Source organism: Paenibacillus sp. MABNR03 (genome assembly GCF_050455445.1).
Classification (GTDB): Bacteria; Bacillota; Bacilli; order Paenibacillales; family Paenibacillaceae; genus Paenibacillus; species Paenibacillus xylanilyticus.
Genome location: NZ_JBCIYR010000005.1, coordinates 171,818 through 229,488, shown reverse-complemented (window position 1 = coordinate 229,488; position 57,671 = coordinate 171,818). Strand labels below are relative to the sequence as shown.

The 57,671-nt window shown below is 47.2% G+C and carries 51 protein-coding genes and 1 riboswitch (1 of these 52 cut by a window edge); of the genes, 36 read left to right on the top strand and 15 right to left on the bottom strand.

Features of this window, described 5'->3' with window-relative positions:
• The 8 genes from AAIH57_RS23960 to AAIH57_RS23925 all read left to right on the top strand — a co-directional run.
• On the top strand, positions 1-49 hold the 3' end of the coding sequence (locus AAIH57_RS23960) for a peptidoglycan D,D-transpeptidase FtsI family protein (protein ID WP_430023243.1). Its footprint begins 1,925 nt before the window's first position; 49 of the gene's 1,974 nt are visible here — the last part of the coding sequence; its start codon lies off the left edge, out of view; the stop codon is at positions 47-49.
• Positions 50-328: 279 nt separating this feature from the next.
• Positions 329-1,276: a metal ABC transporter solute-binding protein, Zn/Mn family gene (locus AAIH57_RS23955; protein WP_430023282.1), complete on the top strand. Its 948-nt coding sequence runs from the start codon at positions 329-331 to the stop codon at positions 1,274-1,276.
• Between the two features lie 31 nt (positions 1,277-1,307).
• A complete protein-coding gene (locus tag AAIH57_RS23950) occupies positions 1,308-2,129 on the top strand; it encodes a metal ABC transporter ATP-binding protein (protein ID WP_246311138.1) in 822 nt (273 codons plus the stop codon).
• Between the two features lie 2 nt (positions 2,130-2,131).
• Entirely contained in the window at positions 2,132-3,091 is a 960-nt protein-coding gene (locus AAIH57_RS23945) for a metal ABC transporter permease (protein WP_175399290.1), read from the top strand.
• Positions 3,091-3,963: a metal ABC transporter permease gene (locus AAIH57_RS23940; RefSeq protein WP_430023242.1), complete on the top strand. Its 873-nt coding sequence runs from the start codon at positions 3,091-3,093 to the stop codon at positions 3,961-3,963. Before AAIH57_RS23945 ends, AAIH57_RS23940 begins: the two co-directional genes overlap by 1 nt.
• A 299-nt stretch (positions 3,964-4,262) precedes the next feature.
• Positions 4,263-5,012, top strand: coding sequence for a Cof-type HAD-IIB family hydrolase (locus AAIH57_RS23935; RefSeq protein ID WP_430023241.1), 750 nt, complete (start codon positions 4,263-4,265; stop codon positions 5,010-5,012).
• A 54-nt stretch (positions 5,013-5,066) separates the two neighbouring features.
• Complete coding sequence (locus AAIH57_RS23930; protein WP_430023281.1) at positions 5,067-5,507, top strand: DUF456 domain-containing protein; 441 nt, start codon at positions 5,067-5,069, stop codon at positions 5,505-5,507.
• A 60-nt stretch (positions 5,508-5,567) separates the two neighbouring features.
• Positions 5,568-7,196: a putative polysaccharide biosynthesis protein gene (locus AAIH57_RS23925; RefSeq protein ID WP_175399218.1), complete on the top strand. Its 1,629-nt coding sequence runs from the start codon at positions 5,568-5,570 to the stop codon at positions 7,194-7,196.
• Between the two features lie 100 nt (positions 7,197-7,296).
• On the opposite strand, the gene AAIH57_RS23920 is transcribed toward AAIH57_RS23925, so the two are convergent.
• Positions 7,297-8,568, bottom strand: coding sequence for a DUF2515 family protein (locus AAIH57_RS23920; protein ID WP_430023240.1), 1,272 nt, complete (start codon positions 8,566-8,568; stop codon positions 7,297-7,299).
• A gap of 117 nt (positions 8,569-8,685) precedes the next feature.
• Here AAIH57_RS23920 and AAIH57_RS23915 point away from each other — a divergent pair, with 117 nt between their 5' ends.
• From AAIH57_RS23915 to AAIH57_RS23890, 6 genes are all read left to right on the top strand, one after another.
• On the top strand, positions 8,686-9,030 hold the full coding sequence (locus AAIH57_RS23915; RefSeq protein WP_430023239.1) for a thioredoxin family protein: 345 nt from the start codon (positions 8,686-8,688) through the stop codon (positions 9,028-9,030).
• A 263-nt stretch (positions 9,031-9,293) separates the two neighbouring features.
• Entirely contained in the window at positions 9,294-10,232 is a 939-nt protein-coding gene (locus AAIH57_RS23910; protein WP_175399221.1) for a COX15/CtaA family protein, read from the top strand.
• Positions 10,233-10,438: 206 nt separating this feature from the next.
• Positions 10,439-11,167, top strand: a complete 729-nt coding sequence (locus AAIH57_RS23905) for a Cthe_2314 family HEPN domain-containing protein (protein ID WP_430023238.1) — start codon at positions 10,439-10,441, stop codon at positions 11,165-11,167.
• Positions 11,168-11,296: 129 nt separating this feature from the next.
• A riboswitch (SAM riboswitch) is annotated at positions 11,297-11,438 on the top strand.
• Positions 11,439-11,563: 125 nt separating this feature from the next.
• On the top strand, positions 11,564-12,598 hold the full coding sequence (locus AAIH57_RS23900) for a methionine ABC transporter ATP-binding protein (RefSeq protein ID WP_430023237.1): 1,035 nt from the start codon (positions 11,564-11,566) through the stop codon (positions 12,596-12,598).
• A gap of 1 nt (position 12,599) precedes the next feature.
• Positions 12,600-13,259: a methionine ABC transporter permease gene (locus tag AAIH57_RS23895; protein ID WP_175399224.1), complete on the top strand. Its 660-nt coding sequence runs from the start codon at positions 12,600-12,602 to the stop codon at positions 13,257-13,259.
• An 81-nt stretch (positions 13,260-13,340) separates the two neighbouring features.
• Positions 13,341-14,177, top strand: a complete 837-nt coding sequence (locus tag AAIH57_RS23890) for a MetQ/NlpA family ABC transporter substrate-binding protein (protein ID WP_175399225.1) — start codon at positions 13,341-13,343, stop codon at positions 14,175-14,177.
• A gap of 129 nt (positions 14,178-14,306) precedes the next feature.
• Here the strand turns inward: AAIH57_RS23890 and AAIH57_RS23885 are convergent, their stop codons facing one another.
• Positions 14,307-15,302, bottom strand: a complete 996-nt coding sequence (locus AAIH57_RS23885; RefSeq protein ID WP_430023236.1) for a DUF2167 domain-containing protein — start codon at positions 15,300-15,302, stop codon at positions 14,307-14,309.
• 202 nt (positions 15,303-15,504) lie between these two features.
• Between AAIH57_RS23885 and AAIH57_RS23880 the strand changes: the two genes are divergently transcribed.
• Complete coding sequence (locus AAIH57_RS23880; RefSeq protein ID WP_175399227.1) at positions 15,505-16,287, top strand: SDR family oxidoreductase; 783 nt, start codon at positions 15,505-15,507, stop codon at positions 16,285-16,287.
• Positions 16,288-16,364: 77 nt separating this feature from the next.
• On the opposite strand, the gene AAIH57_RS23875 is transcribed toward AAIH57_RS23880, so the two are convergent.
• Positions 16,365-16,610 carry a NifU family protein gene (locus tag AAIH57_RS23875; protein ID WP_062324083.1) on the bottom strand — a complete coding sequence of 82 codons (246 nt, stop codon included), beginning with the start codon at positions 16,608-16,610 and terminating at the stop codon, positions 16,365-16,367.
• Between the two features lie 80 nt (positions 16,611-16,690).
• Here AAIH57_RS23875 and AAIH57_RS23870 point away from each other — a divergent pair, with 80 nt between their 5' ends.
• Positions 16,691-16,945 carry a YuzB family protein gene (locus tag AAIH57_RS23870; protein ID WP_430023234.1) on the top strand — a complete coding sequence of 85 codons (255 nt, stop codon included), beginning with the start codon at positions 16,691-16,693 and terminating at the stop codon, positions 16,943-16,945.
• Here the strand turns inward: AAIH57_RS23870 and AAIH57_RS23865 are convergent.
• Entirely contained in the window at positions 16,942-18,003 is a 1,062-nt protein-coding gene (locus AAIH57_RS23865) for an NAD(P)/FAD-dependent oxidoreductase (protein WP_175399229.1), read from the bottom strand. The two genes, AAIH57_RS23870 and AAIH57_RS23865, sit on opposite strands and share 4 nt — an antisense overlap.
• Positions 18,004-18,218: 215 nt before the next feature.
• On the bottom strand, positions 18,219-19,325 hold the full coding sequence (gene mqnE / locus AAIH57_RS23860; RefSeq protein WP_175399230.1) for an aminofutalosine synthase MqnE: 1,107 nt from the start codon (positions 19,323-19,325) through the stop codon (positions 18,219-18,221).
• A 475-nt stretch (positions 19,326-19,800) separates the two neighbouring features.
• Here mqnE and AAIH57_RS23855 point away from each other — a divergent pair, with 475 nt between their 5' ends.
• The 5 genes from AAIH57_RS23855 to AAIH57_RS23835 all read left to right on the top strand — a co-directional run bounded on the left by AAIH57_RS23855 (position 19,801) and on the right by AAIH57_RS23835 (position 25,112).
• Positions 19,801-20,157, top strand: a complete 357-nt coding sequence (locus AAIH57_RS23855; protein ID WP_095361260.1) for a HesB/IscA family protein — start codon at positions 19,801-19,803, stop codon at positions 20,155-20,157.
• A 228-nt stretch (positions 20,158-20,385) separates the two neighbouring features.
• Positions 20,386-21,501, top strand: a complete 1,116-nt coding sequence (locus AAIH57_RS23850) for an acyltransferase family protein (protein WP_430023233.1) — start codon at positions 20,386-20,388, stop codon at positions 21,499-21,501.
• 341 nt (positions 21,502-21,842) lie between these two features.
• Positions 21,843-22,484: an NAD(P)-dependent oxidoreductase gene (locus AAIH57_RS23845; RefSeq protein ID WP_430023232.1), complete on the top strand. Its 642-nt coding sequence runs from the start codon at positions 21,843-21,845 to the stop codon at positions 22,482-22,484.
• A gap of 144 nt (positions 22,485-22,628) precedes the next feature.
• Positions 22,629-23,507 carry an EamA family transporter RarD gene (rarD, locus tag AAIH57_RS23840; protein WP_430023280.1) on the top strand — a complete coding sequence of 293 codons (879 nt, stop codon included), beginning with the start codon at positions 22,629-22,631 and terminating at the stop codon, positions 23,505-23,507.
• Between the two features lie 327 nt (positions 23,508-23,834).
• The gene (locus tag AAIH57_RS23835) at positions 23,835-25,112 is read left to right on the top strand and encodes an MFS transporter (RefSeq protein ID WP_430023231.1); all 1,278 of its coding nucleotides are present in this window, start codon (positions 23,835-23,837) and stop codon (positions 25,110-25,112) included.
• 91 nt (positions 25,113-25,203) lie between these two features.
• Here the strand turns inward: AAIH57_RS23835 and AAIH57_RS23830 are convergent, their stop codons facing one another.
• From AAIH57_RS23830 to AAIH57_RS23815, 4 genes are all read right to left on the bottom strand, one after another.
• On the bottom strand, positions 25,204-25,689 hold the full coding sequence (locus AAIH57_RS23830; protein WP_175399234.1) for a hypothetical protein: 486 nt from the start codon (positions 25,687-25,689) through the stop codon (positions 25,204-25,206).
• 294 nt (positions 25,690-25,983) lie between these two features.
• Entirely contained in the window at positions 25,984-27,033 is a 1,050-nt protein-coding gene (locus AAIH57_RS23825; protein WP_430023230.1) for a glycoside hydrolase family 53 protein, read from the bottom strand.
• A 233-nt stretch (positions 27,034-27,266) separates the two neighbouring features.
• Positions 27,267-28,310 carry an acyltransferase family protein gene (locus tag AAIH57_RS23820; RefSeq protein WP_430023229.1) on the bottom strand — a complete coding sequence of 348 codons (1,044 nt, stop codon included), beginning with the start codon at positions 28,308-28,310 and terminating at the stop codon, positions 27,267-27,269.
• 485 nt (positions 28,311-28,795) lie between these two features.
• The gene (locus tag AAIH57_RS23815) at positions 28,796-29,023 is read right to left on the bottom strand and encodes a hypothetical protein (protein WP_095292093.1); all 228 of its coding nucleotides are present in this window, start codon (positions 29,021-29,023) and stop codon (positions 28,796-28,798) included.
• A 248-nt stretch (positions 29,024-29,271) separates the two neighbouring features.
• Between AAIH57_RS23815 and ppk1 the strand changes: the two genes are divergently transcribed.
• Entirely contained in the window at positions 29,272-31,353 is a 2,082-nt protein-coding gene (gene ppk1, locus AAIH57_RS23810) for a polyphosphate kinase 1 (protein ID WP_175399236.1), read from the top strand.
• On the opposite strand, the gene AAIH57_RS23805 is transcribed toward ppk1, so the two are convergent.
• The gene (locus tag AAIH57_RS23805) at positions 31,313-32,839 is read right to left on the bottom strand and encodes a Ppx/GppA family phosphatase (RefSeq protein WP_430023228.1); all 1,527 of its coding nucleotides are present in this window, start codon (positions 32,837-32,839) and stop codon (positions 31,313-31,315) included. The two genes, ppk1 and AAIH57_RS23805, sit on opposite strands and share 41 nt — an antisense overlap.
• 25 nt (positions 32,840-32,864) lie before the next feature.
• Entirely contained in the window at positions 32,865-33,119 is a 255-nt protein-coding gene (locus AAIH57_RS23800; protein ID WP_175399238.1) for a hypothetical protein, read from the bottom strand.
• Between the two features lie 237 nt (positions 33,120-33,356).
• Here AAIH57_RS23800 and AAIH57_RS23795 point away from each other — a divergent pair, with 237 nt between their 5' ends.
• Together AAIH57_RS23795 and AAIH57_RS23790 are read left to right on the top strand one after the other, a co-directional pair.
• Positions 33,357-34,016, top strand: a complete 660-nt coding sequence (locus AAIH57_RS23795; RefSeq protein WP_430023227.1) for a YheC/YheD family protein — start codon at positions 33,357-33,359, stop codon at positions 34,014-34,016.
• Between the two features lie 352 nt (positions 34,017-34,368).
• On the top strand, positions 34,369-34,512 hold the full coding sequence (locus tag AAIH57_RS23790) for a sporulation histidine kinase inhibitor Sda (protein ID WP_024632651.1): 144 nt from the start codon (positions 34,369-34,371) through the stop codon (positions 34,510-34,512).
• A 21-nt stretch (positions 34,513-34,533) separates the two neighbouring features.
• On the opposite strand, the gene AAIH57_RS23785 is transcribed toward AAIH57_RS23790, so the two are convergent.
• Both AAIH57_RS23785 and AAIH57_RS23780 read right to left on the bottom strand, forming a co-directional pair.
• A complete protein-coding gene (locus AAIH57_RS23785) occupies positions 34,534-34,791 on the bottom strand; it encodes a hypothetical protein (protein ID WP_175399240.1) in 258 nt (85 codons plus the stop codon).
• 74 nt (positions 34,792-34,865) lie between these two features.
• The gene (locus tag AAIH57_RS23780; RefSeq protein WP_217506622.1) at positions 34,866-35,840 is read right to left on the bottom strand and encodes an NAD(P)/FAD-dependent oxidoreductase; all 975 of its coding nucleotides are present in this window, start codon (positions 35,838-35,840) and stop codon (positions 34,866-34,868) included.
• 553 nt (positions 35,841-36,393) lie between these two features.
• Between AAIH57_RS23780 and AAIH57_RS23775 the strand changes: the two genes are divergently transcribed.
• The gene (locus AAIH57_RS23775; RefSeq protein ID WP_175399242.1) at positions 36,394-37,587 is read left to right on the top strand and encodes an NAD(P)/FAD-dependent oxidoreductase; all 1,194 of its coding nucleotides are present in this window, start codon (positions 36,394-36,396) and stop codon (positions 37,585-37,587) included.
• Positions 37,584-37,838 (top strand): hypothetical protein, encoded by a 255-nt coding sequence (locus tag AAIH57_RS23770; protein ID WP_175399243.1) that lies wholly within the window; start codon positions 37,584-37,586, stop codon positions 37,836-37,838. The genes AAIH57_RS23775 and AAIH57_RS23770 overlap by 4 nt, the downstream gene beginning before the upstream one ends.
• 95 nt (positions 37,839-37,933) lie before the next feature.
• Here AAIH57_RS23770 and hemQ read toward each other — a convergent pair whose 3' ends face one another.
• Complete coding sequence (gene hemQ, locus AAIH57_RS23765) at positions 37,934-38,680, bottom strand: hydrogen peroxide-dependent heme synthase (protein ID WP_175399244.1); 747 nt, start codon at positions 38,678-38,680, stop codon at positions 37,934-37,936.
• A 256-nt stretch (positions 38,681-38,936) separates the two neighbouring features.
• Between hemQ and AAIH57_RS23760 the strand changes: the two genes are divergently transcribed.
• From AAIH57_RS23760 to AAIH57_RS23750, 3 genes are all read left to right on the top strand, one after another.
• Entirely contained in the window at positions 38,937-39,230 is a 294-nt protein-coding gene (locus AAIH57_RS23760) for a YuiB family protein (protein WP_175399245.1), read from the top strand.
• Positions 39,231-39,557: 327 nt separating this feature from the next.
• The gene (locus AAIH57_RS23755; RefSeq protein WP_175399246.1) at positions 39,558-41,093 is read left to right on the top strand and encodes a helicase DnaB; all 1,536 of its coding nucleotides are present in this window, start codon (positions 39,558-39,560) and stop codon (positions 41,091-41,093) included.
• Positions 41,094-41,297: 204 nt separating this feature from the next.
• On the top strand, positions 41,298-41,972 hold the full coding sequence (locus AAIH57_RS23750; protein ID WP_430023226.1) for a hypothetical protein: 675 nt from the start codon (positions 41,298-41,300) through the stop codon (positions 41,970-41,972).
• A 118-nt stretch (positions 41,973-42,090) separates the two neighbouring features.
• Here the strand turns inward: AAIH57_RS23750 and AAIH57_RS23745 are convergent, their stop codons facing one another.
• A complete protein-coding gene (locus tag AAIH57_RS23745) occupies positions 42,091-44,847 on the bottom strand; it encodes an endo-beta-N-acetylglucosaminidase (protein WP_430023225.1) in 2,757 nt (918 codons plus the stop codon).
• Between the two features lie 211 nt (positions 44,848-45,058).
• On the opposite strand from AAIH57_RS23745, the gene AAIH57_RS23740 reads away from it, so the two are divergent.
• The 7 genes from AAIH57_RS23740 to AAIH57_RS23710 all read left to right on the top strand — a co-directional run bounded on the left by AAIH57_RS23740 (position 45,059) and on the right by AAIH57_RS23710 (position 57,639).
• Positions 45,059-46,888, top strand: a complete 1,830-nt coding sequence (locus AAIH57_RS23740) for a sensor histidine kinase (protein ID WP_376769001.1) — start codon at positions 45,059-45,061, stop codon at positions 46,886-46,888.
• A 1-nt stretch (position 46,889) separates the two neighbouring features.
• The gene (locus tag AAIH57_RS23735) at positions 46,890-48,404 is read left to right on the top strand and encodes a response regulator (RefSeq protein ID WP_430023224.1); all 1,515 of its coding nucleotides are present in this window, start codon (positions 46,890-46,892) and stop codon (positions 48,402-48,404) included.
• 282 nt (positions 48,405-48,686) lie between these two features.
• The gene (locus AAIH57_RS23730; RefSeq protein WP_430023223.1) at positions 48,687-50,159 is read left to right on the top strand and encodes an ABC transporter substrate-binding protein; all 1,473 of its coding nucleotides are present in this window, start codon (positions 48,687-48,689) and stop codon (positions 50,157-50,159) included.
• 78 nt (positions 50,160-50,237) lie between these two features.
• Complete coding sequence (locus AAIH57_RS23725; protein WP_175399251.1) at positions 50,238-51,167, top strand: ABC transporter permease; 930 nt, start codon at positions 50,238-50,240, stop codon at positions 51,165-51,167.
• Between the two features lie 84 nt (positions 51,168-51,251).
• The gene (locus AAIH57_RS23720; protein WP_217506623.1) at positions 51,252-52,106 is read left to right on the top strand and encodes a carbohydrate ABC transporter permease; all 855 of its coding nucleotides are present in this window, start codon (positions 51,252-51,254) and stop codon (positions 52,104-52,106) included.
• A 36-nt stretch (positions 52,107-52,142) separates the two neighbouring features.
• Complete coding sequence (locus tag AAIH57_RS23715) at positions 52,143-54,494, top strand: glycoside hydrolase family 3 N-terminal domain-containing protein (protein ID WP_430023222.1); 2,352 nt, start codon at positions 52,143-52,145, stop codon at positions 54,492-54,494.
• Between the two features lie 4 nt (positions 54,495-54,498).
• Positions 54,499-57,639 (top strand): alpha-mannosidase, encoded by a 3,141-nt coding sequence (locus AAIH57_RS23710; protein WP_430023221.1) that lies wholly within the window; start codon positions 54,499-54,501, stop codon positions 57,637-57,639.
• Positions 57,640-57,671: the final 32 nt, after the last annotated feature.

Here is a 57,671-nt window from a genome sequence, read left to right as displayed (position 1 = left end):
GGACGGAACTCCAAAAGGGAAAAAGGGTCAGGAGAAAGACAAAGAGTAAAACAAGATTTTTGAGGAGAGATACCCAAATAAGTGAGTTTAACTAACTCAAGTGTAGTTTTGGTTACTTCATACCATCGTCCTTCAAACAGCCAATGAAACGGATGAACTACGGAACTGGACAGGCAAGGGAAATTATCCCTTGCCTTTTTATTTTGCATCGGCTAAAATTTGCACAAGGGAAACATTATTAGTCGTGTATAAATTTTAATACCTTGTACAACAAAATTAGTTATGGACAATTATTTTAGGTGAGGGAAAGGGGAGACTTGATTTGTTGATGGTGAAGATGAGGAGTATTCAGAGAGGGTTCATGACGCTTACGGCAATGGTTTTGGTTGTTGTATTGACAGCTTGCTCCAGTTCGGCAGAAACGGGGAGCACTGAAGGGAAGATGCAGGTTACAGCAACCACAGGCATGATTGCAGATGTAGCACGTGAGATCGGAGGGGAATATGTTGACGTTACCGGGCTAATGGGTCCAGGCGTAGACCCTCACTTGTACAAGGCATCGCAAGGGGATATCCGCAAGCTGGAGCAAGCCAGCGTTATTTTCTATAACGGGCTGCATCTGGAGGGCAAGATGACTGACATCCTGGAGAAAATGTCCAAGAGCAAAACGGTAACGGCAGTAACAGTGGGCATTCCAGTAGAGGAATTACATTCGGGTCAGGAAACTGGCGGCACGGAATATGATCCACACGTTTGGTTTGACGTAAGCCACTGGATGCATGCAGCAGAAGCCGTGCGTGACACACTCATGGAAGCTGATCCGGATCATGCCGAGGCATACAAAACCCAGGCAGAAGCGTATTTGGCCAAACTTGAGGAACTAGACAATGAAGTGCGGGAGAAAATCCAGGAGATCCCTGAATCGAGCCGGGTACTGGTTACAGCCCATGATGCTTTCGGATATTTTGGAGATGCTTACGGCATGAAAGTGATGGGACTTCAGGGAATCAGTACAGCAGCCGAGTATGGAGCAAAGGATGTCAGCGAGCTGCGCGATTATCTTGTGGATAACAATATCAAGGCCGTCTTTGTAGAATCGAGTGTGCCGGCTAAAGCGATGGAAGCAATTATTGCCGGAGCCGCCGAAAAAGGACATACGGTCACCATTGGCGGCGAATTGTTCTCGGATGCCATGGGTGCTGAAGGGACCGAAGAAGGTACGTATATTGGCATGATCCGCCACAATACCGAGACGATTGTAGAAGCTTTGAAGTGATGAACCATATCGAGAGAGGAGTGGAAACAGCATGAGCGACACATCTTTATCACAAAAAATTCCTACATCTATAAATCCTAAACACTTGCAGGGAACACAGCCTACATCGGCTCCTCTTAGTGTTCAGGATCTGGCAGTGGCCTATCATAAAAAACCTGTGCTCAGCGGGGTATCCTTTGATATACCCGAAGGCCAGCTGATTGGCATTCTCGGTCCGAATGGGGCCGGGAAGTCTACCCTGATCAAAGCTGTGCTGGGACTGGTGCCGAAGATGCACGGTGAGGTACGGATTTTTGGTCAATCTTACCGTGAGCAGAGGCGCCGGATCGGATATGTACCCCAACGGGAATCGGTAGATTGGGATTTTCCAACCCACGCACTGGACGTAGTTATGATGGGACGGTACGGTCATCTGGGCTGGTTCCGTCGTCCAGGCAAAAAGGAACGGGATCTGGCTGCACACTGCCTGGAGCAAGTTGGAATGGGCGAATACATGCACCGCCAGATCAGCCAGCTGTCCGGTGGACAGCAGCAGCGAGTCTTTTTGGCCCGCGCACTGGTCCAGGATGCAGACTTGTACTTTATGGATGAGCCGTTTGCAGGAGTGGATGCCACAACGGAAAAAGCCATCATTTCCCTTTTGGAACAGTTGAAAAAGCAAGGAAAGACGGTACTCGTTGTTCATCATGATCTCGCGACGGTGGAAGAATATTTTGACCATGTGCTGCTGCTCAACGGGCGACTGGTTGCCGGCGGTCCGACGAGCGAAGTATTTGTCCCGGATCTATTGCAGGAAACGTACGGGGGCCGGATTGCGATGATCGGAAGCCGGACGGAGAAAGGCCAGGTGTAATGATGGGGAACTGGATCCTTTCCATTCTGTCTGATCCCAACACACGCTGGATTTTGCTGGGCTGTTTGCTGCTTGGGTTCAGCAGTGGAATCATTGGCTCGTTTACATTTTTGCGCCGCCAAAGTTTAATGGGCGACACTTTGGCGCATGCGGCATTGCCGGGGATTTGTATCGCATTTATGTTGACGGAAACGAAATCGGTAGGACTCTTCCTGTTTGGTGCACTCGTTGCAGGAATCATCGCTACCTTCGGTATATCGTGGATTACACGCTATTCACGCATTAAGCAGGACGCAGCAATGGGAATTGTGCTAACTGTATTTTTCGGCATTGGCGTAGTCATGCTGACCCGCATCCAGCATGGAGCCAGCGGGAGCCAGAGCGGGCTGGATAAATATTTGTTTGGTCAGGCGGCATCCATGGTGATGACGGATGTATATGTCATGGGCGGTGTCTGTCTGGTATTGCTCATTGCCTGTCTGGTGTGGTTTAAGGAATTCAAGCTGGTGAGCTTCGATCCGGGATTTGCACGGGGTATGGGTCTGCCTGTTGCGGTGCTTGAACAGTTGATTCTGCTGCTGACGGTCATTGCTGTTGTCGCCGGAATTCAGGCGGTCGGAGTCGTTCTGGTCGCTGCCCTGCTCGTGACTCCCGCGGCCGCAGCGCGCTGCTGGACCGATTCGCTTGCACTTATGGTGCTGCTCGCAGGCATATTCGGTGCACTGAGTGGTGCGACAGGTACCATCTTCAGTACACTTGTACCTAATCTGCCGACAGGACCCGTAACAGTACTTGCGGCTACGGTATTGTTTGCCGGATCAGCGTTGCTGGCACCACGTCGTGGATTGCTGGCTCGCCGTTTACGAAGTATGCAGGCAAAATCGGCTTATCTTAGAGAAGAGCGTGCTACGCTTCAGACACTTTCCGCCCAAGGCACACAGCAGGAACGAGGTGAGATGTAATGGCGACATTTTGGATTATATTAACGGCAGTCCTGGTTTCATCCGCATGTGCCATTCTCGGCTGTTTCCTCATCCTGCGGCGGATGGCACTGGTCGGGGACGCGATCAGCCATGCCGTACTTCCCGGGATTGCGATTGCTTTTCTGTGGAGTGGTTCCAGAGATTCGTTGTGGATGCTGCTCGGGGCAACGGTGTTTGGTCTGTTAACTGTGTTCTTCATCCAGAGTTTGCAGGCCGGGGGGCTCTCTTCCGATGCTTCCATTGGCATTGTGTTCACGGCACTGTTTGCCATTGGCGTTATTCTGATCAGTCTCAATGCCCAGCATATTGATCTGGATCTGGACTGTGTGCTGTTTGGCGAGATTGCTTACGTGCAGTGGGATACATTAACGCTTGGGGGCACCGATGTGGGGCCGAGGGCGGTTTGGATGCTCGGTATCACGCTGCTGGTTATCCTGATTGTGATCGGACTGTTCTATAAACAGTTCAAGCTCTGTGCCTTCGATCCTGCACTGGCAGCTGCCTGTGGTATTCCGGTCGTATTGTTCCATTACCTGCTCATGGGGCTCGTTTCCATGACGTCCGTTGCTTCTTTTGAAAGTGTAGGATCTATACTCGTGGTAGGCATGTTGATTGTTCCTGCAGCGACAGCTTACCTGCTCACGGATCGTTTGGGTAAAATGATTCTGTACAGTGTACTGGTAGGTGCAGCTTCCTCGGTGGGAGGTTACATCATGGCCTACGCGCTGGATGCCTCCATTGCGGGCTGTATGGTGGCGGCAGCTGGGATTCTGTTTGTTCTGGCACTGCTTTTGTCTCCGAAGCATGGTATTATATTCCGTTACGCTCGTCGCAAATTGGCTGCACGTTAATGGATCGCAAAAACCGTCTGCATTGCGCAGACGGTTTTTGACTTTTATTTTTATATCCATATGGAGAAGGATTTCATTGATTATGCCATACAGAAGGAGTGTATTTATTCTTAACTCCCTTTATATCGATATTTTGTTGCATATGGATGATCTGTGGTAAAATGTCGTTAGCTGTGACGTCCGGAGCGTCCGCCTCCCGCGGATACCGGGCGGTCTTTTTGTGAGAATATGTTGAATAGAGAAAAAGAGATGTATATCCAAGAGTTAAACTTGGAGAGAGAACCGAGGAGGAATACTGCATGAGTGAACTTAAATACAAATTGCTGGCACTGGATATGGATGGGACATTGCTCAACGATAATCATGAAATCACCCAGGAAACCGCCAAGTGGATTCAGATTGCCATTCGTCGTGGGGTACATGTGTGCTTGTCCACGGGAAGAGCCGTGTTCCATGCGATGCCGTATGCGGTACAGCTTGGTCTGGAAACGCCGATGGTTACGGTGAATGGCAGTGAAGTCTGGAAAGCTCCGCATGACCTGCACATTCGCCATCTGATGGACCCTGCTCTGATCCGTACGATGCAGGAGATTGGCGAAAAATATAACAGCTGGTACTGGGCTTACTCCGTGGAAGAACTGTTTAACCGTGAACGTTGGACAGACAATATTGAAGGTCTGGAGTGGCTGAAATTCGGTTTTAATACCGAAGTGGCTGAAGTTCGTCACCAGATCATGATGGAGCTGCAGCAGCTGGGAGGTCTTCAAATGACGAATTCCTCACCTGTCAATATTGAGATTAATCCGGCTGGCATTTCAAAAGCGAGTGGTGTCGCTGAAGTCTGCAAGCTGCTGGGAATAGAGATGTCTGAAGTTGTTGCTGTCGGGGACAGCCTGAATGATCTGGCCGTCATTGAAGCGGTAGGTCTGGGCGTTGCCATGGGTAATGCACAGGAACAGGTGAAGGAAGCGGCTGACCTGATTGTGGCGAGCAACAATGAGGATGGAATTGTGGAAGTCATTCGTGAACACATTTTGAAGGGGGAATAACCTTTGCTTGCAACCGTTGGCTGGATTTTAATTGTGCTTTTGTTTGCGGTGGGGATGGCCGGAACGGTGTATCCGATACTGCCTGGTGCTATAGCGATTTTTTTCGCGTTTCTGGTCTATGGCTGGTTCTTCAGTTTCGATCCGTTTGGCGTATGGTTCTGGATTTTCCAGATTCTCATCGTGGTGGTACTGTTCGTGGCTGACTATGTCGTCAGTGCATGGGGGGTCAAGAAGTTCGGTGGCTCCAAGCTATCCACTACCCTGAGTACGATCGGTGTGATCATTGGTCCATTTGTGATCCCGGCATTCGGGCTGGTACTGGGGCCATTTATCGGGGCGTTTATTGGGGAACTGATCGGTGGATCTTCACCTTCCAAGGCTACGAAGATAGGATTCGGATCTGTTGTCGGTCTATTTACCAGTACGGTAATGAAAATTATTTTACAAATCGTTATGATTGTTCTGTTTATTATCTGGGTGGCAAGATTCGCATAGACGTTCGGAATGGGCTTTAACCGGATGCACGTCCGTGTGGGGGAAAGAAGGGGAATTAGTTTGTCTAAGAAGGAAACATTCATTAAGGGTACGCTCATCTTGGCGGCAGCGGCACTGATTGCCAGGGTACTTGGTCTTGTGCAGCGGGTGCCGCTGGAGCATATCCTTGGCGATATCGGTAACGCATCGTTTACCATCTCCAACACGGTATACTTAATGCTGTTAACTGTCGCAACAGCGGGCATTCCCAGCACACTCAGCAAAATGGTGTCGGAACGCTACGCGCTGGGACGTGCGGGAGAAGCACAGCAAATCTATCGGGCTGCCCTGATTTTTGCTGCGGTAGCCGGGGTTGTCATGTCAGCCTTATTATGGTTCGCAGCACCTTACTATGCAACATATGTATCCAAGGTACCGGAAGCCGTTAGCGCGATTCGGGCTCTTGCACCGGCACTGCTGCTCTTCCCGGCCATTGCCATGATGCGTGGTTACTTCCAGGGACGTGGCAATATGACAGCAGGCGGTATTTCACAGATCGTCGAGCAGTTTGCACGGGTAGGTACAGCCATTATCGTGGCGTATGTCATGCTGCAATGGAATTACGATGACAGAACGATTGCCGCGGGTGCTTCTTTTGGTGGTGTGCTCGGCAGTATCGGCGCTTTCGCCGTGATGCTGTACTTCACCTTGAAGCTGCGCCGCAGTGACCGTGCAGCCCAATTGGACGTTGTCCGTGCGGAACAACTGCCGATGCGAGGAATTTACAGTGACATTTTTAAGCTGTCCATTCCCATTGTGTTATCGTCACTTGCGGTTCCTGCCATTAACTTTATCGATTCATCCCTTGTGGTTCCGCTGCTCAGCGGCCGCATTGGGCTGGAAGAGGCAACAGGAGTGCTCGCCATTCTCGGGGCAAAGGCTCAAAGTATTGCAGGGATTCCGCCCATTCTGGCCATTGCGTTAAGCCAATCGCTCGTTCCCGTCATTTCGGCAGCTTTTGCACGCAAAGATGAGGCCCATCTGCAAAATCAAATTACGCTGGCGATGCGCATTTCGATTCTGACAGGTATGCCGATCGTCATTGCCCTTTGTGCAGCAGCCTATTCGGTGAATGGTTTGCTGTTCAGTACGCTGGATGGAACACCGATCATTACCTTGCTGACCTTCGGTACCATTTTCCAAATTACGATGATGACCACAAACTCCATTCTACTTGGGGTTGGTAAACCACGGATTACAATGATCAGTGTAGCTGCAGGAATTATCGTCAAATTTGTGGCAAGTCTGATCCTGGCTCCGATGTTTGGCATTTACGGTATCATCATCGGAACAGCGTTATGTTTCCTGGTGATTACGTATCTAAATTTGAGAGTACTGAGAAAAATCGTAACCTTCTCGATCATGGGTGATCGCTGGATCGGGTTCGTCGTGACCGTCCTGCTTGCTGCAGGGGTCGGTTTTGGTGCCAACTCGGCTGGTAATTGGATCTTTGGCTTGTTCCTGCCAGCACGAGTGTCCTTCCTCATGACATGTTTGGTTGTCGGTGTACTTGTTGTAGCAGTATACCTGGTGATGCTGGTCATCCTTCGCGTATTGCGCAGAGATGAACTTGGCAGCTACCCGCGTATTCTGCAAAAGGTACTGCGGCCGCTTATGCGTCTCCAGCGTGGAACCGGTCAGCGGGCATAGGTTAAAGCCAGATCATGTATCGATAAAATGAGTACAAGCTCTGTCTGCTGCATAAGCGGGCAGGGCTTTTTTGATGTAAAGAAATGAGTTCCCAATGATTTTAATGCAGCAATGTCTTGGCATCATGGGCAAGGGCTGTTTTGAGCATGCCATATCGGTGCTCGTGACTCATTTCGAATAACCAGGGGCGACGCGGAGCGCTGAGATGTCCGAGACTATCTCGATTTTGCAGCCAGTCCTGTCTTGTAATCGGCTCATATGGCGTGTCTTTCCATACGGAAAGCAGTTCCGGGCTGTACAAACGTTGACCTTCAGGCATCCATTCATGCTCCAGCAGTTCCGGACTGTAGAATTCTGCTTTGACCATGCCCTCCATGCTCGTTGTGAATAGGCCCGGCCAATATTCAGCACGTGATCCTCTATGGGGAACCGAATGGGCAAATTCCAGCACCTGTGTGAATACCTGTTCGATGCCAAACAGCATTGCATACAGGCCTTTGCCAAACATGATGCGCTCATCCAACTTGCCGAAATGTTCAATAACCCGACCGGCTAGCCCTTTCCCGCGTCCTAGAGGAAATACAATATGATTAAGCCCGGCGAGATTATGCAGATGGAATGCAGGTTTGGATAGCACTTCCTTTTGAAAATAAGGATGCTGTACGACCCGGCTCTCAATATAGTTTTGCTCATTAATAATTAACGCTACACTAAGCAGTGAACTGCACCGTTCCAGCCAGAATCGTTCCCAGATGGGTGTCATGAATGCCGATACGTGAAAATGGGAGAGCAGGTGGAAGCAGCTTCGCCCGATTCGCCGACTGTTCACATAAAGCAGAAGCTGTGGGTAGGCGTCTTGGAAAATGAGTGCATTACAGCGCTCAAGCAATCGATACATATGTTCCCGATCCGTCTGGTTTTGCAGGTTATGCATCAGGTTGCTCTGCAAATCGGTCATATGATAGCCACCATTGCGAGAAACCATATGTGCCAGCAGGGCCCAGTGCAGTTCGGGATATTGGTCATAACACGCCAGATAGGCTGCCGTACGCGTAATGTTGCTCCGATTGTTTTCCACCGTCAGAGTTTTGATCTCTTCCAGGATGATACAGTCCTCCTCACATAAAGGAGCACTTTTTGCATGGCGGGCAGAAGCCGTCTCCGTACCGGGTAACAGGCGCTCAACTTCGCCCTTGAGCATCTCGGCCATTTCAGCTTCCCAGGCCAGATCACGCGAAGGATGACGAAGCTGTGCTGACGCCTGCCATGCTGCCTGTTTGCCGCGCCATACTTCCCTGGCGGCCCCGGGAATGGAACGAACCATACGAAAGAGCGAATCACGGGAGAGAGAATCGGTTTTGGTGGGGGACATCGCCTGCCATCCTTTCATCATGATTGGTTTAAACTAAGTATGTGCTGAATATTTGACTTCCACTCGGCAATTTGCTTCACTAAGGATAAGACAAGGTACAGAAAGGAAGATGCTGTCATGGAACAGATTACATCCAAAACTGCGTTTGACGTGGCCATTCAATCTCCTCGGCTTACCGTAGCGGTATTTAAGGCTGATTGGTGCGGGGACTGCAAGTACATTGATCCGTTTATGCCTGAGGTTGAGGAAAAATTTGCTCGTGATTTAACTCTGGTTGAGGTTGATGTGGATCAAGTGGGGACCGTTAGTGAGGAACAGAATATTCTGGGTATTCCGAGCTTTGTTGCCTATACGGATGGCCGGGAACTCGTTCGGTATGTGAACAAACTGCGCAAGTCGAGAGAAGAGATTGAGCAATTCCTGCAGCGTGCGGTTGAAGTGTACAACACAATCCATAAATGAGCATAATAAGCGCCGTTTCTCTTGAAAAAAGGGAAATGGCGTTTGTATTTTAAGCATTTTCGGGGGACAATAGCAAGGTACATAAGGAAGTGGTGACCTGTTGGTCAGTCTGTCGACAGACGTTAACATTTTGTCACAAAGCGAGGCGTCAATGACACTTTTATCCGGTATAATGAATTTAGTTGTGAAATAAGTGTCAAAGTATCGAAACAAGCGGAGAGATCGTTCTTCGCCATCTTAAACCAACAGCGGGTGAGAAAAAATTGAAGCACTTAACCTTGTTTAAATGGTTAACCGTATTAACTTGTCTTGTCATGTTTTTGGCTACATTCGGCGGTGGGGTCGTTACCAAAACAGAATCCGGACTCGGTTGTGGCACGGAGTGGCCTATGTGTAATGGTAAACTCGTTCCTGCACATACTGTAGCCTCACTGATTGAATATTCACATCGTGCGGTTAGCGCAATGGCAGGATTACTCTCCATTGCCTCATTTGTTGCATTCCTCCGATATGGCAAATCACGTCGTGATCTGCAATTGTTTTCATTATTAACACTGATTTTTGTTATTATCCAGGGAATCATGGGGGCCTTTGCCGTCGTCTTTTCCCAATCCTCAGCGGTTATGGCGCTGCACTTCGGATTTGCCCTGATCGCATTTGCCAGTTCCCTGATGATGGCTCTTGGCATTAGGCAGGAGGTACGTCATGGCGGCCTCGAAAGGTTGAACAAGTACCCTCGGGTCAGCAAAAACTTCCGCAACCTGGTATGGTTTTCAACCATCTATACGTATCTGGTGGTATACACAGGGGCATTTGTAAGTCATACCGACTCAGCTGGAGGCTGTTCAGGCTTCCCGCTATGTAACGGCCAGATTGTACCTGAGCTGTCCGGTGGTGTAGCTGTAGCATTTGCTCACCGTGTAGCAGCAGCTTCCCTTGTTGTTGTGATTGCGATCCTGGGTCATTATGCGTATCGTAAACATCCGGATAACAAGGAACTTCGGGCCTTGGGCGTTTTGTCGGTTGTGCTCATTCTGCTTCAAGTCCTGATTGGGTTTGGCATGATGCTTACCATAAGCCGTCCAGAAGTGTATATGTTTGTAGCTTTGGCTCACATGCTCGATATTGCCGTATTGTTCGGTATATTAACCTATATGAGTTTCTTGGTGTACAAGCTACACCGGCCAGCTGATCGCTTCTAAAGTTATTGGATCATTGGTTCAAAACCTAAAAACTGCAAAGTCCACCATCCAGTGATGTACATCATTGGACAGGTGGACTTTGTTTGATGTACGGCGGGGCAGGGCACCCTAATACAAGCAGCGGTCACACGTTTACTCTGATTCCGATTAGGTTTAATATTATTAATCATCTTATTGATCAGCAGAGTGGAAAGAGGAGGCTGTATATGCTGCGAACGTTGCTGGGTGAATTGCCGCGTCAGAATGAAGGCGTATTGGAGGAAGCCATCGAGTCGATGGTGGAGACGCTTGAACTTCTACAACGACAGTTAGACCTGAATCAGGATCCGACTCACGATTATCGAAAACTGTATGTCTGGACACAGGGCTTGATCTCCTCACTGGATGAGCTGGAGCAGAGCTGTTTTGCTGCATCCCACTTTCGGAAAAAGGTGAAGGCGGGTTCCACCGATGATATGACCATTGAGGAAAAGGCGGAATACGCTCGTTATGTATATTTTTATAAGGATGGGTTTATCCGGTGTTTTGCGATTCTGGATAAGACAGGCACGGTATTGAATGAATTATTTCAGTTAAACACGTCCAAAGTGAAGTCCCATTTCTCCTATTTTACCGTCTTAAGACAGTTTGGTTATGCCAAAATGCATGGAGACCTTGCTGTTCGATTGATCAATATCAAGGATGCCTACCGGGAGCCAATGAGCAAGCTTCGCAAACGACGGAACATGGAGATTCATTACATGAACTCCGAGATGCAGGATGACCTCTGGCAGCTTCACCAGACATTGCAGGGCAAAGTAAAGCTGGAGGATCTGGATCAGCATCTGGATGAATTGTGCCAGGGCGTTGATATGGTTTGCGAAACGCTAAAGGAGGCTTATGGTTACATCAACAAGATGTGGCACAAGCAAGGAGTGTCCGAACTTGCAAAGTAAATCAGGTGTAATATTTACCTTTGACAAAGCGGAATACTTGGATTATACTGAGTTTCTAAATTAAACGTTACATGGAATTAATATGTGTAGCTATTTAAAATTTTACCACTGAACTTATAAATTTCATATTTCTTATCGAGAGCGGCGGAGGGACAGGCCCGATGAAGCCCGGCAACCGATTTATAATGACATGACAAGCCAGTCATACTTTATAGATGTTAGGTGCTAATTCCTACAAAATGGTGCAAAGCACGATTTTGGCAGATGAGAAGGTACATTCTTTCATGTGAAGAGCCCTTTTTGTTTCTGCAAAAGGGCTCTTTTTTATACGCTAGAGGGGAGTTTTCCTTTCATTCGGGTAAAGATACATGTAGGCGGTGGGAAGGAGAAGTCATATTGATTGAATTAAAGGGATTAACCAAGACGTACGGCAGAGGTACAAAACAAACGACAGCACTAGCCGATTTGGATCTGAACGTCGGCAAGGGTGAAATATTCGGAGTTATCGGACACTCCGGTGCAGGGAAAAGTACATTGATTCGATGTATCAATCTGCTTGAAAGACCAACAGCTGGTGAGGTATGGGTGGATGGTGTGAACCTTACAGGCCTCAGCAAAACGGAGCTGCAGCAGCAGCGACGCAAGATTGGCATGATATTTCAGCACTTTAATCTGTTATCTTCAGCTACGGTATATGACAATGTTGCTTTCCCATTGAAGCTGGTTAATACGCCTAAGGCTGAGATTGACCGCAAAGTGAAGGAGCTGCTCGCTCTCGTTGGCCTGGAGCATCATAGCAGCAAATATCCTGCGCAGCTGTCCGGGGGACAGAAACAGAGAGTAGGCATCGCCCGTGCACTTGCCAGTGATCCGGCAGTTCTACTCTGCGACGAAGCGACATCGGCGCTTGACCCGCAGACCACGGCTTCGATTTTGAAGCTGCTGATGGATATTAACAAAAAATACGATCTAACCATTGTTCTGATCACCCATGAAATGCATGTCATTCAGAGCATCTGTGATCAAGTTGCTGTCATTCATCAGGGAGGAATCGTGGAACAAGGCCCTGTAACGGATGTCTTCCTTAAGCCGCAGCATGCCATTACGCGTGACTTCATGCAGCGTGACCACGAGTCAGAGCTTTTATTGGAAGAGGCTGCCCTGGCACATGCCGGTGGAACGGCTCAGCAGGACGGACGCTCACAGCTGGTCAAAATCTCATTTTTGGGCGATAAAACATATGAAGCCATTTTGTCCAGAACAGTTCGTCAGACCGGAGTGGACTTCGCCATTCTGCAAGGAACGATCTCGAGAATTAAACAGATTCCGTATGGACAGTTAACCGTTCGTTTTGAAGGCGATGCGGAAGCGATTGGTCGAACAGTGCATGAATTGAATGAGCAAGGGCTTGATGTGGAGGTGCTTCGTTAACATGGATTTTTCATCTGTACGCTGGGGAGAGATCGGCAAGGCCTCCATTGAAACATTGCAAATTCTGGGAGCGTCCGGTTTGTTTACCATTATCATAGGATTGCCACTGGGTGTCCTGCTATTTATGACAGCGAGATCGGCTTCCGTTCAGTCACGTATCTTCTATACCGTGTTATCCATCGTTGTTAACATTCTGCGGTCGGTACCGTTCATTATTTTGATCGTTGCCCTTATTCCGTTTACACGTTCACTGGTCGGTACAGCCACAGGTGTACTTGGAGTCATCCCGCCACTTGTTATTGCAGCTGCTCCTTACTTCGCAAGGTTGGTTGAGACTACACTTCGTGAAGTGGATCGTGGAGTCATTGAGGCCGCTCAGGCGATGGGGGCATCAACTGGACAGATTGTAAGGCGCGTACTGCTGCCTGAGGCGCTGCCTGGTCTGCTTGCAGGGATTACAATTACGATTGTAACGTTAGTATCTTATACGGCGATGGCTGGCATGGTCGGCGGTGGTGGACTCGGTACACTTGCGATTAACTATGGCTACTTCCGTTACCAATATGAAATTATGATTATTTCAGTCGTATTCATGGTCATTCTGGTGCAAGTTCTGCAAATGTTTGGCGATCGACTCGTTAAATTGTTCACCCGGAAATAACACATATATAGCATTTTGCATCCAATCCATGCTGGACGAATGCAAATATGCAACAAATTTATTGGAGAAGGGGTTTTACACATGAAAAAATGGTCTTTTGCACTGCTCAGCCTGATGCTGATTGCGGTACTTGCTGCATGCGGAAACAACAAGGATTCAGACAGTGGGGCAGATAATGAAGCAGGTGCACCGCGTACCGTGGAATTGAAAGTCGGAGCTTCACCAACACCGCACGCTGAAATTCTGGAAAGTATCAAACCTGAGCTGGAAGCTCAAGGCATTCGTTTGCAGATTGTAACGTTCAATGACTATGTTCAGCCGAACCAACAGTTGGCAGACAAACAATTGGATGCAAACTTTTTCCAACATCAACCTTACCTGGACACAGAAAATAAAGAACGTGGTTTTAACCTCGTTAGTGTAGCAGCTGTCCATGTTGAACCTTTTGCTGGTTACTCCAAAAAGATTAAGTCTTTGGATGAGCTGCAAGACGGCGCCAAAGTAGCGATTCCCAATGACCCATCCAACGGTGGACGTGCATTGCTGCTGCTCGCAAAGGAAGGGATCATTACCCTGAAAGATAACACTAACATCGCATCCACGATTCAGGATATTACAGCCAATCCGAAAAACCTGGAGATTATCGAGTTGGATGCAGCCATGATGCCACGTCAACTGGATGAAGCCGATCTGGTATTCATCAACGCTAACTACGCGCTTGAAGCCAATTTGAACCCGGAAAAAGATTCTTTGCTTATTGAAGATCTGCAAGGTAATCCATATGCCAACATTCTCGTTGCCCGTGAAGACAACAAGGATGCAGATGCGATCAAGAAGCTGGCGGCAGCCCTGAATTCCGAAGCGGTTAAAACGTTCATCAAGGAACGTTACCAAGGTGCAGTTGAACCTGCGTTCTAAGTCGCATAAAACTTGCTTAAAACGGATTTGAATAGTATACGAGAAAAACCGAGCATCTCTCTCTGAGAATTGCTCGGTTTTTTTGTTGCTCCCAGAATGTCCAGAGGCTTTCTTCTGTACGTTCAATTGTTATTTTTTGTATGAATAGGATGTTTTCTCCGATTTACGATAGTAGGATAATTCATTCTGGTCGGCGTATTGCTGCTCATCTGCTTCTTGCAGAAAGGCTTTTTCATTGGGAGACAACATGTCATCCTCTAGTCCTGATTTTTTCCGTCTGTATTTAAGCCATAAGAATATGCCAACAAGCAAAGGGACAATGACGTACCATCCTTTTTTGAACAAAAGCAATATGCTAAATTTCTGCCCAGCTGTGTAACCGATACCGCCTACTAGTATGCTTTTAAGCCCCACAGTGGATGTTTTGTCAGTGGAGGCATCATAATCCTCATAGGTGTGACCGGCATTTACATTAAGTTGGTTAAGGACCGTGTCTTCAAATGCCCGACGATTCTGTTCAAAGTCAGGTTTCTCTGTCACGAGAATGGCGGCGATGTATCCTTCACGTGTCAGCATCTTTACATTGTAATTGACCATAGCCTGCTCAGAGGCATCTTTGAAACCAAGAGAGTAAACCAATTGATGCTTGGTACGGTCATACGTCGGTTCGATTTCCCACCCCGTAATATACGTTTTATCTTCAGAAGCTAGTTCCCTATTTTCTTCTTCTGTGCCTCGGATATAACTGCTTAACAGTTCTTCGGCATCCAGATTTTGATCACTATCATTAATATGACCTGTTTTCACGTACTCGAACACCACATACCATGAGCCCGATTGACTGGTGCTGTAAAGACTTCCGATCTCGTTCCCATTAGGTTTAGAACCCATATTTAGCATAGAACGTTGGGTATTGGCCTTATCCAAATAGGAATGATTTTCGGACAATTGAAGAGATGCCTTGTTATCCAGGGACACCGATGCTGGACCGTCAACCCAGTCATATTCATAAGGCGATTTGGTGGTTTCACTTGCTGCAAGCGTCGAAGTGGAGAACACATGCGATAATGCAATAAGTAGCAACAGTGCGAGTAAGAAAACAAAGCCTCGGTTTTGATTTTTCATTTCGAGATCCTTTCGAGGGGGATGTAGTTTGATCAAACCTAAACGATGTAAGGACTAAATGACAGTAACATAAGAGTGTAAATAACAGCAAGATATTTTTGGATGCAAAGGGTTTTATTCCCTAAAGGGGCATGCAAGTTGTGAGGGGCGGATAAATATTTTATACTGGATGAGTGACTGCTCTTTGAAGAGGGGGATGGACGTGAAGGGAAAGATTGCCCTCATAACGGGAAGTGCCAAAGGCCTTGGGAAAATGACAGCCCTTAGTCTGGCAGATCAGGGATGCCACATTGCCTTGAATTACGTGCATAGCCAGATCGAAGCCGAATCGCTTCAGGCTCAGATCACAGCCAAAGGAGTGCGCTGTATTGCCGTTCAAGCTGACATTTCCAAAACAGAAGACATCGCCATGCTGGTAGAACACGTTGAAACTGAGCTGGGGAGTATCGATATTCTGGTGAACAATGCGGGTCCCTTTGTTCGTGAACGGCGGTTGTTTGCAGAGTATACCGAGGCAGAGGTTCAGATGCTGGTGCAAGGCAACCTGCTGGGACCCATGCTCCTGGATCATCGTGTGCTGCCAGAGATGAGACGCAAAAAGTGGGGCCGGATTATTCATTTTGGCTTCAGTCACGCGGGAGAAGCACGTTCCTGGCCTCATCGTGCAGTGTATGCTGCTGCGAAGGTAGGACTGGTTTCATTTACGAAGACACTCGCTGTTGAGGAGGCACCTTACGGCATAACCGTAAATATGGTTTGTCCGGGTGATATCCGGGGTGCCAACAAGGAAAAAACCATTGATGAAATGGCAGGCATAACCGATCAGGAAACGCCGCGGGGGCGTCCCGGCAGCGGTGAAGATATTGCACGGGTGATTACGTATTTGTGTCTGGATCATTCGGATTTTATAACAGGCAACATCATGGATGTATCGGGCGGGCTCGATCCCATTCGTCCTACCATTCAGCGTGAAGAGGGACAATAGACGGGATATGCACAAAAAAGAGCCCTCCGCTTCATGTGAAGCGAAAGGCTCTTGAGGTTTATTTCGTGAAGGATTGATTAGAATACTTGTACGACTTCTTCGACACCGTCAACTTCTTCAAGAAGGGCGCGTTCAATCCCGGCTTTTAAGGTAATGGTGGAGCTTGGGCAGCTGCCGCAGGCACCGACCAGTTTCAGCTTAACGATGCCGTCCTCCACGTCGACCAGTTCCACGTCACCGCCATCGCGTTGCAGGAACGGACGAAGTTTGTCAAGCACGTCAGATACCTCATCATACATGGTGCTTTGTGCGTTTTCGCTCATATTTTTCAACTCCTTTCCTCTATATATTATATTACAATTGGCCGTAAATTAAAATGGTCAAACAAAGCAGGTGAACCTACATGAGACCGATTATTGAATTTTGTGCCAACAATATGCATTTTGGTACAGATGAAGTCATGGATCAACTCGAAGAGAATCCGGACTATGATGTGATTGAATACGGCTGCCTCAGCAACTGCGGCCAATGTTACATCACTCCTTTTGCACTAGTTAATGGTGAAGTTGTCATCACAGACAAAGTGGAGGATTTATATAACGCAATCCTGGCCAAAATTGCCGAAGCCGATGCCTGGAACGAGTTGGATCTCGACTAACCGAGATGGCGCTTCGACATCCAGAGCACGCCGCTTTTCAGAATACGAGGCACACGTCCCATCATGGACGTTTTGCCCATCAGCCCAAATCCAGCCTTCTTGCCGAGTGCGCCGAGCGTGCCACGAAGCTTGAGTGGCTGCGGATTGGGCTTTTCGCCTTTCCAAAGGGCATGCTGAATATGAGCGATCTGTTCACCCTGTACTTCTGCAGCCTGACCGCTTGGTGCATAAGGTACACTCGCACAGTCACCTACTACATAAACATCCGTATATTCGGGAATTTGATAATACTCGTTCAGTACAACCCGGCCCTGCGGGTCTTTGGTCACATCCAGATCTTGTACTACTTTTACAGGCTGAATACCGGCAGTCCATACGACTGCATCAGTTAAGATCTCTTCATCCCGGTTGAAAATGGCACGATCCTCAAGGCGGGAAATGGCGACATGTCCACGTGTCTCTACCTGATGTTCATTGAACCACTCATGCACGTAAGCGGACAAACGCTGTGGGAATGCAGATAATACACGCTCGCCACGGTCCAGGATACTGATGTTCAGATCTGGTCTGCTCTCTCTCAGTTCGGCTGCCATTTCGACACCGCTCAATCCACCGCCAACAATATGCACGTTTCCGTAAGCTTTCACTTCGTTCAGACGGAGATAGGTTTCCCGTGTTTTGCTAAAACTCTGGATCGTACAGCTGTATTCTTCCGCTCCAGGTGTATTGTGGAACCGGTCTGTACAGCCAAGTCCAATAACGAGCTTGTCATATTCCAGAGGATCCTGGCCTTCAATTTCAATCTGACGCTGGTCCAGGTCAATTGAAGTGACTTCACCGTAACGGTGAGTGACTTTTTCATGTACTGGAAATTGGATGCGCAGATCATAGTCGGATACGGTCCCTGCTGCGAGTGCGTAATATTCAGTCTTCAATCCCTGAAAGGGGCTGCGATCCACCAACACGATTTGTGTATCTGACGGAATTTTGCCTTCCAGAAGTTCTTTGATAATTGTGAGGCCACCATAGCCGCCTCCGAGAATGACGAAATTTTTCATGACTCGGCTTCCTTTCTGCATCAGTCCCGTGTGAGCGGGGCTGTAACCTGCGGAGCAGCTATGTTTTCACATAGCTGCTCCTTATGATTTATTTTAATTATTATATCGAAAATTCAGGACTTTAAAATTAGAGGTATTATACAAATATGGTGCATCGATTCGAATAGCGGCTCTCCTTGTGGAATGAAAGAAGCGATCGAGGCGATGCAGCAGGTTTATTCGTATACTTGAATTTCGTTGTAGAAGGTATCGCGTTCCACTGGAATGCGTCCAGCGCCCTTAATGAGCCAAATGAGCTCTTTGCGAGTGAGGCCTTCAGGCGTTAATGCACCTGCGGCATGACTAATCCGTTCGCGAACGATGGTGCCATGGGCATCCGAAGCGCCGAATCCAAGAGCAACTTGGGTCAGCTGTGGACCGATATTGATGAAGTATGCTTTAATGTGGTCGATATTATCCAGCATGAGGCGGCTAATCGCAATGGTTTTAAGATCCTCGTATGCCGAGTTGCGGCGCATAATGCTGGCATTTTTGCTCTTAGGCTGCATGGAGAGCGGGATAAATACCATGAAACCGTTGGTTTCATCCTGAAGCTCACGAATTTGCACCATGTGATTAACACGATCCTCATACGATTCGATTGATCCATACAGCATTGTTGTATGTGTACGCATACCCAGAAGATGAGCGGTACGGTGTACCTCAAGATAGCGATCCACGTTTGCTTTGTCGACACGCATTTTTTTGCGGTATTCGTCCGACAAAATCTCGGCGCCGCCACCAGTCAGTGATTTCAGGCCTGCTTTTTGCAGCTCCTGCAGCACTTCCTTAATGCTCAGACCGCTGATCCGGGTGAAGAAATCAATTTCTGCAGCCGTGTAGGCTTTCAGCGTAACATCCGGATATTTTTCGTTTAAAGCACGCAGGGAATCGACATAATATTGAAAAGGAACATGATTGTTATGTCCGCCGACAATATGGAACTCGCGCACGCCTGGATGAATATGCTGTTCCACATAGTCGATCATTTCTTCTCCGGATAACGTGTAGGAGCCTTCTTCACCCTGGTCTTTGCGGAAATTACAAAAAGCACAGTGTGCTTCACATACGTTCGTAAAATACAGGCTCATGTTTTCGATAAAATACACTTTCTTGCCGTTCTTGCGCAGGTTGGCCTCATTGGCCAGCTGGCCCAGAGTCAGCAGATCATCTGTTTGATACAGATAGACGCCATCTTCTACGCTCAGCCTTACGCCGTTCTGCACTTTCTCAACGATTTCGGCCATTCTTTTGTCTGTGAACGGTGTTACCAATGTAGACATTTTGTTTCCTCCTGTTCTTAACCGGACCAGAGTTGAATGTAGGACTTGCTTACAGAACTACATAAAAAAGATGCGGTCATCTGCCGCCTCCTTATAAGGAACTAACTCTTAATTACCCGGTGCAGCGTATGCTGCATGTGTAAAGCTGAATTTTTTTTTAAAGTTTTCGCATCATGGATGTAAAATCTAAAAGTGAGTCATATGACTCTATATGCATTGGGGACTGCGCTGCAGTCTCGAAATGTGAAAAAAATTACAACTCCATATATGAGCAACATCTGAATAAGTCATGACAAAATATCGACATTTCAGAGCGATCACCTATTCATTATAAACCTCGTGTCCCGGGGGTTCAATACACTGGGAAGAAAAAGGAGGAAAGGAGAACACGGAAATAGGGTAAACATGTCTTGAGCCTCTTGACGGGGTGGAGTATAATTTAAGGAAGAGTTAACGAAAAGGAGAGTGACCTGGCATGATTAACATCAGCGAAACAGCTGCCGAGCGTTTGAAAGAGATGCTTTCACAGCAAGAGACACCTGATATGTTCCTGCGTCTGGGCGTAGCACCGGGTGGTTGCACCGGATTTTCGTACGCCATGGGCTTTGATGATAAAGAATCCGATGAGGATATTTATATGGATATTCACGATATGAAGGTTGTAGTCGAGAAGGAGAACCTGAAATATCTGAACGGTCTGGAAATTGACTTTGAAGAATCCGGCATGTCCGGTGGCTTCACCATCCATAACCCGAATGCGGTTGCGACATGCGGCTGTGGATCTTCCTTCCGGACGAGAGAAGAAGCTGGGGTACCGGATAAGGATTGCTAAAGCTACCATGGTTTGACGCGGTTATTTAACCATAGAATGAACTATTAAGATCAAGGCCTCTATAGCGTGTTAGTCTCGGACTAATTACGTTATAGAGGTCTTTTTGTCATGTTCTTGAGTTTATGCAAAGTATAGACTTTGAAAAATAACAAAAAATTCAATATTTACTAAATCAATTCATCGATGATACAATTTGTATCAAATTGAAAAGGAAAGGGGAATTTGGCATTGAAAAAAGAACTGGTCTCAGAAGTTATCTGGCTTAGATGTCTTGCCTGTTTTACTGTTGTTGCTATTCACTGTATTAATATGACCTTCACACATTATGAAGGGACTTTTTCCACCCAGTCAGTTATTTTTCTAGAGGTTTTAAAGCTTGCTCTTTTGTTTGGCACACCCACTTTTGTTTTTATATCCGAGTTTCTTTTGGCAAAATCCTATCCTAATCACATTCCCGATAAATTCTTGTGGAAGCGTGTTAGGTACATCCTGGTTCCATACATAACGATGGCAGTAGTCTACGCCTTCTATAGTTTGATCAGATCAGGAGAACTAACGCCCGCTGCCCTAATTGTAAAAACTCTTAGAAACATTGTTGTAGCTGATTATATTGCTTACTTCATTATTGTTATATTTCAATTCTATGTCTTACATATGATTTTTACGAAGTATTTGCAAAAGACATCACCCAAGCTCATGATACCTCTGTGTTTGATGGTTAATCTAATCTACCTCGGCTTTTTCAACTTTGTTCCCCCTCTTCATTTTATTCCTAGTGCGGAATACATATGGACCCGCTTGTACTGGGTACCGTTCCCTGGTTGGTTATTTTATTTCTCAGTAGCGTACTATTGTGGAAGAAACCATGTTGTTTTCAAAGAGTTTCTAAATCGAAATATAAAATGGCTCATTTTCTCCCCTATAGTCACGTTCCTTGTCATCTTGTTCTTACGATTTGGGGAACTGTTACCCGAAGCAAACTCAAAACGAGTGGACATCTTGTTTTATACGATAAGTGTAATTTTCGTTATGTTTTATTTTACTTCAAAAATAAAACAGATACCTTGGATTATTGATCTAGTAAGCCGGTATTCCTTTGGTATCTACTTATTACACTTGATGTTCGTACAGAACTTCAGCAAAATGTTTGATGGGCTAAACCCATTGATCAATATCCCGTTGACTTTTGTTATAAGTATTAGTGCATCCATCTTACTCACGTACTTGCTACATAAATTGAAAATTGGAGGTTACTTCGTGGGCAAGATTGGAACTAAGTTTACAAGAACACAAGAAGCGGGCAAGCAGAGTGAGACCTGGGCTGAAACTCAAATAAAGGTTTGAAAGGCATCTGCCCTCGAACTTTTCATCCCTAATCCCGGGTTAATAATCTGAATAGCAGACAAGAGCGGAAGCTGGGTACCGGATCAGGATTTCTAACACTACAGAAAAAAGAATAAATAAAGCGCAGTTCTGGTAGGTATTAACGTTGGAACCTGCGCTTTGTTTATGTGCTGATGACATTCGATGAACTAATTCAATCTTTACTGATTAGGGTCTTTTTTTATTGTATCGATCGGAGGTTCTGCTTTTTGACAGGGAGGGATAGTTGACAATATTAGTTGTAACTAATATAGTTACAATATAAAATGTTCCATAACATCATAACCAAAGGAGAGATTATAATGAAAATTGGAATCATTGGTGCAACAGGCAAAGCCGGCAATCTGATCCTGAAAGAAGCGGCAGACAGAGGTCATGAAGTAACAGCTATTGTTCGCAACGCATCCAAAGTGGAAGATAAAAGCTTAAACGTATTGGAGAAAGATGTATTTGATCTTACTTCGCAGGATGCCCAAGTCTTCGACGTCATTGTTAATGCATTTGGCGCACCAGCCGGCAAAGAACATTTGCATGTGGAAGTGGGACAGGCCTTGATCAACATCCTGAAAGATGCGCCTCAAACTCGCCTGATCGTTGTAGGTGGAGCGGGCAGCTTGTTCACAGATGAGACACGATCCTTGCGTGTAGTGGACTCCCCGGGATTCCCTGATGCATACAAACCAACAGCAACGAACCAGGGGAAAAACCTGCAGGATTTGCAAGCTTCCTCAGGTATTCAGTGGACATTCCTCAGCCCAGCGAGTTTCTTCAATCCCGAAGGTGCACGCACCGGTAAATATCAAACGGGTAAAGATCATATCATTGTGAACAGTGAAGGCAAAAGTTACATCAGCTATGCTGACTATGCCATTGCTCTCGTGGATGAAATTGAAAATGGGCAGCATAAAAACGAACGCTTTACGGTTGTAGGCGAAGCCAAATAATATAAAGGAATATTGAACAACGAAACGGACGCTGATCTGAATAGATCTGCGTCCATTTCGTTTTTATTAATTTCTTTACTTGGGTGAGGATCGAGGCGTATAATCCGTTGAGATATAAGAGTTAAAAGAGAGGGAATAAGAATGATGAACAACGGATTGATTAACGCAATTATCGCGTATATCATGTGGGGGGTTCTCCCGCTTTATTGGAAGCTGTTTGACGAAGTGCCAGCAGGCGAAATTCTGTCTCATCGGGTTGTCTGGTCGTTCGTCTTTATGGGAATTCTCGTTGCCATTCAGCGCCGCTGGGGCGATATGAGGCGTATTCTGACCAGCCGTTCGCTCCTGCTGCCGCTTGCAGCCAGCGGACTTCTGATTGCCATCAATTGGCTGATCTTCATCTGGGCCGTCAACAGTGGCCATGTTGTTGAGACAAGTTTGGGCTATTATCTGAACCCGCTGCTGAACGTGCTGCTCGCAGTCGTATTCCTCAGTGAGAAGCCGAATCGTGGTCAATGGCTCGCCATTGCCATCGCTGGTGTAGCAGTAATCATCATTGCCATTGATTATGGACGCTTCCCTTGGGTTGCAATTTCGCTGGCCGCGTCATTTGGCCTATATGGCTTGGCGAAGAAGAAGATCAAGCAAGACGCTTCTGTAGGTTTACTGTCAGAGACAGCAGTAGTTCTGCCGGTTGCATTAGGCTACTGGATCTATTTGGCTGCGGCTGGAAAGACGACGGCATGGTCTTTGCCTACAGACATGTTTGTGGAACTGCTTCTATCGGGTGTCGTGACTGCGCTGCCGTTGCTATTCTTTGCACGGGCAGCCGCCCGGATGTCATTGTCTACACTCGGTTTTGTCCAATACATCGGGCCGACCATTATGCTGATATTGAGCATATTCGTATTCAAGGAAACCGTCTCGCCGGTTCTGCTCGTCGGTTTTGCACTCATCTGGACTGCGCTTATCGTATACGCTATTGCATCGGTTCGTGCCACGAAACTGGCAAAGGCAAGCTGACATTAGATACAATCATCGATACACTGGCGGCTCTTTCCATCCATCTGGATGGGGAGGGCCGTTTCCTTATTCAGCCCATTGAACAGCACAAGCCGGACTGGGAAATAGTGTACATATTGACACACTTTTTGTTAACCAGCAAACTATAATTGTTAACTGATTAGTAAAAGGAGAGACCTTTGGATTTCGCTTAATCATGTCATAAGGTGCCATTCATGGCGAATGTCCATTTTGCTAGAGTTTGGTAGTACTTGTTTTCATTTATTGAGTACTTGATAGTTGTTGTTTTAGTTTTGTACCCTGCGATGAAACGGAGAAAGATTGTTTATGAAGTCATCCTATTTAACCCGTCCTTTTTATTTCCTGTGGACGACCCAGACAGCTGCGAATGCAGCTGACGTACTTTACATTATGGCACTTACGGTGCTCGTCCTCGATCGGACCAACTCTCTCGTGTCAGCTGCCCTTTTGCCGCTGATGCGCAGCGGGGCTCAAATGCTGAGCAGTTTGATTGCACCTCTGCTGATCCAGCGTTTCAAGTTATCCAACCTTCTTTTGCTTTCGCAGGCAGGGCAGTTTCTGCTGTTTATATGTTTGGCTGTTTACATGCAACTTCATGGGGAAGCGGCATCCCTTGTGTGGGTATTTTCACTTGTATTCGTGATGTCTTTTCTCGATGGCTGGACAATCCCGGCTCGCAATGCACTTATCCCCCGTCTGGTGACACATGAGCAAGGTTTGCTCAAAGCCAACGGACTTATGAGTGTAAGTGATCAGGTTGTACAATTCGCAGGCTGGGGACTAAGCGGTGTCGTGGTTGCTTTTCTGGGAGCCAGTCCGACGTTGTTACTGACGGCTATGATTTATGGCTTGGCCGCAGTGTTTACGCTGGGTGTCAGGGAACCAACGAATCCGGAACTTGAAGGAAGTAGATTGGACATATCTTCGGAGGAAATCACAGCAACAGGCACATCCAAGTGGCATACGTTAACCGAGGGCTGGAAAATGATATGGAAAACGCCCCGTCTGCGGGTGCTTACCGTTATGGACATGATCGACATGCTTGGCGGTTCAATCTGGGTAGGAGCCTTTACTTTGGCTTTCGTACAAGTTGCCCTTGGACAAGGCGAGGAATGGTGGGGATTCATTAATGCCGCTTATTTCGCTGGTACCATAGGTGGCGGGCTGTTGGTGCTTGCACTGGCACGAATCATTGGCAGCCGCTATTTCGTGGTGATGATGATTGGCATGGCCGGTTATGGAATACTGACCGCTGTTTACGCCATCAATACACAACCTTTCATTGCACTTTTATTCGTTATGATAATGGGACCTTTTGCCGAGCTATCCTTGATTAATCGGCGTACTCTGATTCAGAGCAGCGTAGTTAGTCGTTTGCTGCCCAAGGTGTTATCCGCTCAGGCATCTCTCATGCATCTGGTATTTTGCATTTCGTTGCTAGGCATGGCGTGGCTTGCCGAGTACATCGGAATTGTGAATCTCTACCTGTTTGCGGCCGGATTGACCATATTGGCAATATTCGTAGGTTTGCTGAATTACCGGGCTTTCCGAGACAAAGATGCTCAGGACGGCGTAATCAGTTAAGCCGATAAAGGAAACTTGAGAAAGTGTAATACAAGCTGCTTTAATAAGGTTAATGCAGTTTGCTTCATAGATCATCAAAGCTTACGGCGGGTTAGGACGCATCTGTGGGCACTATAATACCCGCCGTATTCATACTATCAGCACCATCAACTGCATCAATGACACCCACGGCCAGTGTAGTCACTGCAGCAGCAGCCAGAAGATGTTTGGCACCATGCTTAACTCGGTCCATATCTTCTTCTTTCATGCCTAAGACAACGTCTTTGCCACCGTTATACACATATTTGGCTGAAACAGCGACGCCTTTTGCCGTGTTGGTTACAGCATCTCCCCAATCAGCAAGCCCTGCCTCGACCGCGGCATCATCTTTTCGAATAGCACCGCTGGCAAGGTCATATGTACCGCTGGCCATTTGCCCTATCGTCTTCCCCGTGTTAATCGTAGCTTTCTCTACGCCGTTCCCTACTTCCTTGATAAAGGGACTACCTGCGATCTCACCGACAACTCTCACGCTGCCGCCCAGTACTTTTCCGGTAACTTCCCCGGCGAACTGACCCAGTCCTTTTAAAAAACTCATCCTTGATCCTCCTCTAGAGACGATATGTTCTCTTGTAGCTTATTATATTCATATGCAAGCCAAAAGACCATCTGCGTCAGCCCAGGCATTGCAAAAAAGGCGCTGCCCCCACCGGGACCAGCGCTTTCCGCCTTACTCGACCATACCTATTTAATTAGGCCACGCTTTGGAAGTAGGCCGCATCAGGAGCAGCATGTAGTGGAGGGGAGGAATCGATTTTGTAGAAGCGAAGCGTTTGCGTTTGTCCCCGGAACGTCTACCGCTGCTCGAAACTCACTTCCACCCCCCCCGTGCCTAGTCAATAAACCCTTCCATGACCGCCGTGGGCATCATATTCGACTGCCAGGCGCCTTTGCCGTAACCGCCGTTATAACCTGGTGTAGCCTGCGGCTCCCAGTAGAATACGCCTTTACCTTTACCGTTTGGAAGGTTGCGGAATTGATTTTTCATTGCGGCCACAAAACTTTTGCCGGCTGCAGGCTGGTTGTTGTCCATGCCAATTTCTGAGACGATAATCTCTTTGCCGTAGCGGTTGATCAGGTCCTTGGCATTATTCACCGCATTGGTGACAGCCGTATTCCAGCCGGAAGCCGAAGGATAGAGGGACATGGCAATCATATCGAAGTTGGCACCATTGTCGATCAGTCCGCCGATATTCCATACATAAAGTGCATTGTCGTCACCGCCTGCAAGATGGACAATCGTTTTGGTCGCTGTACTCATGGACTTGACGGCATTATGACCCGTATTCACCAGCCATGCGTAATTTTTCATGTTCGTGGACGCCTTACCGTCCTCCCATAACATGCCGTTGCTTGTTTCGTTCCCAATCTGTACCCAGTCAGGTGTAACCCCTTTACTCTGCATGGCCGTCATTACATCACGTGTATGATTCCATACGGCATCCATCAGCTGTTGGAAGGTGTAGTTTTTCCAGGCTGCCGGTTTGGTCTGTTGGCCAGGGTCTGCCCAGGAATCACTGTAGTGCAGAGTTAACATGACGCTCATGCCCGCGTTTTTGGCCCGCTGTGCCAAAGCAGCTGCACGGTCCTTATTCATGTACCCGTTGCCATAATCATTGGATGGATTAACAAACACCCGGATACGAACCGAGTTGATCTGATAATCATTTTTCAAAATATCAATAATGTCACGCTGTACACCATTTTTGTCTTTCCATTTGTACCCTTGCGCTTCCATGCCTGGTACCCAGCTTATATCTGCCCCTTTGGCGAAGCTGGGTGCTGCGCTGGCATGCTGACCCGCAGGCAGCATAATGGAGGTGAACAACAACACAAGAACAAGAGCAATCGATGTTTTGTAACCCCTTACAAATTTAAACATTAAAATATTCCTCCCTGAATATTAGAATGAGTTGCAATCTAATTATAGGTGGGAGGAGCCGTGAAACTACAGGGTTGATTTCCAATATTTTGGTTGTTTTTCAAACCACTCCGTTGATTGGCTTAACTCAGCATTATACATAGAAAGCTGCCCCGCAAAGGACAGCCTTCTGTGTTGGTTTTTTGTATGATACATAACAGAGAACCTTCTCCTATCGTGAGCAGCTTCTATTATTAGCTGACTGGCGTCGTTTGAGGTGCTTGGGATGGAGCAGGTACATGAGGGGTGATGGAACGTTTTTTACGTTTGAGATAACGATTGGTGAATCGATTTTCTATAAGCTCATAGGAGAAATGAGAAATCAAGGTTGCAATAAGCAAGCCAGCAACAAATGTGATGGATACAGATACATAGTCAGGCAGATTGAAACGAGCCATTACACGCTGGAAGGGAAATAGAGCAAAAGGATGTAGTAGATAAAAGCTGTAACTGATCGTCCCGAAGTATTGGAAGAAACCCGTTTTCAGCAGGTTAGACAAATATCCATGTTCTTTGATGATCAAGTAGAAGAAATACACACCGAAAATGATGGAAAAATAAATATCCCCGAAGTACGTAGCCAGATAAATAATGATTAAGGCTAACAACGAATGCAATTTGGAAGGAACAAAATTATATTTTTCACTAGCGTAATACGCCAGAACTCCTGTGAGAAAGAACAGTGCCCGTGGCATGCGAATAACGACAGCTAATGTAATAGCCAGACCCAGTGCCATCAAAATCCACTTCATATATTTATTGTTTAAGGGCCTGAGTGATACGAAGAAAATGACGCTGACGAGATAAAAAGCAAACTCATAACTAAGTGTTCTTGCATTCCGTACAGCTTCCTCAAGTGGAAACACACCCGGTAGCATCAGCAATCCGTAAATGAAATTCAAAATATATTCCGAAGCTGTCAGATTGGCCAACCAATCGAATTGAATAATGGGTCCAGCAACAAACATGATGATAAGCAAAGGGAGATATACGGGGTAGATTCGTATGAAGCGATTATAAACAAACTGTCCAATTTTTCCGTGTTTCACCAAACTTTGAACGATAAGATAACCACTGATCATGAAAAAAACATCGACACCGATTTCTGCCAGGACCAAGGTAGAGTGCTCGTTTAAAGTAAGGTAACCGCCATTAATTGACATGGATATAACATGTCCGACAAAAACCATGAGTGCACATAATCCACGCAGTCCGTGAATCGTATGGTTCTTACTCACGTCTACACCATCTCCAATTTATATAATAGTTTTTTTGTCTAATGAGGTAAAAGTGTTACGTATGTACTCACAACCCACCTTTCGTTACAGCCTTTGAAGTGAAACCAAGGGTAAACAGTCAGTGTGTTCCGTAATATGATACAAATTGTATCATTGGTTATTTGAATCATAACACTTGATAAATTAATTGACAATAAGATAAGAAAAAATTGAAAATTACATTTTCTTTTCATTCTATTCCAGATGATTACAAAAAAAGACAAATAAAAAAAGCCGTCCGAAGACGGCTTTTCTACCCGTGGCGCTTATTGAAACCTTGATCCGTATCCCGCGCCTCCACCAGACTCAGTTAATTTGAGCTAATGGATCGGGTAAGGGACACGTTCAACATATGATTAGAAATGTTGACGCACCTCCTTTCCTTGTGGCAAGAGTATACAACACCTTGTTTCGGAAAGCTAGTCTTTTTTTCATATTAACGAAAATTATTTTTCGGTCTGGAACATCGTCATATCCCGTGCATAATGACTCTTTGTTCCGTTCTCGTTGCGAATGCGCACGCTATCTTCGCTAATCCGTTCTACAATACCTCGGCCCACCTCGCAATATACGCCAGCAGGGTCTTCCTGCCATGCCGTTACGACACATTGGGACAGCGCAGCTGTGAAAAACTCTATATTTTTTTGTAACGTTCTAGGTTTATTTGATTTCATTATATACTCCTTTAACAACAACATATTTGTAATGAGAACAGCAACCGGACCAAATTACACTGTACATCACTTTACTCTGTCTATTGCTCTTTGTAAAGGGATGGAAAAAGTTATCGTCATGAGGTATCATTTACATAAATTTTACACTGCATTTACACTGCGATGACGCTTGAATCCAATCACGGATAGTACAATTATAGTAGAACCTTTAAACAAGAATTGATATGCAACACATTCGGAGGCCATACATGCATAGAGATATCAAAACAGGCAACTATGTTAACCGTGATTTAAGCTGGGTTGAATTTAATCGTCGTGTACTTCAAGAGGCTCAGGATTCAACTACACCTCTGCTCGAACGATTGAGATTTCTCGGAATAGTGGCCAGTAATCTGGACGAGTTCATGAGTGTAAGGGTAGCGGAGACAAAAGAGAAGATCAAGGCCGGATTTACCCAAAAGGATTTTTCAGGATATACGCCATCCGGTTTGTACCGCAGATTGATTAAACGAACCGGGACCATGGTCGCCGAGCAATATAAAACCTATCGGGAACTGATCCGTCTGCTTGCCAAAAAGGGTGTTGTTCTGCAGGAGTATAACGAACTTAATGGAACACAGCAGCGGGCAATGGATCAATACTTTCATGATATTATTTTTCCGGTGTTAACACCCATGGCTGTGGATCAGAGCCGCCCATTTCCACTGGTGCATAATAAATCGGTTTATCTTGCTGTGATGCTTCAAAAAGAAGAAGAGCAGGAAGATGAGCCATTTTTTGCAATTGTTCAGGTGCCATCCAATCTGCCGCGTGTTATTCCGGTACCCCTTCGAGCGAATAGCAAGAAGAAAACGTTCATTCTGATTGAAGATCTGATCAAACATCACACACACACCCTGTTTAGTGGATATATTCCGCTGGCTGTTCAGGAATTCCGATTGACCCGCAATGCAGATCTTTTCATTAATGAAGAAGAAGCGGAAGATCTGCTTGAAGCGATTGAAAAGGAACTGCGGCGCCGGCGCCGGGGAGCTCCTGTTCGGCTTGAAGTCTGCAAGGATTTCCGTTCGGATGCCCTGCATGAATTGCAGGAAGAATTCGAGATTCAGGACCCTGTATATGAAATCGATGGTCCATTGGATTTGAGTTTCCTGGCTGGATTCGTAGACAGCCTTGAAGGCTTTACCCATTTGAAATATAGCCCGGTGAAACCGGTATATCCGCCCGAATTTTTACCACGAGAGAGCCATTTCGAACTGCTGCGCAAACAGGATGTGCTCGTTCATCATCCCTATGAATCGTTTGAACCTGTCACTGATTTCATATTGGAAGCTTCGGAAGATCCGCGGGTTATGGCCATTAAAATGACGCTATACCGGGTGAACGGGGATTCGCGTCTCATTCCGGCACTGGCTCACGCGGCGGAAAGTGGCAAGCAGGTAACCGTTGTGGTGGAACTGAAGGCACGCTTTGATGAAGAGCGTAATATTGCATGGGCGCGCAAGCTGGAAAAGGCGGGTTGTCATGTCGTATACGGTTTGGTTGGATTGAAAACCCATGCCAAGATCATTCTTGTCGTGAGAAGGGAACAAAACGGGCTAAGACGTTACGTACACGTTGGAACAGGTAACTACAATGAAAGTACGGCCAAGGTATATACAGACGTAGGACTGTTCACCTCCAATCCGATTATTGGTGAGGATGCGTCCGAACTCTTTAATGAGATAACCGGGTATTCCGGACCGAAGGCGATGCAGGCTTTCCGTGTTGCTCCGGATGGCATGAAGGATGAACTGTTTTCACTCATACGGAGGGAAACGGAGCACGCCCTTAAGGGAAAACGAGCGCGGATCATTGCCAAAATCAATTCGTTGTCTCATCAGGATATGATTGATGAATTATATGTTGCATCCCAGGCTGGTGTACAGATCGATCTGATCGTGCGAGGGGTATGCTGCTTGCGACCAGGAGTGGAGGGACTCAGTGAAAATATCCGCGTAATCAGTATTGTGGATCGTTTTCTGGAGCACTCTCGTCTGTTTTACTTTGAAAATAGCGGGAATCCGGACGTGTATATCTCCAGTGCAGACTGGATGACCCGGAATTTGAAGCGAAGAATTGAACTGATGTGCCCGGTATTTGACCCGACACTCAAAAAGATGCTTGTCGACATTCTGAATCTGTCCCTGAATGACAATGTAAAAGCAAGGGAACTGATGCCTGGCGGCAATTATGTATTTGTGGAAAATGATAAGCCCCCGCTGAGAAGTCAGACGGAGGCGATGGGCATTATTCCTTGGAAGCCTGTAGAGTGGAGTATGTTAACTTAACGTCCCAGGCTTCTTCCAGATCCTTGGCGGCCTCTTCCAGGCCGTTCAGTTCTAATAACGGCTTGGCTGAACAGATGAGTTTTATCTGCAGCGAGCCGTTTTCTTTACGCGCTTGTATAGCAGAGATCCGCTCTGATCGATGAATGGCTTCGGCTATGCGCAAAATGGAGCCCAGTCGATGAGCGTGCCGCTCATCCGAATCCTTAAGAATGTCCCGGTGCTTGTTTAGCAGCTGGGGCGTTCTTTTTTTAGGATGATAATCGGCTGCGATGGCGGTTAGCACAGTTTCCCTGTGCGAGAGTCCGTAAATGCCCGCATTCATGATCCAATAAGCGGAGTGCTGAGGGTAACGGAAATAATTAATCTGTTTTCCCGCTCCATGAAGCATACAGGCCGTATACAGGATCCGGGCATCTGCCGGATTGATTGTTTTCCCTTCCAATGCCTCATGCAGCACGACAGCATCTTGATGAATTCGTTTCAGCTTTTGCTCCGGGACCGGCGGGCCAAAATGAATGAAGTTACGGATGCTGTCCTCCAGTGCGCTAGGCGCCGCTGGTCGATATGGAATCATCAGATCACGCAGTATTCCGTCTCGTAGTCCCGCTCCGCTTACAACATAACGATCCCCCTGGATGATCTCAAAGACCGTTCTCAGAATCAATACACCCGGCACAATAATGTCAGCACGGTCTTTCGCCAGACCCGGAACTTTTTTGCGCTGGGCTGATGTGAGATAAGGAAGGGATTTGGACAAGTTCTCCATGGCTGAGGCACGGATCTCATAGTGATGGGTCACCGGTAACGAGTACTGCGTTCTTTTCTGCTCAATTTTGGCGAGTGTACGCATGGTACCACCGAGTCCGATGAGCGGAAGACCCGGATGCTGACGGACCCAGTCCTGATTGCGCAGAGCCTGAGTGACATCATTACATAGGGCAGCAACATTTGCTTCAGACCAGGTATCTTCCCCGCCATATCGGGCATGGGAATTCACGGCCCCAATGGGGAGTGAAATGCTGTGGAGTCTTTTGCGATCCCGGAATATCGTAACTTCGGTACTGCCGCCCCCGATATCCACGACATAGCCGTCCTGCAGATCGATGGACTGGATAACCCCAAGAAAGCCATAATACGCCTCCTGATCTCCTGAAGCACATTCAATCTCAAGTCCGGTCTCCTCCTCAAGCCAGTCAATGATTTGTGCAGCGTTGCTGGCATTTCGAATGGCTGCAGTTGCCGCTGCTTGAATACGTTTGGTTTGAAATACTTCACAAGTAACCTTGAATTGCTGCAGGACAGTTATGGCTTGGTCCAGCGAATGACGCAGGATCTGTCCATCCTCTTCAACGACATTGCTGAGGCGGGCAGCATATTTATCTTCATGAATGATCCGGTAAGCTCCTTCCTGATCCAGTTCATAGATGACCAGACGAATGGAGTTGGAGCCAATATCGATAATGCCGAGAGTTCCTTTTGAGTTCATATGCATCTCCTTCTAGACAGGTATTCTACCCAAGTTGCGACAAGGCAGCCATGGCTTCCGGTGAACCTGGAGGGGTGGAGGAGAAGGGCGTGGTCAGCATTACCACAATAATGAAGACAATGAAACAGGCAAACAAAATACAGCTTACGGCAAAACCGCGATTGCGTTTCTTCATAAACAGTCGAATACCTGTAACGAAAAGAAGTACGGTGACGGCGACCAGCACGATGGACATTGCAAAATAGGCTACGCCATACAGTGATTTGAAAAATGCTTCCATGTTTTCTGAACGCTCCTTAGATCCTCATAATTTAAGCCTTTCCATTACATTCCTTAGTAGCATACGACAGATTGATGCGTTTGAAAAGCAAACCGGGCGTGTGTGCCTTTCATTAAACAAGCCTATGGACGTTTCTAACGGAAAAGGGGCAATCGCCTTGGACAGACATCCAAGAGAGGACGGCTCCTGTTGAGTATGTATATGGAAGGACCATTGTTCAGGAAAGGAGATCAACCCATGTCAAGACAGCTTGCAAGCAAATGGCTGAAGACGGCGGCACTGATGAAATATCCGGTAGCAGCTGTTCATATCCCTCAGACGATGGCATTTAATTCGAGGAACCTGCTGCACATGCTCAACCGTTATGGAATGGTGTATATCAAACCCGTTGTGGGTGGCGGGGGCTACGGCGTCATCAGGGTATCTACAAGCGGAGGCAGCTACCGCTATACGCATATGAAAGTTACACGTTCATTTCCCAATTACGGCCAGATGTATCGTTCTCTCGTACGTGTCAAAGTCAGACGAAGATATATGATCCAACAGGGAATCCATCTGGCGACCATTCAGGGCAGACCTGTGGATTACAGGGTAAAAGTGGTCAAAACCGAACGTGGCTGGGTTTTCCGTTCACTGGTAGGACGTTTGGCTCGTCCCGGACTGTGTGTAACCAACCTGAGCAAGGGAGGCACGATGCTCCCAGGAAAAAGGGCGCTTGGTCTTTCGCTCCCACATATATCGGGCAGACACAAACGGCGGGAGATGCGTTCACTGACACTGACGTGTACTCAGATAATGGAAAGACAATTTCCGGGTGTGGGATCACTTGGTTTCGATTACGGATTGGATCACTCCGGCAAGATATGGATTTTGGAAGTGAACACCAGACCCCAATAGAAAATAGTGAATAAATATAAAAAAATCCAAAATTACACCGATAAATATATAGAGAAAATCATTTGAAAACGTTTGAAATGAAAAGAAACCGGGTAATTTACTCGCAAACATCTTAAAACTATGAGTTGACACTAAAAAAAATATTCTGACATTCGTTCTAATAGAAACGTTACGATCCTGTGTATAAGTACTGTCCACATAATCCACGCTGCTTAATCAACATTTTTACCATTTATCAACAACCTATGCACAGGATTTCCACAAAACCTTGTGGATAACAGAACGCTTGTTCTCTTTATAAATCTCTGATATGATAGTTTTGAGGAAAAAAAAGGAAAGGTTGTGGCGGGAAATGGCTATGTTATCCGATGAGATGTTGTTGGATTCCTACCATAAGGCGATTGAGCTTGATCTCGAAAGAGATTTCATCGCGCTGCTATTGGCAGAAATCCATAAGCGCAAACTGGGTACCGACGTATCTGCCATTCTTCACTAGAGATCCTCATTGCAGGCAATGCTACAGGTTTCCGGACATGTCCCATTGTGCGACGGCCCAGAGGGTGCTTGTCTGACAGTGGTGACAGTACATCATATGAATGCAACCGTTTTCGTTTCCGTCTTCTTCTGCCATGGAAGAGGAAGTCTGCAACGAATAGGGGCTGTACGGTCCGGTATAATCGTCCAATTTGCCGCATTCTGACAGTCCCTGAAGGCAGTGGGGACAAGCCTGCTCCGGTACAACCAGACCGTTACACAGCGGGCATATATAAGACAAGGGTATCCCTCCTGATTTTATACTTCAGGAGTAAGATACCCTTTTTTGTGTCATTTATGTGATTCAGGAAGGAACTAGCGTTTCATGTTACTGCTGTGTCCTGGGGACAGCTTGGCATCCGGATCGAAGTAAACCTTCGCATTGTTGACTGCGGTTGGTGCTTCGCCGAATCCAACAGCAATGAGCTTCAGTTTGCCCGGGTAAGTGGTGATATCCCCGGCAGCAAAAATGCCTGGAATGGAGGTTTCCATACGGGAGTCAACCACGATGGAATTGCTGTCAATTTCGATGCCCCATTCGGCAATCGGTCCGAGCGAGGAGACGAATCCGAAATTGACGATGACGTCATCCACTTCGATCTCCTGTGTTTCTTTTGTTTTGACATGAGCAAGGGTAACCTTGGTAATGGTATCATCCCCATGGAGTTCCGTAATCTCAGTAGGTGTAACCACGTTGACCTTGGAATTCATCAGGTTTTCCACACTGTGCTCATGAGCACGGAATTTGTCACGGCGATGGATGAGAGTTACCTGTTCAGCAATCGGCTCCAGCATAAGTGCCCAGTCTACAGCAGAGTCTCCGCCACCACTGATCAGCACTTTTTTGCCGGCAAAGGCGTTCAGATCACTGATGAAGTAATGCAGGTTGGATTTCTCGAACTTGGCTGCACCTTCAAGCTCCAAACGACGCGGTTCAAATGCGCCAACGCCTGCAGTGATGATTACGGCTTTGGCATGATATTCGTTCACATCGGTTTTGACGACGAAATGACGCTCGTCCAGTTTTTCAACGGATACTACTTTTTCTTCAAGACGGATATTCGGGTTAAAGTGGCTCATTTGCTCAATCAGGTTGTTTACCAATTCCTGAGCCGTTACTTTGGGAAACCCCGCAACGTCATAAATGTATTTTTCCGGATAAAGGGCGGCCAGTTGTCCGCCAAGTTGTGGCATACTTTCTACCAGAGTAACGGATGCCTGACGCATCCCTCCGTAGAATGCGGCGAACAGACCCGCAGGGCCGCCACCAATAATAAGCAAATCGGTCATGTCATGACCGGCAGTTTGTGCAGTCAAGAATCAACAACACCTTTCTTATTTTAATAGGTAGTAAACTGAAATAATGTAGCCGGATACATCGTGTCTCCAGCGTTTGTTGCTGAACTGTCTTTCTCATTATAAACGGTGTAAACTGGGTTGCAAAGTTGGCAACCCGATGAATCTGGGAACAATTGATGAAGATCAGGTGAGAATAGGATGAAATTGGAAATGAAAGGCTATGAAAAATAACAAAAAAAACCTTGATATTTACCAGAAATACAGATATTCTTGACCTGTACTATGTGTTTTTTTGTCTAAATAAGAGCCAATTTGTAATTCGAAGACAAGACCCGCGTTTTGTTGAATCTTGTGTATAATTTCACAACTTTAAATGGACATGTACATGCAAAAAATTCAAATAAATTCGCGAAGTTAACATTTGTCGTCATAATGGATAAGACTTCATCCATATTTTGTAGTATGTGCAGTTGAATGTATAGAATCGAATGATGCAATATGTTGTAAAAGAAGATATGTGAGTGAAACCGGAAGGGGTTAAGACATGAGCAGCATTCCCAAAATCGTCATTCTCGGCGCGGGTTATGGCGGGATTTTGACAGCCCAGCGGCTGCAGAAGGAATTAAACTATAACGAAGCCGATGTCACATTGGTGAATCGGCATGATTATCACTATATTACAACACATCTACATATGCCAGCAGCCGGCACGGATACGATCGAACATGCGAGGGTGCCGATCTCCAAGCTGATTGATGAATTCAAGATTGATCTGGTCAAGTCGTCCGTGAAGGAAATCCGTCTGCAGGATCGCAAGGTCATTCTGGAAGATGGTACGTTATCCTATGACTACCTGATTATTGGCCTTGGCGGCGAACCGGAGACCTTTGGTATTCCAGGCATGCTTGATCATGCCATGACGATTCGCAGCATTAACTCGGTAAGACTCATTCGGGAGCATATCGAATACCAGTTTGCCATGTACAAAAACGATAATAAACGTAACCGCATTCGTTTTGTCGTGGGTGGAGCCGGATTCAGCGGTGTCGAATTTGTAGCTGAGCTTGCTGATCGCATTCCTCAGCTGTGCAAGGAATTCGACGTAAACCCGAAAAATGTGCATATCTACAACGTAGAGGCGGCACCTTCAGCCCTGCCTGGCTTCGATCCGGAATTGGTAGAGCATGCGATGAATGTGTTGAAGAAAAAAGGCGTTACCTTCAAAATCGGTGTTCCAATCAAGCAGTGCCTGCCGGATGGGGTTATTGTGGGTGAAGGGGAGAAAATCGATGCAGCAACGGTGGTATGGACCGGTGGAATCCGCGGTAACGCGCTGCTCGAACAGGCCGGACTTGAAGTGATGCGCGGCAGGGTAAAAGTGGATGAATATTTGCGGGCTCCGGGACATGAGCATGTCTACGTCATTGGTGACAATTCTCTCGTATTCAACGGAGAAGGGCGTCCTTATCCGCCAACAGCCCAGATTGCGATGCAGCAGGGTGTCAATTGTGCGAAAAACGTGGTTGCTGCCATTCGCAAAAAACAGCCACAGCCTTTTGTGTTTACAAGTAAGGGAACCGTTGCTTCGCTTGGTAAAGGTGAGGCCATTGCCGTGGTTGGTGGCAAGAAGTATAAAGGCTGGAAAGCAGCTCAGCTGAAGAAACTGGTGGATCTCCGATATTTGTTCATCATTGGAGGCATTCCGCTCGTACTGAAGAAAGGGCGGTTTTTTGGATGAGACATTGCAGTGTTCAGGTTCGGGGTCTGCTTACGCGTGACGAACTGGATCGCTACAACGGCCTGATGCAGGTAGGCGGTTACCTTGAAGAACAGAATCAGTATGACCTGGCTTATATCGTGCAAAAGGAAGTGGATATTCTCATCCTGCCTGCGATTGAGCGGCTTAAGGAAAAGGGACGTGACCGGGACCGGGCCACGGCGGAGTTTCTGGAGTCTCTCAAGGCGATGGAAGAAGAGGACCGGGATTAAAACGGTTTCGAGCATATCCCGGTAAAATGAATGACATAAAAAAGCACCGATAACTGGCTCCCTATTGGAGCTGTCATCGGTGCTTTGTGTTTTAGTTATAGTTTGAGCATGTCTTCAAGTGAACTTTCGTTCAGCAGACTTCCTACATAGAAAGAGCCGAATTCGCCATAACGTGCGCTCACTTCATCAAACCGCATTTCGTATACGAGTTTCTTGAATTGGAGTGCATCGTCTGCAAACAGCGTAACGCCCCATTCCCAATCGTCGAAACCAACGGATCCGGTAATAATCTGTTTTACTTTGCCGGCGTAGCTGCGTCCAATCATGCCGTGGCTGCGCATCATGGAACGGCGCTCGTCCATGGACAGCATGTACCAGTTATCGGCCAATTCGCGTTTTTTGTTCATCGGGTAGAAGCAGATATACTGGCGCTGCGGCAATACCGGCTTGAGACGTGCCACGATTTCCGGGTTTTGCATCGGGTCTTCGCCTTCTTTGCCAAGATAGTTGCTCAGCTCCACGACGCTAACGTAGGAATACGATTTGGTGGTATATTGCGCAAACATCGTTTTGTTGAACGCGTTCTCGACTGCCTTGAGATCCTCAAGTGTTTCACGCAGGTGCATCATGACAATGTCGGCTTTCTGTCCAACTACAGTGTAAACCACGGTGCTTCCTTTCGAGGAATCCTCGACATCCTTCCATTCTTTCCAGAACTCCTGAAGCTCGTCCAGTGCTACAGCACGTTCCTCATCATCGGCAGCTTTCCAAGCGGCCCAGTTAATCGAGCGGAAGTCATGCAGGGCATACCAGCCCTCCAGTGTTGATGCGGCTTCGTTCATTGGTTTTGTTCCTCCTGCAGGTTATATTTCCAAATCCCGGTTAGGGACGGTTTAGATAAACTATATCGTTTACATTGTATCCCAACATCGAGCACAAGGGCAAATGAAGAGAACATGAATATAGGGGAAATTATCCAGAAAGTTCGTTGCTTCGCCACATTTTTTGCGGTACACTAACTACTAGCCAGAGAAGAAACCACAGTAAGTATGCAACATAATATGCGCTGAGTTCATAAGAAGAGGTGAACGTCACCCGATGCAGTTTATACCTGTGCTGGTATTGATGGTGTTATTTTTCGTTATGATGTTTGGGATCGGTTTCATTCTGAATATGTTGATGAAGACCACCTGGTTTCCTTCGTACCTGTTCATCATTGTCATCTTGCCTGTCGTGGTGTATTCCTTGTGGGATCACACGGCTTCTCTGATGTCACATCTGGGTTCTTTCCATATTGTTGATTATCTTACAGGTGTGGCTGGACTGGCAGGAGCGATCATCAGCGGTTGGACCATTCGCAAGCTGCGACTGGGCGGGTATAAAATGTTTTAAAACACACAATGAGCACAAAAGGTCCTGCCTTTCTCGTAACCGCTTACGCGAGCAAAGGGAGGGCTTTTTGTCATATTTGATAAAGTGGGTATAAATGAATCGTTATGCTGCATATACATGTGGATAACATTTTCTAAATAGTTTCACTTGTTTTATACGGCAGGAGCTTTTATAGTATTCTAGCAACTCTGCGAAAACGTGAATGCTGTCGACCTAGGACGAAACGGAGCGAGAACGGGCCATCTTTTTACCTGTTTTTGAACATTTGAAGATCAGGCATTTATGATAGAATAGATAAACACACTTTTGGGAAGAGGAGATCAAGCCATGCGCATGAAGAATTTGCTGCATTATACTGAACATCATCGCTACTGCGTATACAGGGAGTTTGGACTTAGTGCTCTGGACGACCGTATGCTTACCGGAGCGTATCAGCCTATGGTAGGTGCTTTTGCAGTTGGCTTGTATCGGCTGTTGTTTCAGCATCTTCCCGGAGAACAGGTCGGTTACTCCCCCCTTGAACAGCAACGAAAACTGTTCATGACGCTTGGGCTGGAGCCAAGCGAGAAGGGCCGCAAGTATTTGGTGGAGCAGGCTTCCAAGCTGGAAGCGGTCGGATTGCTTCAGACATCACGTCTTTATATCCCGGAAAATGATGATTACATCTACGAATATGAACTGCAGCCTCCGTTGTCTCCGGCAGAATTCTTCCGGACACAGCATTTGACACTGCTGCTTCGTGACAAGATCGGTAAATTTGCTGTTCTCTCCCTGCGCTCCGGATTTTCCGCAGTCGAGAATGGGGACGCACCTTATCCGGCAGCCAACAAAGAGAATATTTCTGTTCCTTTTTACGATATATTTGAACTTAATACACATGTCATTGATTATGAGTTGGAGCAGGCGCTCTCTGAAGTATCCACATCTGCTCAGCGGAGTGGGACAAGTGTTGCGGCGGAAGAGTTCACTTTGAACTATGCCGACATTATTTTACGTTTTCCGCGCGAGTCGGTAAATCGTCGTCATGTAGAGAAGCTGAGGTTCGATCACGAACAACTGGGCATTGTAAATTATGTTGTGAACAAGTTCAATCTTAGCGTACAGGACGTGTGCCGTTTACTGGATGAGGATGATATCTTCAGTCCGCAAGGGCAGCTTATTCTGGACGATCTTCAGCATAAGGCAAGCCTGCAGTTCCGGCAGACGAAGAAAAGGCAGGAGCAGCAGACAGTGCAGGCTGCCAAGGTGGTAGCGCTGAGGCAGCATATGGACGAGCCTGAACAGCAGAACGATTCCGGGGAGCCGCCTGTGGAGCATGTGGTGCAGATGGAATACTATGTTGAGGTGCCGCCACAGTTTGCAACCAAATGCGATATTCATCAATACAACATGATGCTCCGTAACGAGCCGTATACCCGACTGTTACAGACCTTTTTCCCGGGTGCTGTGCCGGATAATCTGGTCGATATTTTTGAGAAAATTGATCTGAGCTACAAGCTGCCTGGTGAAGTCATTAATGTACTTATTCATTACTTGATGCAGCTGCTTGTATCAGGTGGAGAACAGCGGATCAACCGCAACTTCGTTGAAGCGATCGCTTCCAACATGCTGCTGAAGCAGGTCAATTCATATGAGAAGGCCGTCCAATATATTCGTGATCAGGCCAAAGTAAAAGGCAAGCAGGCTGCTGGTGCAGCCGGAACCCGTACCCGTACATACGGCAAAGGAACCAAAGCCAAGCCCGAGATTCCGATTGTGCAGGACGTTGTAGCTGAAAGCGATGGAGTATCCGAGGAAGAGTTCGAAGAGATGATGAGATTCGCCCAGCAGATGCAGGCGAGCAAACAAAAAGGAACTTCATAATTCACTTATAATAGACTAAAGGCGAGTCCCCTTAACAAAAAGGAGGCTCGCCTTTTTGCAAGTAAGCCTATCTATGAATACACTAGAAGTGTCGAGAGGTAATATTTTTACAAATTTGCTTTTTGAATAAATGCGAACAGATTATCGTTATCCATTGCTGCCATATCTTAATTAGAATAATGATTGAAACATTGGAGGGAGATCATGGGGGGATCTGACAAGTTAAATGGAATTAGAGTTGCAAATAGGCCGACAACACAACAAACATTTTTTTCAATCATATATGCCGTGTTTATCGGAGTTATTTTGGGTTTGGCAGCAAAACTTGTGGATACTCCGGGGATTAATCCCGTATTTGACGATATGGGCGGACGTCTTGGTATATGGGTATTTGTTGCAACACTGTTATCAGTCTTTAGTTATTCTCCCAAAGTAGCTGCTGTCAAAGCATTTGCTTTTTTTGGATCGATGCTTACCGTGTACTATGTTTACACTGTGCTTTTTCTACACTTTATCCCAGTGAGAGCCATTCTATTCTGGGGTATATGTGCAGTGATATCTCCCATATGTGCTTATATAATTTGGTATGCGCATGGAAACGGATTGTTTTCATGTATGGTTTCATCCCTTCCAATCACTATGTTGCTAATTGAAGGATTTGAATTGCGTAACGCTTACTTGCCTATTCACACCCATTATTATTTAATCCCAGTACTAATGGGAGTTTATCTAATCATGATTATTGTTTTATTGCTCTTTATTCCGAAAAACAAAATGCAATTGCTGTCCATTCTACCCATAGCTCTTATCTTGTCTATCATTCTGATCTATTTTAATGTTTTAGGTCGGATATTTGGTGGGATGAATGGTGTATTGTAGGGCAAATTACATATTCTCTGAATATAATCACAGCCCTTTCAACTTCTTTTGGGAAGTGAGAGGGCTGTGATCTACCTTATTTTTCAATACCTATAAATAGTTAACCGGCTAAAACCGTTTATCTCAAAATGGTTGTGGCCTTATTACCTGCGTAATCTTCAATCACGAGCTTCAGCGAGCTGCTGCTTGAGGCAGGTGTGAAGGTCATTTCACTCAACTTCGTTCTTCCCCGAATAATATAAGGGAACTTTTGTGTAACGTAAGTCACTCCGAATTCGCGTGGTACCTCATTTTCGTAAACATAAATCTTATACCAATCCTCCAGATCAGGTAGGGCAAGCGTGTATTTTCCATCATTTACCGTAACCTTTTCCTTCGCGTATGGTGTAATCTGATGATCAGCCAGTTGTCCGGTAAACGTGACCGGTTTTTGTTTGCCGATGGCAATGTTAAGCACATAATGTTCACCATTGGTTGGCAGTCCCGTCAGGACGGCAGAAGATTTGCCTTTTTTGACCTGAATGGTCTTGATAAAAGGTTCCCTTGCGTATTCGGTTTGCAATGTGAGCTGGATCGGTTCTTTGCCTTTGGTTTTCTTCGGATATTTCCAGCTGACGGTGGCGTCGCCCTGTTTGTTAAATTTCACTTGAATGTCCTGAACCGCTGCATCCAAATTATAGGACAGAGTGGCGGGCTCACTCTCACTGCCGTCTGCGCCTACAGCACGGATGGACAGTTCGCCGGAGCGTTTTTTCAGGGATTTAATATAATAGGTGGAATCATAGATCCCGCCAACATAAGAACCATTTTCGTAGACATTGTACTGCTTCACCTTCGAATAGTCTTCGATGTCCCACTCGACAACGAGTTCATCCGTGTTGGTCAGTGACTTGGCAATATGGAAACCCGAAGGGGCGTCTGGTTTGGAAGCGGATCCGTCAAAGATGCGGATTTCACCCATGTTCATCTGATAATTTTCAACCGTTGTGCCATTGGGGTCAAATATCAATCCGAAAGCCGCGATTTGTTTGCCTGCATAGGCACTCAAATCCAGTGAAGCTGTTTTCCAGCCTTTCGTATGCTTGCCTGAATTCGGTACATCAACCCGGACCACTTGGGATGGATCGTCTTCAAAAATTAACCCTACCTGCAGGCTGGATTTATCGCTGCTCGATGGTTTGTTATACGTGAGCTCCAGTTTGGACTGAGCATTGACAGATAGATCGGTCTTGTAGAGACGCAGGAAATTTTCTGCATTCAGTGTGCCGTTTACAACGATAGAGCTGCCGCCATTGAAGGCACCAATGGAATTGTATTGATAACGGGCACCTTTCTCATATGTTGGACCATAATCGAAATCAACACTAAGTTTGTCACCTTCGCTATCCATCCACCACTGCCAGGTGACCGGAATATCCTGGATGTTGATGTTGGACCATTCGGAAGCATTGGACACTGTCCCATTTTCATAGTATTGCAGACCATGTCCTGTATTGAAGCTGGTAGCAAAATTCGAACCGTTAATGACGGAACGTTCTGTAAGGTAAGCGGCTATGCCATCCCAGTTGGCACCGGAAGCATAGACATCCGACAGATCAACCGACGCATTGCGGCGAGCATTGGTTGGGTCCTGATTTGGTCCTGACCACCAGGCGCGATCGCGTACAAAGGTCATCCATTGATACTGGTCTTCGGCCCTGTGATTGGTGCTGCCATCGCCCATCTCTTCATCAAGGGCATTGTGGGTAAAGTCCGCCCCCAGCGTCGCAATGCTGTTCATGGGTTGACCGTTCTCATCCAGATTGTTGCGCAAGTCATAGAGCTGCTTCCATCGTCCAAACCGGTCATGACCGCCTTCAACTCCGGCGAAGACGGTTTCCAGGGGATCCAGTCCAAGACTGACGGCATGATCGCGTGAATCGCGGAGCATCTCATGGTTCCAGACATAGTTCAGGAATATGGAATCCGAAACTCTGCCCAGGGCCGTATCCTGTACAAAAGGGCTGTTGAGTTCATTGAACTCATTTTGATATTCAATCTCACCTGTCGTATTAATGGTAGAGTCATACCACTGGACATAGAGGCCCTGATCTCGCAGATATTGCATAAATTTTTTGTAGGATGGAATGTCTTCGGGAGCAACCCCTTTGGCTACCTCTTCCTGATTGAAGAAGTATCCATCGTAATTATAGTACTTGGCCATCTCGGCCAGTTTGACAGCGACGGGGAAATTCCCGTCTTCATCCTGGACGAGCATCTGCTTGTACGTTTGAGGACCACGGTCATTGTCGGAGAAGAATATGTTGGCAATGGAACGGACGCCGTTTTTGTGCGCGGCATTGGTGTAGGCCGGATTCGGAATGTTCAGAATGCCAAATTCGAAATATCGCTCTGTCCACTCCTTGTTCGGGTCGTACAGCTCTTCCGGTACTCCGGCAGAAGCCATGCCATGCCAGTAGCTATAATAGTCTGTATATTGCCAATAATTAAACAGATACTGGCTAAATTCGTTGGTATAAGGGGTGCTGTCAAAGAATGCGTTGCCATAATCACCACTCATCGTAAACAGTTGGGTGTCCGGACTAAGCTCGGGGTAGGCCTGCGTGGCAGCAAAGGCATCATTACGCGGCTGCAATGGTACATGTGCACGAAGCAGTTCTCCATAGATATCACTCTCCGGTGTCCAATTCAGGATCTGGGCAGAGGTGTAGCCATGCTGATAGGGCTGATTAGCGCCTTTGGCACTGTCACCTGTGTACGGAAGTGTATCCCCCGCATAAACAGATGAGGCGACCAATTGTCCTAGCAGGGCTGACGTGAGGGCCAGTGCGGTTACCTTGGGAATGATGCCTTTCGGTTTGAGATTGCGTGTCATGCTGTTCCTCCTTCAAGTGGACTCAATGTAAGGTATTCGTTTACACAAATATAAACTTATGGTTAACGATAGTGCATGAAAGCATTTTCAAATAGGGCGAAATTAAAGAAAGGCAGGTATAAACTAAAGAAAAGTTCGAGGTGAGAAGTTAATGTCAGAAGGCAAATGATATAATTCAGACAGGACATCCGCATCGGGGGGAACTTGCGATTTGAAAATTGTTAGCGTTTACAATAATTTCTTCAAAAATAATATGTTTATGAAAATGCTGTTTATTTTCTCGATGATATCCATTGTGACAATTATTACGTTGTCTTATATCATTTTTCTATCCGTGTCCGACTCGACGATCCGTCGGGAGCTGGCCATCCAGAAAGCAGCGATGGAAAGCGTGGACCGCTACATTCATCAGCAATATGAGTCTGTGCAAAATATGGTGAGAGATATGCATCAGAATGAGGCACTCTCGGCCAATATTTCATATTTGATGAACCACACCTATGCGGATTACGTTCAGCATCTGACGAATGGATATTACGCCAATCAGGATGACTACTCCGCAGATGTATTGAAACATTTTCAGAACATCATGGATCGGAACGCGGACATTCATCAGTTGATGTTATATAGTGCAGAGCGTCAGGACATGTCCATGTTCAGCCCTAATAAGCAATTCAAGAAACTGGACACGAATGCGGCCCATTCCTATATTCCTGACGTCATGGCCATGGAGACGCCTAATATCAGTGCGCCGAACTACTGGATTCGCAAAGAGATTAATGAATGGAGTCCAGACTTGTACGCTATTCGTGTTCCAATAAACAATACACAGACCCTGCGTAATCTGGGCCAGTTCCTCGTTTTTTTTGACTCTGCAGGCATTGGTAATGCGCTGGATAGTTATGAGAGCAATTTTAAGGGCGAAATTGTGGTGTTGTCAGCAAAAGGCAACGTATTATTCGACTCCAGCAGCAATTATTACGGGAAAAAGTATCCTTTTGTTGAAGTCGCTGATTCGCTCTTTGATCAGACGGACATGGATTCCATGAAAAAGGAAAAAAACATGTACGTGAACAAGTTTGTTTCGGCAGATCAGGGGTATGTCATCGTGGCCACGGTTCCTGTGGAAGAAATGGCTGAAACCTATGCGGGTATTCGCAATACGATTATTTCGATCAGCATCGTGTGCACCCTGTTTGCCGTGCTGGTTCCTGCATTTTTCATCATTAATTTTGCCAAACGGACCCGGCGCATTATCCGGTTCACCCAGAAGGTGAAGTATGGCAATCTCAGTGCGCGTATCGATGATGCCCGCGATGATGAGCTTGGCCAGATCTCGCATAGCTTCAACGACATGCTCGATGAACTGAACCTGTATATTGAGCGGGTGTACAAAGCCGAGATCAAACAAAAGGAGACAGAACTGGTTGCTCTTCAGGCCAGAATCAATCCTCACTTTCTCTATAACACCCTTGAGGTGATTCGAATGAGGGCTATCTCCCAGGGGGCAAGGGACGTTGGTGAGATGATCTACAGTTTATCCGTGCTGTTCAAGAGCCTTGTTCAGCAGAAAAAGAACTATACTTTGAAGGACGAAATGGAAGCCTGTCGTCTATATCTCGAACTCTTTCGAATCCGCTATAAGGACATTTTCACATACAACATCCAATTGGACCCTGTCCATAATCAACATCCTGTGGTCAAGCTCTCCCTGCAGCCGATCATTGAAAATTATGTTGTGCATGGGATCCAGACAGAACGCTCGGATAATCAGCTATCCATTGTGGTGGAAGAGTTGGGTGACGTGCTGCAGGTGGAAGTCAGAGATAATGGCAAAGGCATAGCTCCTGACAGGTTGGCCGAGATTCTGCAAGAACTGGAACGTCCAGAGGAGTCGGGGCAAATGTTTGGACTGCGCAGTGTACACAGTCGATTACGGTACCTGTATGGGCCGGAATTTGGAATAACGATAGAGAGCACGCTCGGAGAAGGAACCCTGATCAGGGTACGTTATCCTCATACGGAAGGGACAGGTGTTTAGCATGTACAAAGTGTTTATTGTGGACGATGAGCCGTTTATTATTGAAGGGTTATACGAGATTGTGGATTGGTCTTCGTTTGGAATGGAAATTGTAAATCATGCCGGTAATGGTCAGGCGGCGCTGAATGCCATCTCTACCCAACCCGTCGATATTCTGATTACGGATATTTCCATGCCTCTCATGAACGGGCTTGATCTGATTCGTGAAGCAAGGCGTGTCCAGCCTGATCTCAAAGTAATTATTCTCAGCGGGTTCAATGAGTTTGAATATTTAAAGGAAGCCATGCAGCTGGGGATCGAAAATTATCTGCTCAAACCGATTAATGTGGAGGAACTGGAATCTACATTGCGCAACACGGCTTCCAAGCTGGATCAAGTTCCGGCAAAAACAAGTTATGATGCCTACGGCATTCAAATTTTGAAGGACAACATCCTTCATCGATGGTTGACGGGACAAATTGCAACAGCGGAATTCGAGGAGCGTTCGCTGTTCATGAATCTCACACTGGACGGTCCATGCTATGGCATCGCCATTCTTCGTACGAAGGGAGATGAGCCGGGCATATTTCAACAGGTCCAGTGTTTACTGGAAGACAAGCCGTATGTGAGCACTTTTCACGATTTGGATGGAGATATCGTCATGATCGCCAATGTGGACGACCAACAGACCGATAGACAGCTTTTCATGGATTGCGTTACAGGTTTATCCGGACAGATCTCTGAGGCACATCCGTCGGCTTATATTGGAGTGGGGAGCATGGCAAAGGGCATTCATCAGGCACCCGTCAGTTACAGAGAAGCCAAGCGGGCTCTGCAGTATGTGATGATCTACCCTGATCTTAAAGTCATCGATCATGCGATCCTTGAAACGGGGAGCAGTGCAGGCAGTCGTTTCTCCATCGACTGGAAGGAATACGCCAAACTGATGTTATCCCGCAATATCGAACAGCTGGCCGAACGGATTCGAATCGATTTTGAACAGTATCGTGATGGAATGACCCCTGTGGAACTGATGAATACGGCCCTCGAATTGGTTATTCGCTTCAAAATGGAATTGGAGAGCATCAAGCATACGGATGAGTCTGTCATCTACCAAAAAGGGCTAAGGCGGGTGCTGGATAGCAGCACTTTTGCCGAACTGGTGCAGGCCCTGCAGCAAGTGGGAACCGAAACAATTGAATCTCTGCTTCAGGATCTGAAAAATCCAATCGTCAACCAGGTGCTTCAGCATATCGACAAACACTACGCCGATGAGCTTTCCCTTAAACTGCTTGGCGCACATTATCATCTGCATCCAGTGTATCTTGGACAATTATTTCACAAGGAGACCGGAGAAACCTTTGCCGAGTATATCAATAAATACCGAATTGAGCGCGCCAAGGAGCAGCTGCGAAGTTCCAACCTGAAGGTGCATGAGATTGCAAGAAATGTGGGGTATTGGGAGACAGGCTATTTTTATAAACAATTCCGCAAATATGTAGGCATTTCTCCCACGGATTTCAAGGTTATTGGTTAATTCACAGGGAATCAGGACGAATACGTCTGACTGACTGAATAGGCATCCCGAAATACAAGGCATGATACAAGAAGCATGGTGCCATATGTAACTCGGGATGTCTTTTTGGTGTAAGTTATTTCGGGGTGGCAGGGATAAATTAAGGGTGAAAAGATGTTTTCCCTTTAATTTGTACCTCGAAAACTTAAGTTTATCTTCTTTTTGAAAATGCTTTCATTCGATAAGGTTATAGCAGTTAGTTCGTTAGTGCTTAAGGGAAAACGAAAAGGGAGGATCTAAATCATGCGTAAACAAAGAAAGAGTTTTTCTCTCGTCCTGTCCATGTTGATGGCCGTTACACTTGTACTGAGTGCCTGCGGTGGAAGTGAGAGTGCTTCGGAATCCGGCGGGGCTGGGGATGACTCAGTCGAACTGATCTGGTACACCATCGGTACTCCGCAAAAAGATGTGAACAAGGTCATGGAAGAAGTCAGCAAGTATACCAAGGAAAAAATTAATGCAACCGTAACCATGAAAATGGTCGATTGGGGTGACTACCCTCAGAAAATGCAGGTGAATGTCGCTTCCGGTGAGCCAATGGATATTCTGTTTACCGCGTCGGGCGGATTTGACTATGTACAGAATGCCAGAAAAGGCGCGTTCATGGAGCTGGATGAACTGCTTCCTGAATACGGCAAGGAACTGATGGATACCATTGACCCGGCTTTCCTCAGCGGTTCCAAAGTCGATGGTCACAACTACGGTATTCCTGCCAACAAGGAGCTTCCGCAGCAAGAAGTATGGCGTTTCAACAAAACGCTGCTCGACAAATACAATCTGGACATCTCCAATATTCGTACATTGGATAGTCTCGAACCTTTGCTCAAAACAATCAAGGAAAATGAGCCAAGTGTGACACCATTTGCAATGGATAAAAACTATGTTCCTTATGTCCCTTATGACTATGTCATTCAGAATCTGCCAATGGCCATCAAACTGGACACTACAGATTACAAGCTCGTGAACATCCTGGAGACTCCTGAAATGAAGGAAGCGCTCACAACAATGAACAAATATTATAAAGCTGGCTATGTATCTGCAGAGGCGGCAACAACGGGTTCGACCAATGACCTGACTACATCAGGCAACTGGTTCCTGGATCGCGCACAGACTCAACCGCTGGCTGACAACCAATGGTCTGCAAGTTACGGATACCCTGTCGTTTCCACACCGGCAAGTGATGCGATCATCACAAACACATCTGTACAAGGCTCCATTATGGCGATCTCTGCCAACTCGGAATATCCGGAAAATGCAATGGAATTCCTGAATCTGCTCAATACCGACCCAGTGCTGCGCAACATGGTGGATTCCGGTATCGAGGGCACGCATTACAAAAAAGTGGATGACACACATATGGAAAACCTGGCTGAATCGAAGAACTACGACATGCCATCGTATTCCCTCGGTAACAACATGCTGCTCTATCTGAACAGCAACGATCCGGATAACAAATGGGATGAGTTCAAGAAGTTTAATGCTGAAGGCGTAAACTCCCCAATCCTCAGCTTCAACTTTGATGCAAGCAACGTTTCTGCTGAATTGACAGCTGTACAAAACGTGAAAGAACAATACTGGGCCGCATTGATGACCGGTACGCTGGACCCTGCGACCAACTTGGATCAGGTCATTGAGAAGTTCAATCAAGCCGGTCTTGAGAAGGTAATGGCTGAAGCCCAAAGCCAGCTTGATGCCTGGAGAGCGGAAAATAAGTAAGGTTACATTCGTAGGATCGGGCGGCTGCATGTAGCGTCCGATTCTTTTTTTCATTCAAGCCTGAAGGAGGATATCCAAATGACTGCATTTTTGAAAAATCTGATAAGAAACCGAGTCATGCTGTTCATGGTGCTGCCAGGCGCCATCTGGTTCTTCTTCTTCTCTTATCTGCCCCTGGTAGGCACTATAGCGGCATTCAAGGAATACCGGTTCAGTCGTGAAGGATTCTGGGCCAGTCTTGCAAAGAGTGAGTGGGTGGGCTGGGACAACTTCAAATTCCTGTTCAGCACCAATGACGCGCTGCTCATTACCCGAAATACGCTTCTATATAACATCGCCATCATTTTCCTGGGGCTGGTGTTTGCCGTAGGTTTGGCAATCCTGCTCTCGGAGCTCATTAATAAACGGCTCGCCAAAATATATCAAACAGGGATGTTCCTCCCTTATTTCCTCTCCTGGGTCATTGTAGGTTACTTTGTATTCAGTTTCCTGAGCATGGACCGGGGGATGTTGAATCAGATCATCGGCTGGTTTGGAGTGGAACCTATTCAGTGGTATTCGGAAGCCAAGTATTGGCCGTACATTCTAATCTTTGTCGCACTCTGGAAAACGATTGGCTACAACAGTATCGTCTATCTGGCTTCCATTCTGGGCATCGACCGTTCGCTCTATGAAGCTGCAATGATCGACGGTGCGAGCAAATGGCAGCAGATTCGCAACATTACGATTCCGTTGCTCTCGCCGATCATTACGATAATGACGTTGCTGGCTGTGGGCCGCATCTTCTATGCCGACTTTGGTCTCTTCTATCAGGTGCCACGGGATTCGGGTACGCTCTATTCCGTTACGAATGTCATTGATACGTATGTGTATCGTGGTTTGAAAACAAGTGGTGAGATTGGCATGAGTACGGCTGCCGGATTGTATCAATCGATCGTGGGCTTTGTGCTTGTTATCATCTCCAACTATGTGGTGCGCAAGATCGATAAAGATAGCAGCTTATTCTAGGACAAGGGAAAGGAGTGAACCACTGTGGCTCAACTCGTAAAAAAACGCGACTTCCATCATGTATCCAGCGGCTGGAACATCATTATGAACATCATGGCCGGTTTATTCGCTCTGATCTGTGTATTTCCTTTTATATTTGTCGTCATCATCTCGTTTACGGATGAAAAGGCATTGGCCCGTGATGGGTACCGCCTGATTCCGGCGGAATGGAGTCTCGCAGCATATCAGTTTGTCTGGCAGAGTGGGGATACGCTGCTGCGTGCGTATGGGGTTACCATTCTGGTCACAGTACTGGGGACGATCATCAGTCTGATTCTCATGTCCCTGTATGCATATGCCATTTCCCGCAAGAGCTTCAGATACCGGAGATTTTTCTCCGTGTTTGCGATCCTGACCATGTTGTTCAACGGCGGGATGATTCCGACCTATATGGTCGTATCCCAGCTGCTTGGACTGAAAGATACCGTATGGGCACTGATTCTGCCACTGGCAATGAATGCCTTCTATATCATGATTCTGCGTACGTTCTACTCTACCAGTGTGCCGGATGCGGTTATTGAATCCGCGAGAATTGATGGCGCCGGAGAGTTTTATACATTTATGAAAATCGTGATTCCATTGTCGCTGCCAGGACTGGCAACCATCGGGTTGTTCAGTACACTCGGTTACTGGAACGATTGGTTCAATGCACTGTTATATATCGATAATCCCAATCTGGTACCCCTGCAATCCATGCTGATGCGGATTGAGTCGAGCATCCAGTTTATCCAGCAAAACTCCGCAAACAGTTCCATGAGTCTGGCAGCCATGCAGTCCATTCCGCAGGATACATCCCGGATGGCGATGGTCGTGCTGGCAACGCTGCCGATTATATTCGCGTATCCGTTCTTCCAACGCTATTTCGTGCAAGGTCTGACAGTGGGAGCGGTGAAAGAGTAACCGGATCATCACTCTATAGGATTGGAGGGTTTCAGGATGATGACATACAAGGACAAGAGTAAGTCCGTAGAGGAACGGGTACAGCACCTGCTTGGCCTGATGACTACGGAAGAGAAGGTGGGCCAGCTCATCCAGCCTTTTGGCTGGCAGACATATACAAACGACCAGGGGAACATCACGCTTAGTGAGTCCTTTAAGGAGCAAGTGGAAAATGGCGGCGTCGGCTCTCTCTATGGTGCGCTTCGAGCCGATCCCTGGACCGGAGTTACGCTTGAAAATGGTTTATCCGCAAGAGAAGGTGCAGAAGCCGTAAACCTGATTCAACGCCATGCTGTCGAGCACTCCCGTTTGGGTATTCCCATCCTGATTGGGGAGGAATGCTCTCACGGTCATATGGCAATTGACGGAACGGTGTATCCCGTACCTCTGCTGCTCGGCAGCACTTGGAACGTGGATCTGTACCGTGAGATGTGCCAGGCGGTAGCACGAGAGACGCGTGCCCAAGGCGGTGCGGTTACGTATTCTCCGGTACTGGATGTCGTACGTGATCCGCGTTGGGGACGTACCGAGGAATGTTTCGGCGAAGATCCGTATCTCATTGGGGAACTGGCGGTTGCCTCCGTGGAGGGACTTCAGGGAGAAAGCCTTGACCGGGAGGATGCGGTAGCTGCGACGCTGAAGCATTTTGTCGGTTACGGCAGCTCGGAAGGTGGACGCAATGCGGGTCCTGTACACATGGGCTGGCGCGAGTTAATGGAGGTGGATCTGTATCCATTCCGCAAAGCGGTGGAAGCCGGTGCAGCGTCCATCATGCCGGCTTATAACGAAATTGATGGCACGCCTTGTACGGTGAATACGGAATTGCTGGACCATGTTTTGCGCAAAGACTGGGGCTTTGACGGTCTGGTCATTACGGACTGCGGCGCAATCAACATGCTGGCAGGCGGGCATGATGTTGCAGCCGATGGGATGGATGCATCTGTCCAGGCCATTCAGGCAGGCATCGATATGGAAATGTCCGGTGAGATGTTTGGACAGTATCTGGTGCAGGCTGTTTCGGAGGGCAAGCTTGATGTGCAGGTTTTGGACCAGGCTGTTTGCCGCGTACTGGCTTTAAAATTCAAACTGGGATTGTTTGAACAGCCTTATGTGGATGCCGACCGGGCAGCAGAAGTGATTGGCAGTGAGCAGCATATCCAGCTGGCACGCCAATTGGCTGCAGAAGGAGTTGTCCTGCTCAAAAATGCGGAATCCGCGCTTCCGCTATCTACAACAGGGGCTGGTCGAATTGCCGTAATTGGACCAAATGCGGATCATGCCTACAATCAGCTGGGTGATTACACGTCACCACAACCCAAATCCAAAGTGGCAACGGTACTGGATGGGATCCGCTGCAAGCTTGCAGGGAACGAAGCTGTACATGTGGATGGAACATCTCGAGCTAATCCGTCCAGTCAACCGGAACAGGTACTCTACGCGCCAGGCTGCCGAATTAAAGGCGATTCCAGAGAAGGCTTCGAGCATGCCATTGAGATTGCCGGCAGGGCAGATACTGTCATCATGGTGGTTGGCGGCTCAAGTGCCCGTGATTTTGGGGAAGGAACGATCGATCTGAAGACCGGTGCATCCAATGTGTCTGATGATTCTTGGAATGATATGGAGTGCGGCGAAGGTATTGACCGTATGACGCTAGGGCTTGCGGGAGTACAGCTGGAACTCATTCAGGAAATTCACAAGCTTGGCAAAAAGCTGATCGTTGTCTACATCAATGGCCGTCCCATCACTGAACCTTGGGTGGATGAACATGCCGATGCCATTCTGGAGGCATGGTACCCGGGTCAAGAGGGCGGGCATGCCATTGCAGACATTCTATTTGGCGATGTGAATCCGTCGGGCAAATTGACGATCTCCATTCCGAAGCATGTCGGTCAGTTACCCATCTACTATAACGGCAAACGTTCCCGGGGCAAGCGTTACCTCGAAGAGGATCTGGAGCCTCGTTATCCGTTCGGTTATGGACTAAGCTACACCACTTTCGAATATAGCGAGCCGAAGCTTAGCAGGGCATCCATGACAGCTGGCGAATCAGTTAAAGTATCAGTCAATGTAACTAACACGGGTCCTTGTAAGGGAGCGGAAGTAGTGCAGATGTATGTCACGGACGTGATTAGCCTAATGACTCGTCCTGCCAAGGAACTGAAGGGGTTTGCAAAAGTAAACCTGGAGCCTGGTGAGACACAAACGGTTGAATTCCGGATTGGGGCAGAGCAGCTGCAATATATCGGACGGCAATTAAAGCCCGTCGTTGAACCGGGTCAATTTCATATTCATATCGGCGGCAATGTGAAGGATACGCAAATGGCCGAGCTGACGGTAAAGGAGGCGTAAAACAGTGGAACGCATCAGACGATTTATCCGCGAACTGTCCGAACATCAGTGGCTGGAGCAAGTGGAGCTCCGCAGCTGGGAAATTACCCGCGCTTATTATGACGTGCCGGGAAAATATGAGAATCAAGGGCCTTATCCGGAGGGAGAAGGCCTCGATCGTTTTCCAAGCACGCAGGGAACCACCTACTTTTTTCGGACGCATCTGGAGGTCCCTTCTTCCTGGAACCAGGCTCCATTCGGGCTTGTATTTGAATCGGGAGGCGAAGGTTTGCTGCGGGTGAACGGGCATTCTTATCAGGGTCTGGACCGCAATCATACGTACGTTACGCTGGACCCGTCCAGCATCGGCACGAATCCCAAGCTTGAAATCGAGCTGTTCGATCCGGTGCCTGAACCGGTGGATCCATTGAATCAACAGGCGGTTATTCAGCCGCCGATCACATCGATTGCCAGCTTGCTGGTAAGACCGAACGAAGCGGTTCGGAGTCTGATGTATACGGTCATCATTGTGCGTGATTCGGCCGTGCTGCTGCCGGAAAGTGACTTCCGGAGGGTTCGTCTGCTGGAAGCCATCTATCGTGCGATGGACCAATTTGTTGGCATGACAGATGAAGGGATTCAGCAGGGGAAGGGTATTCGCCATATTGAGGAGAGCCTGAGGCATCAGGTGCGCGAGATTGGCGGCAATGCGGAAGGGCTCGAACATATGGTGGGGCAGTCTCATATCGATATTGCCTGGTTATGGCCTGTGCGCGAGACCGTACGCAAAACGAGTCGCACCTTTTCGACCGTGGATGCACTCATGAATGAATATCCGGACTATGTGTACTCCCAGAGTCAGCCCTTGCTGTATGCCTTTTTGAAGGAGCATGATCCAGAATTGTATGCCCGGGTGAAGCAGCGGATTGCCGAAGGGCGCTGGGAGCTGGTTGGCGGCATGTGGGTTGAGCCGGATCTGAACATTCCAAGCGGAGAGTCCCTGATTCGCCAGATGTTATATGGTCAGCGTTTTTATATGGAGGAATTCGGCAGGACATCTCAGATTGAATGGCTGCCGGATACATTCGGGTACTGTGCTTCCCTGCCTCAGATTTTGAAGCATGGCAAGGTGGACTATTTCATGACGACGAAGCTGGGATGGAACGATACGAATGTATTCCCATACGATCTCTTTCACTGGGTTGGCATTGACGGAACACCGATTCTTTCCTACCTCAATCATGGTGTCAATGAACACACATTACCGAAGGATATTCATGATCACTGGCAGTCCTATCGCGAAAAAGCGGCACATCCCGAGCATATGCTCCTGTATGGGCACGGAGATGGCGGCGGTGGGGTAACACGCGAGATGCTGGAGTACGTGGACCGGGCAGATTTGATGGTAGGACAGCCTGCAAGTCGCTACAGCACAGCCGCAGCTTTTTTTGCAGGAATTGAAGCAGGGCAGCCTGCACTTCCTGAATGGCACGGTGATCTGTACCTGGAACTGCACCGGGGTACGTATACGACTCATGCACGCAACAAGCGAAACAACCGCAAAGCAGAGGTCCTGTATCGTGAAGCCGAGCTGTGGAATACACTCGCTCTACCGGACATGGAGGAGCAGGCAGAAGCCAAAGTGCGTTCGGCGCTGCATGATGGCTGGAAGCTGATTTTGCTGAATCAATTCCACGATATCATTCCTGGTTCAGCAATCACGGAATCATACGTGACTTCGGATGAGGAGTATGTACAAGTATTTGAACTGGGTAGAACCGGACTGGATCAAGGTGTTGCAGCATTGACGAAGGGCATTAACACGCAAGGTCCAGAGGGTTCAGTGGCCTATGTTGTGTTTAACAGTCTGGGCTGGAAACGCAGTTCAGTCGTTCAGCTCCCCTTGCACGATGGAATTGATCGTTACGCAATAGATGAAGAGGGTCAGCGTCTGCGGATGGATCGGGAGGATGGAACCATTTCAATTCTCGTGACGGACATCCCGGCGTTTGGATATAAGACGATTTGGCTGGTACCGGAAAATACAAGGGAAACGAATGTACGCGAAGTGATGAACCTTGCCGGGCAACCGACCTTTAACGATACCTGGGATACCGCATTTTATCATATTCAGTTTAACGAACGTGGAGAGATCACTCGCCTGTGGGATAAAACTGCAGAACGAGAGATGCTGAAGCCGGGTGAACGGGGCAATCAACTTCACTTTTTCCATGACCGTCCAACGCTCTGGGATGCATGGGATATTGACAGCCGTTATGAAGAACAGATTGCTGGCGAAGTGGAACTCTTGGAGAAAAATCTGGTGCTGGCCGGTACAACGAAGGATGTACTGCGGTTCCGCTGGAAGCTCCATCAATCGGTGATTACGCAAGATATCGTCTTCTACCATGATTCACGGCGGATTGACTTCCAGACACAGGTGAGCTGGAATGAAAATCACAAGCTCCTGAAAGTTGGTTTTCCAATCGATGTGGTGACCTCCAAGGCAACATTTGAGATTCCATTTGGCGCACTGGAACGCCCAACGCATCGCAACACCAGCTGGGAACAGGCTCAGTATGAAGTTTGTGGACATCGGTTCGCAGATGTATCGGAATATGGATACGGTGTGAGTCTGCTCAACGATTGCAAATACGGGTATGACGTACAGGGAAGCACCATTCGTTTGTCCCTGCTGCGTGCACCAAAGTGGCCTGACCGGACGGCCGATCTGGGAGAACATGAATTCACGTATTCCCTGTATCCACACGAAGGAGATTGGCGAAGTGCACATACGGTACGTCAGGCTGCCGAGCTGAATCATGAGGTGACGGTACAGCAGGCGAAGCAGGAACAACAGAGTACGGAGAAAGCAGTAACTGCTGCCGCCCGCACTCGCCCGGCAACCGGAGCATGGATTGATTTTGATAGCAAGCACGTCATTCTGGATACGGTCAAAATGGCAGAGGATGGACACGGCACGGTACTTCGTTTCTATGAATCTTCAGGCAAACGTGAACGTGTAACCTTGCAATGGCCGCATGCCTTTGAACTAGCCTGTCTTTCCAACGCGTTGGAAGAAGCGGGCGAGCCGCTGACCAGTACTGATGGTCAGATTACGTTATCTTTTAAACCTTACGAAATCAAAACCGTGCTGCTGCGGTAAACCTTTTTTAAATATCTTTGAGCTATGTAGGA

What these genes read in the sequence shown, in the direction of transcription:
- AAIH57_RS23905 (WP_430023238.1), top strand. Translation starts at nt 10,439, where the DNA reads ATGCTGCGAACGTTGCTGGGTGAATTGCCGCGTCAGAATGAAGGCGTA.
- AAIH57_RS23955 (WP_430023282.1), top strand. Translation starts at nt 329, where the DNA reads ATGGTGAAGATGAGGAGTATTCAGAGAGGGTTCATGACGCTTACGGCA.
- AAIH57_RS23750 (WP_430023226.1), top strand. Translation starts at nt 41,298, where the DNA reads ATGGGGGGATCTGACAAGTTAAATGGAATTAGAGTTGCAAATAGGCCG.
- AAIH57_RS23890 (WP_175399225.1), top strand. Translation starts at nt 13,341, where the DNA reads ATGAAAAAATGGTCTTTTGCACTGCTCAGCCTGATGCTGATTGCGGTA.
- AAIH57_RS23815 (WP_095292093.1), bottom strand. Translation starts at nt 29,023, where the DNA reads ATGAAATCAAATAAACCTAGAACGTTACAAAAAAATATAGAGTTTTTC.
- AAIH57_RS23745 (WP_430023225.1), bottom strand. Translation starts at nt 44,847, where the DNA reads ATGACACGCAATCTCAAACCGAAAGGCATCATTCCCAAGGTAACCGCA.
- AAIH57_RS23800 (WP_175399238.1), bottom strand. Translation starts at nt 33,119, where the DNA reads ATGGAAGCATTTTTCAAATCACTGTATGGCGTAGCCTATTTTGCAATG.
- AAIH57_RS23885 (WP_430023236.1), bottom strand. Translation starts at nt 15,302, where the DNA reads ATGAAAAATCAAAACCGAGGCTTTGTTTTCTTACTCGCACTGTTGCTA.
- AAIH57_RS23780 (WP_217506622.1), bottom strand. Translation starts at nt 35,840, where the DNA reads ATGACCGATTTGCTTATTATTGGTGGCGGCCCTGCGGGTCTGTTCGCC.
- AAIH57_RS23830 (WP_175399234.1), bottom strand. Translation starts at nt 25,689, where the DNA reads ATGAGTTTTTTAAAAGGACTGGGTCAGTTCGCCGGGGAAGTTACCGGA.
- AAIH57_RS23790 (WP_024632651.1), top strand. Translation starts at nt 34,369, where the DNA reads ATGGCTATGTTATCCGATGAGATGTTGTTGGATTCCTACCATAAGGCG.
- AAIH57_RS23720 (WP_217506623.1), top strand. Translation starts at nt 51,252, where the DNA reads ATGAACATCATGGCCGGTTTATTCGCTCTGATCTGTGTATTTCCTTTT.
- mqnE (WP_175399230.1), bottom strand. Translation starts at nt 19,325, where the DNA reads ATGTCTACATTGGTAACACCGTTCACAGACAAAAGAATGGCCGAAATC.
- AAIH57_RS23930 (WP_430023281.1), top strand. Translation starts at nt 5,067, where the DNA reads ATGGCCGGAACGGTGTATCCGATACTGCCTGGTGCTATAGCGATTTTT.
- AAIH57_RS23730 (WP_430023223.1), top strand. Translation starts at nt 48,687, where the DNA reads ATGCGTAAACAAAGAAAGAGTTTTTCTCTCGTCCTGTCCATGTTGATG.
- AAIH57_RS23865 (WP_175399229.1), bottom strand. Translation starts at nt 18,003, where the DNA reads ATGAAAAATTTCGTCATTCTCGGAGGCGGCTATGGTGGCCTCACAATT.
- AAIH57_RS23845 (WP_430023232.1), top strand. Translation starts at nt 21,843, where the DNA reads ATGAAAATTGGAATCATTGGTGCAACAGGCAAAGCCGGCAATCTGATC.
- AAIH57_RS23735 (WP_430023224.1), top strand. Translation starts at nt 46,890, where the DNA reads ATGTACAAAGTGTTTATTGTGGACGATGAGCCGTTTATTATTGAAGGG.
- AAIH57_RS23875 (WP_062324083.1), bottom strand. Translation starts at nt 16,610, where the DNA reads ATGAGCGAAAACGCACAAAGCACCATGTATGATGAGGTATCTGACGTG.
- AAIH57_RS23825 (WP_430023230.1), bottom strand. Translation starts at nt 27,033, where the DNA reads ATGTTTAAATTTGTAAGGGGTTACAAAACATCGATTGCTCTTGTTCTT.
- AAIH57_RS23945 (WP_175399290.1), top strand. Translation starts at nt 2,132, where the DNA reads ATGGGGAACTGGATCCTTTCCATTCTGTCTGATCCCAACACACGCTGG.
- AAIH57_RS23770 (WP_175399243.1), top strand. Translation starts at nt 37,584, where the DNA reads ATGAGACATTGCAGTGTTCAGGTTCGGGGTCTGCTTACGCGTGACGAA.
- AAIH57_RS23895 (WP_175399224.1), top strand. Translation starts at nt 12,600, where the DNA reads ATGGATTTTTCATCTGTACGCTGGGGAGAGATCGGCAAGGCCTCCATT.
- AAIH57_RS23725 (WP_175399251.1), top strand. Translation starts at nt 50,238, where the DNA reads ATGACTGCATTTTTGAAAAATCTGATAAGAAACCGAGTCATGCTGTTC.
- AAIH57_RS23795 (WP_430023227.1), top strand. Translation starts at nt 33,357, where the DNA reads ATGTCAAGACAGCTTGCAAGCAAATGGCTGAAGACGGCGGCACTGATG.
- AAIH57_RS23915 (WP_430023239.1), top strand. Translation starts at nt 8,686, where the DNA reads ATGGAACAGATTACATCCAAAACTGCGTTTGACGTGGCCATTCAATCT.
- AAIH57_RS23760 (WP_175399245.1), top strand. Translation starts at nt 38,937, where the DNA reads ATGCAGTTTATACCTGTGCTGGTATTGATGGTGTTATTTTTCGTTATG.
- AAIH57_RS23940 (WP_430023242.1), top strand. Translation starts at nt 3,091, where the DNA reads ATGGCGACATTTTGGATTATATTAACGGCAGTCCTGGTTTCATCCGCA.
- AAIH57_RS23920 (WP_430023240.1), bottom strand. Translation starts at nt 8,568, where the DNA reads ATGTCCCCCACCAAAACCGATTCTCTCTCCCGTGATTCGCTCTTTCGT.
- ppk1 (WP_175399236.1), top strand. Translation starts at nt 29,272, where the DNA reads ATGCATAGAGATATCAAAACAGGCAACTATGTTAACCGTGATTTAAGC.
- AAIH57_RS23835 (WP_430023231.1), top strand. Translation starts at nt 23,835, where the DNA reads ATGAAGTCATCCTATTTAACCCGTCCTTTTTATTTCCTGTGGACGACC.
- hemQ (WP_175399244.1), bottom strand. Translation starts at nt 38,680, where the DNA reads ATGAACGAAGCCGCATCAACACTGGAGGGCTGGTATGCCCTGCATGAC.
- AAIH57_RS23855 (WP_095361260.1), top strand. Translation starts at nt 19,801, where the DNA reads ATGATTAACATCAGCGAAACAGCTGCCGAGCGTTTGAAAGAGATGCTT.
- AAIH57_RS23870 (WP_430023234.1), top strand. Translation starts at nt 16,691, where the DNA reads ATGAGACCGATTATTGAATTTTGTGCCAACAATATGCATTTTGGTACA.
- AAIH57_RS23950 (WP_246311138.1), top strand. Translation starts at nt 1,308, where the DNA reads ATGAGCGACACATCTTTATCACAAAAAATTCCTACATCTATAAATCCT.
- AAIH57_RS23775 (WP_175399242.1), top strand. Translation starts at nt 36,394, where the DNA reads ATGAGCAGCATTCCCAAAATCGTCATTCTCGGCGCGGGTTATGGCGGG.
- rarD (WP_430023280.1), top strand. Translation starts at nt 22,629, where the DNA reads ATGAACAACGGATTGATTAACGCAATTATCGCGTATATCATGTGGGGG.
- AAIH57_RS23715 (WP_430023222.1), top strand. Translation starts at nt 52,143, where the DNA reads ATGATGACATACAAGGACAAGAGTAAGTCCGTAGAGGAACGGGTACAG.
- AAIH57_RS23755 (WP_175399246.1), top strand. Translation starts at nt 39,558, where the DNA reads ATGCGCATGAAGAATTTGCTGCATTATACTGAACATCATCGCTACTGC.
- AAIH57_RS23935 (WP_430023241.1), top strand. Translation starts at nt 4,263, where the DNA reads ATGAGTGAACTTAAATACAAATTGCTGGCACTGGATATGGATGGGACA.
- AAIH57_RS23805 (WP_430023228.1), bottom strand. Translation starts at nt 32,839, where the DNA reads ATGAACTCAAAAGGAACTCTCGGCATTATCGATATTGGCTCCAACTCC.